The sequence below is a fragment of the Arsenicicoccus sp. UBA7492 genome (genome assembly GCF_002479615.1).
Lineage (GTDB): Bacteria > Actinomycetota > Actinomycetes > Actinomycetales > Dermatophilaceae > Arsenicicoccus > Arsenicicoccus bolidensis.
In genome coordinates, this window is record NZ_DLOE01000019.1 from 2,764 (window position 1) to 43,759 (window position 40,996).

The following is a 40,996-nucleotide window of genomic DNA, read 5'->3' on the forward strand; positions in this document are numbered from 1 at the left end:
CGATGTCGGCGTGGATGACCGCCGCGCCCGGCGCGAAGGTCGACAGCTGGCCGGTGACCCGGTCGTCGAAGCGCGCGCCGAGGGTGATCAGCAGGTCGGCCTTCTGCAGGCCGGTGACCGCGGCCACCGAGCCGTGCATGCCGGGCATGCCCAGGTGCAGGGGGTGCGAGTCGGGGAAGGCGCCGCGGGCCATCAGCGTCGTGACGACGGGGATGCCGGTGAGCTCCACCAGGCGGCGCAGGTCCTCGTGCGCCTCGGCGCGGATCACGCCGCCCCCGACGTAGAAGATCGGCCGGCGCGAGGTGCGCATGAGGCGCGCGGCCTCGCGGATCTGCTTGTGGTGCGGCCGGGTCACCGGGTGGTAGCCCGGCAGCTCGAAGGTCGGCGGCCAGGAGAACGTGGTGCTCGCCTGGAGCGCGTCCTTGGTGATGTCGACGAGGACCGGACCGGGGCGGCCGGTGCTGGCGATGTGGAACGCCTCGGCCAGCGCCTGCGGGATCTTGGCCGGGTCGGTCACGAGGTAGTTGTGCTTGGTGATCGGCATCGAGATGCCGCGGATGTCGGCCTCCTGGAAGGCGTCGGTGCCGATCGAGGCGCTGCCGACCTGGCCCGTGATCGCGACCATCGGGACGGAGTCCATGTGGGCGTCCAGCAGCGGCGTCACGAGGTTGGTGGCACCGGGACCGCTGGTGGCCATGCACACGCCGACCTTGCCGGTGGCGGAGGCGTAGCCCTGGGCCGCGTGCCCCGCGCCCTGCTCGTGGCGCACCAGCACGTGGCGCACCGAGCTGGAGTCCATGAGCGGGTCGTAGGCCGGGAGGATCGCTCCGCCGGGGATGCCGAAGACGGTGTCTACCTCGAGCGCCTCCAGCGCGAGGACGAGGCTCTGCGCGCCCGTGACCTGGACCGGCGTCCGGTGCCGCACGCTGGCGGCGACGCTGGAGGGGTTGGGGGCGGGCGAGCCCGGCCGGGCGGGCGTGGCAGCGGTCGACGTGGTGTCGGTCACTGTGTCTCACCACTTTCGGATGACATCGTCGTCGGGTCGGCGGGTGCCGACCCTGTGCGGGTCCGGTCCTGCGATCGTGCGTGCTGATCGGGCGTACTCATGAAAAAACCCCTGACCCGGGGTGCCGGGACGCAGGGGTGGCGCGCTGTCAGGAGATCGACGGCGCGCTAGGGAAGTACGAGGATTCGGGCCACGGGTCAACAGTCCCCCAGCCGAGGCCCCGCGTCAAAGGGGGCACGCGCCAATCTCGCGATGTGGGCAGCGTGTCCCACGTCACGGACGTCGGCGGGGTGGCCGGGTCCGGGGCGTCCCCGCAGACTGGTCGTATGCCGAAGCCCCGCCGCCTCGCCCTGCCGCTGACCGCCGGCCTGACCGCCGGCCTGCTCGCCGTCACGGCGTGCACCGGCTCGCCGCCGTCACCGTCGTCGACGCCCTCGTCAGCGTCCTCCCCGGCACCGTCGTCGCCAGCGACCTCCAGCACGTCGACGGCCCCAGCCTCGCCGGCGACGCCAGGCTCGGCGACGTCGGGCTCGGCGACCTCGGGCGCCACCACGCCCACCGCCACCAGCCCCGTCGAGGTGGCGACCGGGCTCGACGTGCCGTGGGGGCTGGCCTTCCTGCCCGACGGCTCCGCGTTGGTCACGCTCCGGGACGAGGGGCGGGTGCTGCGGGTCCGCGAGGGCGCCCAGCCGGTCGAGGTGGGCCGCATCGACGGGGTCGAGGCCAACGGCGAGGGCGGCCTGCTCGGGATCGCCGTCTCGCGCGAGTTCGCCACGGACCGGCGGGTCTTCGTCTATCACACCACCGGCGAGGACAACCGGGTGGCCAGGCTCCGGCTGGAGGGCGACCGTCTGGTGCCGGAACGCGTCATCCTGTCGGGCATCCCCTCGGGCGGGATCCACAACGGCGGCCGGATCAAGGTCGGCCCGGACGGGATGCTGTGGGTGCCGACCGGGGACGCCTCCGAGCGTGACCAGGCTCCGGACCCGTCCTCGCTCGGGGGCAAGATCCTGCGGGTCACCGCTGATGGCGCCCCCGCTCCCGGCAACCCGGACCCCTCGTCCCCGGTGTGGTCACGCGGACACCGCAACGTGCAGGGACTGGCCTGGGACGGTGAGCAGCGGCTGTGGGCCACGGAGTTCGGGCAGAACACCTGGGACGAGCTCAACCTGATCGAGAAGGGGCGGGACTACGGCTGGCCGACGGTGGAGGGCCGTCGACAAGACACCGCGGGGGGCGGCGACGCGCGGTACACCGACCCGCTGGTGGTCTGGAGCACCGACCAGGCCTCCCCCAGCGGGCTCGCCATCGGCGCCGACGGCGCGGCCTACGTCGCCGCTCTCCGGGGCGAGCGGCTGTGGCGAGTCCCCTTGCAGGGCAGCACGACCGGTGAGCCTCAGGCGCTCCTGCAGGGGACCTACGGCCGGCTGCGGACGGTCGAGCGTGGCCCCGACGGGCGGCTGTGGATCATCACCAGCAACACCTTCCGCGGGGACGAGCGGGACGGCGACGACCGCATCGTGATCCTCCCCGCGTCGACGGGGCGCTGACCCCCTCCTCCACGGGGCGCTGACCACCTGCGCGCGACGCGAGCCACGACGGCCCCGTCAGCCGGATCCCTCCGCGACGGGGCCTGTCAGCCGGAGCCCGCCGCGACGGGGCCTGTCAGCCGGATCCCTCCGCCGCGAGCGCCTCGTCGACCGTACGGATCCTGGTGCGCAGCAGGGATGTCGCCAGGGTCGAGTCCGGGCGCACGCAGGCCGGGCCGGGCGCTTCGCCACGGGGCTCGGCCGGCAGCGACGCCGGGTCCAGCCCCTCGTGGCGCGCGACCACGTCACCGGGCTCGTGGCGGCTCAGCGCCTGCGGCCCGGCGACGTGCAGCAGGCCCGGCGCCGCGTCGGCCCGGGCAGCCAGCTCCACCAGGGCGGTGGACAGGTCGAGGACGTGGACGGTACAACGGATCTCGTCCTCGCGGAGCGCCCCCTGCCCCGCCGCGACGGCGTGCACCAGCGCGTGGTGCTTGCTGCCGCTGCCGACGACCAGAGAGGTGCGGACGACCACCGCGTCGTCGAGCGCGGCGGACACGGCGGCCTCGCAGGCGGCCTTCGCCGCGGCATACGGCGTGGTGGGGGCGGGCGGGACGCTCTCGTCCGACCAGGCCTCGCGGCTCGGCAGGACGAGGTCGCTGGACAGGGCGACCAGGCGCGCCCCGACCCGGCTGCAGGCGCGGACGACGTGGACCGTGCCGAGGGTCGTCGTGGCCCAGTCCTGCTGGTCGTATGCCGTGTGCACGACCGCGTCGGGGCGGACGGTCTCGAGGCAGCGGCGGACCTCGGTGGCGTCCCTCACGTCGAGCCGGACGCCGCCGGGGCCGTCGCCGTCGCCGTCGCCGCCCGGACCGTCGCCGCCCGGGTTGCGGGAGGCGGCGACCACGTCGTGGCCCGCGGCCCGCGCCACCCGCACGACGTGGCGGCCGACCCACCCCGTGCCGCCGGTGACGAGCAGCCGCACGTCGATCAGTCCTGGCGGACGACCACGTCGACGAGGTCGGCGGTGGCCGCCCCCACGTCGAGCCAGTCCCCCTCGACCTCGAAGCGGCACAGCGTGGTGGTCGGGAACCCGCGGTCGAGGGCCTCGGCCATGTCCCGCGGGCCGTCCTCGGAGGCGATGGTGTTGGCGAGGGCGGGGATGCCCGGGGCGTGCCCGAGCACGAGCACGGTGCGGGCCTCGTCGGGCAGGTGCGTCAGCAGGGCGAGCAGCTCGTCGAGGCCGGCGTCGTAGACCTCGTCCGACAGGTCCACCGACGCCGCCTGCGCGCCTCCCTCGGTCGCCGCCTCCCAGGTCTGGCGCGTGCGCGTCGCGCTCGAGACGACCGCGAGGTCCAGGCCACCGACGTGCTCGGCGAGCCAGCGTCCCGCTGCGCGCGAGTCGTCGCGACCCCGGCTCGTGAGCGTGCGGGCGTGGTCGGCGCCCCCGCCGTAGGTGGCCTCGGAGTGACGCATCAGGAGCAGGGTGCGGGAGGTGTCCGTCATACGGCCATGATCACGCATTAGCGACGTCGCGGGGCGACCGGCCGACCGGCTGGCGCGGCGCGGACAGCAGCGGCTCGACCGAGCGGCGGGGCACGACGGCCGGCTCCGCGGGCGTGATCGTGACCTCCTCGCCGTAGAGGACGACGTCGAGGGAGTCGACGCCCGCCACGCTGACCGTGACCACGTCGCCCGCGTGCACCTCGATGCGGGCGTCGCGCCACAGGAACCTGAAGCGATAGCCCCGCAGCCCGTCGGGCAGCCGCGGGGACAGCTGGACGAGCGGGCCGTCCTCGCGCAGGCCGCCGAGGCCCGCGGTGAGCGCCAGCCAGGCCCCGGCCAGGGAGGCCAGGTGCAGGCCCTGCTCGGTGTTGCCCTGCAGGTCGTGCAGGTCCACCTGGGCGGCCTCGCGCAGGTAGTCCAGACCCAGCCCGAGGTGGCCGGCCTGGATGCACACCACCGACTGGATCCCCGCCGAGAGGGAGGAGTCGCGGACCGTGCGGGCCTCGTAGTAGTCGAGGTCGCGAGCGACCTGCTCGTCGGTGAAGTCGTCGCCGCACCACCACAGGGCGTGGACGAGGTCGGCCTGCTTGACCACCTGGTGGCGATAGATCTGGACGTAGGGCGCGTGCTCCTGCACGGGATAGCGGTCGCCCCAGGACTCGAAGTCCCACTCGTCGTACTCCGTGAAGCTCTCGCACTGGGGGTGGACCCCGAGGTGCTCGTCGTAGAGGACGTGGACGGCCTCGGCGGCCCGGGACCAGTCCGCGAGCTCGTCGCTGCTGACGCCCAGCTCGCGCGCCCGGTCGGGATGGCGCCCGCACGAGGCGACCGCAGCCCGCAGGTTGCGCGCCGCCATGAGGTTGGTGAAGACGTTGTCGTCGACGGCCGCGGTGTACTCGTCCGGGCCGGTGAGCCCGTAGAGGTGCCAGTGCCCCTGACGGTCGGTGTGCCCCAACGAGATCCAGAGCCGGGCCGTCTCGACCAGCACCTCGACGCCGTGGGCCCGCTCGAACTGCAGCTCGCCCCAGACGTGGCGGTAGAGGTCGAAGGCGCGGGCGATGTCGGCGTTGACGTGCATCGCCGCGGTCCCGGCCGGCCAGTAGCCCGAGGCCTCGTGCCCGTCGATGGTGCGCCACGGGAAGGACGCGCCCCGCAGCCCGAGCTGCTCCGCGCGGTCGCGGGCGGCGCCGATGGTCGAGGACCGCCAGCGCAGGATCTGGTGGGCCGCGCGCGGGGCGACCATCGTCAGCGTCGGCACGACGAATCCCTCGATGTCCCAGAAGGTGTGGCCGCTGTAGCCGCCACCGGTCAGCCCCTTGGCGCCGATCGGGGCGTCCTCGATCAGCGCGCTGGACTGGTAGACCTGGAAGAGGGCGTAGCGCAGGGCCTGCTGCAGCTCGTCGTCCCCGTTGATCTCCAGGTGCACGTCGTCCCAGAACGCGTCGAGGTGCTCCCGGTTGCCCGCGACCAGCTGCTCCCACCCGAGGTCGTGCCCGACCGCCAGGTGGGCGCGCACGTGGTCACCGAGCACGCCGTCGGGGCGGTCCCCGTCGCGCACGTAGGCCAGCAGCTTGAGCATCGTCAGACGCTCCCCCGCCTCGAGCTCGACGACCGTGGTGGTGCGGACGTGGTCCTCGTCGACGACGACCCGCGGGTGCACCCGCTCGACCCGGCCGTCCGCGCGCGCGACCGTCACCACGTGGTCGCAGCCGGACCCGACCTGCACGCCGCTGCGGATGGTCTCGTGGACGAGGACACCACCGTCCCCGCACTCGGTGCGGCGCAGGCCGCGATAGGGCTTGCGCAGCGCCGCGGCGACCTGCGGGTCGTCGTTGTCGATGATCGGCTCGGTGTCGTTGGCGGCGAGGTCGGACTGCACGACCAGGCGCACCGGCCCCTCGACCGCCTCGACCTCGTAGCGCACGGCCGCCAGCGAGCGCTCCACCAGCGACGTCAGCCGCCCTGTCGTGACCCGGACGCGCTCGCCCTCGGGTGCGCTCCAGTCCAGCTCGCGCGTGAGGGTGCCGCTGCGCATGTCCAGCACCCGGCGGTGCTCGCGGACCGTGCCGGCCGTGATGTCCAGGGGTGCGTCGCCGACGAGCAGCCGGACCCGCATGCCGTCGGGGACGTTGATCAGCGCCTGGCCCTGGTCGGGGTCGCCGTACCCCTTCTCGGGGTAGGACAGGGGGAAGGTCTCGTGGACGCCGCTGACGAGGACCCCGGTCTCGAACGCCGGGTCGCCCTCCTCCAGCGCACCGCGCAGGCCGATGACGCCGTTGGAGACGGTCAGCAGCGCCTCGGTCAGCCCCAGGCGCTGCGGGTCGACGTCCTCCTCGACGAGGCACCACGGATCGATGGCGAACGGGCTGGCCGGCATGGGGGGCTCCTGCTGGGGGCTGAGGGGCGTGGGCTGAGGGGGCGAGCAGTGGGGTGCGGGTCGACCGGAGGTGGGTGGGTCCGGTCCTGGCTACAGCGTGCCGGACCCACCCGGAGTTCCGGGGGCTTGCCCCCGTCTCGCACCCGACCGGGTCAGAGCACCAGGTCCGGCTTGATCCTCGCCGGGGTCCAGATGCGGGCCCGGTGGGCCGCCCAGCCGGCGGCCGCCAGCGCGACCCCGAGGTATGCCGCCAGCACGGCGACGTCGAGGGCGACGAAGGCCATGCGGCCGCCATACATCAGGTGGCGCAGCCCGTCGATGGCGTAGCTCATGGGCAGGAGGTGGTGCAGCACCCGGAGCGGCCCGGGGAGGGTCTGCCAGGGGAAGGTCCCGCCCGCGGAGACCAGCTGCACCACCAGGAGCACGAGGCCGAGGAACTTGCCGACGGCTCCGAACCGGGCGGTGAGGGCGTGCAGGACCGCGGCATACGTGATGGAGACGAAGGCCATGAACAGGACGGCCCACACCGGGTGCTCGACGTGGAAGCCGAGGCCCTGGAGCACGAGCCAGTAGACCAGGAAGGACTGGCCGCCGGCGACCAGGGCGGGGGTCATCCACCCGCTGAGGGCGACCCGCCAGGCCGGCTGCTGCGCGGCGAGGGCCCGGGTGGACAGGGCCTTGACCAGGAGGAAGAGCACGTAGGCACCGATCCACAGGGAGAGGCTGACGAAGAACGGGGCCAGCCCGGCGCCGTAGTTCGCGGCCTGGGCGGGGTTGCTCGCCCGCACCGCGACGGGGTTGCCGACCGTCTGCGCCGCGGCCTCACGCTGCTGCTGGGTGTAGGCCGGGACCTGCTTGACCCCGGCGGCCAGCTGGTCGTGCAGCTGCTGGGCACCCTGCTGGGCCTTGGTCGCGCCGTCGCGGAGCTGCCCGGCCCCGGCGGCGAGCTGCTGTGCCCCGGCGACGGCCTTGTCCTCGCCCGACGCCAGGGTGTGGGCTCCGGTAGCGAGGGTGTCCAGGCCCGCGCTCAGCCGCGTGGCCCCGTCGTCGAGCTTGGTGCTGCCGGCGTGCGCCGCGGCGATCCCGTCGTGCAGCTGGACGGACCCGGCGGCCAGCCGGTCCGCACCGTCGGCGACCTGGCCGGCACCGGTGGCCGCCTTGGTGGCGCCGGCCGACAGCGTGGTGGCGCCCGTGGCGAGCCGGCCCGTCCCGGCCTGCAGCTCGCCCAGCTTGTCGGCGAGCGTGGCGCTGCCCGACGTGAGCTGGTCAGCACCCGCCGCGACCTGCTGGGACCCCTCGGCCAGGGTCGTGAGCTTGCCCGACGCCCTCGTGACGGTGGCGGACGCCCGGTCCAGAGCCGCATCGAGGGACGCGAGGTCGTCGTCGGCGCTCCCGAGGCGCGTCTGCAGGGTGTCGTGGATGCGCTGCAGGCGCGCGCGGGCGGGGTCGTCGGCGGGCAGCGCGTCGATCGCCTCGCCCAGCGCCGCGACCTGCTGCCTGAGGGTGTCGACCTGCCCCTGGAGCTCACCCTTGTGCTGCTTGCGGGCCCGGTCGATCTGGGCGGCGCCGTCCTTGGCGAGCGACCCCGCCTCGGCGACCTTGGCGTTGCCGGCGGCGACCTGGTGGGCGCCAGCCGCGACCTTGGCCGCACCGGTGTGCAGGGTGTCCGCACCGGCCTTGAGCTGTCCGGCTCCCGTGGACGCCGCCGTGGCGCCGGACGCGAGCTGGGTCGCACCCTTGGCGAGGGCGGCGTTGCCGTCGGCGACCTGACGGGCGCCGGAGGCGAGCTGTGCGGTCTGTCCCGGCAGCGCCGCGGTCTTGGTGTCCAGCGTCGTCAGGCCGTCGTCGAGCTGCCCGGCCCCGTCGGCGAGCGCCGACGCACCGGAGCGGGCCGAGTCCGCCCCACTGGCCAGGCGGTTCGCCCCGTCCCGCAGCTGGACCGCACCGTCGCGCAGCGACGAGGCTCCGGTGGACAGCCGTCCCGCCCCGTCACCCAGCTGCCCCACGCCCGTCGCGAGCTGCCCCGCGCCGTCGACGGCCTGCTGCATCTTGCCGTGGATGGTGCTCATCCCGTCGAGCAGCTGGGCCGCGGCGGTCGAGCTGACCTGGGAGGCCACGGACTTCGTCACCTCCGCGACGACCGTGCTGGAGATGGTGCGGGCGAGATAGCCGTTGGTGTCGTTGGTGTACTGCTCGAGGTGGGCCTGCCGCGGCGAGGTGGATCCCGCCGATGCCAGGTCGGCGGAGAATCCCGCCGGGATGATCAGCGCGAAGTCGTAGTGCTCGTCGTCGACGCCCGCGACGGCGTCCGCGCGCGAGACGCGGTGCCAGTCGAAGGTGTGGCCGTCGAGGAGGGTCCGTGCGACCTGGTCCCCCACCGCCAGGCGCTCCCCGGAGGCCAGCGTGGTCCCGGCGTCCTCCACCACGACGGCGGCGGGGACGTTGCGCAGGTTGGCATAGGGGTCACGGTTCGCATAGAGGTACAGGCCGGCATACAGGCTCGGTATGACGAGCATGGCGGCGAGGGCGAGGCGGAGCAGCGGCCCGCTGGTCAGCCGTCGCAGCTCGGCCATGGCGAGACGATGGGCCCTCATGCGGACACCCCCAGCTCGTAGGTGCTCTCGAGGCCGAGGAGACGGACGCTCGAGTGGGTCGCCAGGACCACGACGACCAGACCCTGGTCCGCCAGCACCCGGGCGACGCCGTGCCAGGCGTGCGGGGAGCCGCCCCACCGGTCCGGGCTGGTCAGCACGACGGCGGTGACGTCCTCACGCTGCGCGGTGATCTCGGCCAGCCAGCGGACGTGCTCGGCCGGCTCGAGGGACTCCCACCGCTGCGCCGAGCGTTCCTCGGCGCCACGCTCACGAAGGAAGGCGCGGATGTCGGCTCGCCGGGACGGGAGGCCGGCGAGGGCCAGCTCCTCCCCCACGACGACCTCGATCGGCAGACCGGGCTCGGGCTCGGTCACGCCGGGGACGTCGACGAGGGCGACGCGACGGCGACGGACGTGCGGCTCGGGGTCGCCGTTGCAGGTGATGCTCCCGTCGTCGAGACGGACGCGACCGCCGAGGGCCAGCGCGAGGGTGGTGGCCGCAGGCCCCGGGTCACCGGCGACGACCGTCACCTCTCCCTTGCGGGCGGCCAGCGAGGTCGGCAGGAGCAACGGGCCGTGCGGCCCGTCGACGGCTGCTGCGTGGGCGATGAGCGCCATGACGCACTGCTCCTTGGTGCCCGGGATCGACCGGGCTCGGGTCGTCCTGCGGGGAGGACTGGGGACATCTTCTGATACACCAGCGTATCCGGGTTCATTCCCGTATTCAATTCATAGGTGTATCGTGAGGGCATGACCACTCGCAGTGATGCCCCGCCGCGGTCCGCACGTCGCGAGGCCACCCGTCAGCGGATCCTCGCCGCGGCGTCCCAGGCATTCGCGGAGCGGGGGTTCCACGGCACGAGCGTCGAGGACGTCTGCGACCGTGCGGGATTCACGCGCGGGGCGTTCTACTCCAACTTCGCGTCCCGAGACGAGCTGGTGGTCGAGCTCGTCGCGCAGCGCACCGCCCGGCTGCGTGACCGCGTCCGCGAGCTGTCGGAGGAGGACGACCTCACGCCACGCGAGCTGCTGCACGGGGTGCTGACCCTGTGGTCCGACCAGCCCGGCGAGCGCCAGCAGTGGTTGCTGCTGCAGACCGAGCTCATGCTGCACGCCATCCGCGACCCCGAGGCGGGGGCGGCCTGGCGCGAGGTCGTCGCCCGCGGCCATCAGGAGACGGCGGCCACGCTGGAGGGCTACCTGCGGCGGCACGGCATACGGCTGCCGGTCAGCAGCCTGGAGCTCGCCCGGTTGCTCTTCGCGGCCTTTCAGGGGGGCGCCCTGCAGCACCTGCTGGACCCGGCCCAGGTCGGCCCGGACGACCTCGAGAACCATCTGGTGGCGGTGCTGGAGGCGGCGCTGACCCGGGACGACGACACCGACGGCACGGCATCACCCGCCTGATCCACCCGGCTCGGCGGACCGGTCAGGCCCGCAGGTCGGCGTACTCCGGGTGCTTGTCGAGGTAGGCCGCCACGAAGGAGCAGAGCGGCCGCACGACCAGACCCCGAGCGCGCACGTCCTCGAGCAGCCCCTGGACGAGGGCCGAGCCGACCCCCTGCCCGCCGAAGGCGGGGTCCACCTCCGTGTGCGGCACGACGACCACCCCACTCCCACCGGCCTCGTCACCCTCGACGTAGGCGTCGGCGAAGCCCGCGAGCTCGCCGTCCAGCCGCACCTCGTAGCGGTGCCGGCTGTCCTCGCGGGTCACGGTGATGTGCTCAGCCATGCGGACAGTGTCTCACCGCGCGATCTCTACGACATTGTCGAAGGGCTCGCCCGACGCGATGTGGTGCAGCTGTCGGCGGACGAGATCGCTCGCGCGGCGCCAGAACCCGTGCGCCAGACCGCCGACGTGCGGCGCGATCAGGACCCCGGGGGTGGACCACAGCGGGTGACCGTCGGGCAGCGGCTCCGGGTCGACGACGTCCAGGGCGGCGCGCACGTGCCCCGACCGCGTCGCGGCGACGAGGGCGTCGGTGTCGACGACGCGCCCGCGGGCGACGTTGACCAGGAGCGCCCCCTCGCGCATCGAGGCCAGGAAGTCGGCGTCCACCAGCCGGTCGGTGGCGTCCGTGTGCGGGACGATGAGGATGATCACGTCCTGGCGCGGCACGAGGGCGTCGAGCTCGTCGATGCCGTGCACCCGCTCGACGAGGTCGTCGCCCTCGCGGGCCCGGCTCGCCACCACGGTGATCTCGGGCTCGAACGCCTGCAGGCGGCGCACGATGGCCTGGCCGATGTCGCCGTAGCCGACCACCAGGACGCGCTGGTCGGCCAGCCCGGGCTCGAAGTGCTTGTCCTGCCAGTGCTGCTCGCGGTGTCCCTCGAGCATCCAGGGGACGCCGCGCTGCGCGGCCAGCGTCAGCGTGAGGGCCAGCTCGGAGGTGCCGGCAGCGTGGACGCCGCGGGCGTTGAGCAGGCTCGCCCCCTCGGGGACGAAGGGGATGGCGTGCTCGTAGCCCGCGGACAGGAGCTGGAAGGCGCGCAGCCGCGGCAGCTCGGCGAGACGCTCGAAGCCGTCCGCGGACAGGGTGTAGGGGGCGACGACGAGCTCCACCTCGTCCGCCCGCGGGCAGGGACCCGTGAGGTCCCACGGGATCATCTCGATGCCGGGCACGGGGCCCACGCGGTCGATCCAGTCCTGGTCGGCAAGGGTCACGAGGGTCATGCCCTCACCGTATGTCGTGCCGCCCCAGGCTCGCTCACCCGCCCGAGACGGCGGACAGGACGATGACGGTGGCCCCGTCACGCAGCGTGGTGCGCGTGCCCGCGTCGCGCTTGACGTCGTGGCCGTCGACGAACGCGTTGACGTGCCGGCGCAGCTCACCCGTCTCGTCGCGGATCTTGCTCTCCACCAGCGGAAGTGGCGCGGGTGAGGAACGCAGCGCGTCCAGGGCGGCGGCGAGGTCGGCCCCGTCGGCGAGCTCGAGCGCCACCTCGGGCGGGGCGCCCACCATGGCCTGCAGCGGTGCCGGGAGGCGGATCAGGACGCGCACGGCTCAGTCCTCCACGGTGGCCGCACGCACGCAGAGCACGTCCGGCAGCTGGGTCGCCACCAGCGCGAATCCCTCACCCTCGTCGGCGGATCCGTAGACGTCGCCGTTGCGCGTCCCGACATACAGGCCCATCGGCGAGCCCTGGTCGGTGCCGGCCGCGTCCCGCAGGACGCAGGTGAAGGTCGGGTCGGGCAGGCCCGCGCTCTGCTCGCGCCAGGTGCGGCCGCCGTCGTCGGTGCGCTGCAGCTGGAGGCGTCGCTCGGGCGGGAAGCGCACCCCGTCGGACTCGACGGGGACGAGCCACGCCCGCCCCGCGTGCCCCGGCTGGGTCAGGACGGCGAAGCCGAAGTTGGTGGGCAGGCCCTCCTCGATCGAGGTCCAGGAGCGACCGTCGTCGTTGGAGCGGTAGACGCCCAGGTGGTTCTGGGCGTAGAGGACCTCGGGGTCGGCCCCGTCGCGGGCGACCTTGTGGACGCACTGGTTGAACTCCGGGTAGGGATCGGGGCCGTAGGAGTCCTTGATGCCGACGTTGGCGGCCGACCAGGTGTCGCCGCCGTCCTCGGTGCGATAGACGCCGCCCGTGCTCATCGCGACGACCATGCGGTCCGCGTCGGTGGGGTGCGGCAGGACGGTGTGGATCGCGCCGCCGCCGAAGCCCTCGCCCCAGTGCGGCCGGTGCGGGTGCTCCCACAGACCACGGACGAGCTCGAAGGTGCGACCCGCGTCGCTGCTGCGCCACAGCGCCTGCGGCTCGGTGCCCGCCCACACGACGTCCTCGTCGAGGGGGTCGGCCACGAGCTGCCACACCCGCTTGAGCGCGACGCCCGTGTCCTCGGGGAACCGGATGGCGTCCGGCGACTCCGGCTCGAAGGTCCGGCCGAGGTCGTGGGAGACCCCGACATACGGCCCCCAGTGCCAGGAGTGGCTGCCGACCAGCAGAGTGGTCCGGCCCGCCCGCTGGTCGAAGGCGACGGACGGGACCTCCTGCATCGGCAGGAGGGGGCCCTGGACGTCCCAGGTGCGTCGGTCGTCGCCCCCCGCGCTGGTGGCGACGAAGAGGCCCTTGCGGGTGCCGATGGCGACGACGGTTCGTGTCATGACGCCATGTTCACACCGTTCACATCGATGCGCAAGAGGCAGCCGGCCCGCCCCGCGCGCAGACCGTGCCTGTCGTGCCTGTCGTAGGTTGGCGGTGAACCGATCGAACCCCACCCTCGAGGAGTCACCATGCCCGCCGTCGACGAGATCCTGCGCACCCTGCCCGTGGCCGACCTCGCCCGTCAGCTCGACGCCCGGCCCGAGGAGGTGCAGCACGCCGCCGCGGCGGTGCTCCCCGCCCTGCTCGGCGGCCTGCAGGCCAACGCGACCGACCCCGCCGGCGCCCGGTCCATCTCCGAGGCCCTCGGCCAGCACGACCCCCAGCTCGTCGACGGCCGCGTCGACCTCGGCGCCGTCGACACCCGCGACGGCGAGGCGATCGCCGCCCACATCTTCGGCGGCAACCAGGAGCGGGTCGCCCAGCAGCTCGGGGGCCTGCAGGGCGTCGGCGGGCCGCTCGTCCAGCGGCTCATCCCGATCCTCGCCCCGATCGTCATGTCCTGGCTCGCCAAGCAGGTCCTCGGCCAGGCGGGGGCGGGCGGCAGCCTCGGCCAGGCGCAGGGCGGCCCCGTGGGCGGCACCGTCCTCGACGACATCCTCGGGTCGGTGCTGGGTTCCGCGGCGGGCCAGACCGGGACCAGCCCCCGCGACGACGTCGACCGCCGCGAGGCGCAGGGCTTCGACACGGGCACGATCATCCGCGACGTGCTGGGTGGCCTGCTCGGCGGCGGACGTCGCTGAGGAGGCGGGCACCATGACGGACGACGACACCACCGGGGCCATCGCTCCGGCCACGGCAGCAGCCCGTGAGGTCCTGTCCGACCTCCCCCGCACCATGCGGTGGCAGGAGGACCTCTACCAGGACCTGCACCGCCACCCCGAGCTGTCCCTGAAGGAGACCCGCACCAACCGGATCATCGCCGACCGGCTGGCCCACTGGGGCTACGACGTCCTCGAGGCCGGGGCGGCGTCGTGGGGGTGCTGCGCAACGGTGACGGTCCGTGCGTGCTGTTCCGCGCCGACACCGACGCCCTGCCCGTCCAGGAGGACACGGGGCTCCCCTACTCCTCCACCGTCGACGGCGTGATGCACGCCTGCGGCCACGACCTGCACATCACCTGGGCGCTCGGTGCCGCGCAGCTCCTCGCCACCCACCAGGGCGCCTGGTCCGGCACCTACGTGGCGCTCTTCCAGCCGGCGGAGGAGACCGCCGAGGGAGCCCGCGCCATGGTCGACGCCGGGCTCGTGGACCGCGTGCCCCGACCGGACGTCGCCCTCGGCCAGCACGTCATGCCGGCCCGCGCCGGCCTCGTCAGCTCGGCCTCGGGTCCGCGGTTGTCGGCCGCTGACTCGCTGCGGGTCACCGTCCACGGCACGGGGTCGCACGGGTCGATGCCGCACCTCGGGGTCGACCCGGTGGTCGTCGCGGCGGCCATCGTCCTGCGCCTGCAGACGGTGGTGTCGCGGGAGATCGCGCCGGCGGACTTCGGTGTGGTGACCGTGGGTTCGCTCCAGGCCGGCGCCAAGAGCAATGTCATCCCCGATCGCGCCGTGCTGCTCCTCAACGTCCGCAGCTACGACGAGGCGGTGCGGGAGCGCATCCTGGCCGCCGTGGAGCGGATCGTCCGCGGCGAGTGCGACGCGGGCGGCTGCCCCCGCCCCCCGACCATCGAGTACTACGACCAGTTCCCGCTCACGACCAACGACGTCGCCGTGACGGACGTGGTGAGCGCGGCCTTCGCGGGGCACTTCGGCCAGGATCGCGTCGCCGAGCTCGCCCCGCTGACCGGCAGCGAGGACTTCAGCATCGTGCCCGACGCGTTCGGGATCCCCTACACCTTCTGGACGATCGGCGGCTTCCCGGCGGACGCCCCTCCGGTCCCCAACCACAACCCCCGGTTCGCCCCGGTGCTGCACCCCACCCTGGAGACCGGCACGGAGGCCGCCGTCACGGCGGTCCTGGCCTATCTCGCGACCGGCGGCTGAGCCCATGAGCAGCCCCCAGGCTCCCCGCCGGCACGCCGACCGCACCACCCCGGCCGAGGCTCGCGGCAACGACCGGCTGCTCGCGGGCCTGGTCCTCGCCGTCCTGACCTTCTGGTTGTTCGCCGGGTCCGCCGGGTCGGTCGCGCCGGCCATCATGCGCGACATCAACGGCCCGTATGCCGACGCCGCCCGCCGCACCTGGACCGACCCCCTGCTCGGCAACGACGCCATGAACCTCGCCGTAGCCCTCACGGCGCTCTTCTCCGGCATGTTCATCGTCGTGCTCGGCGGGGTGGCCGACCGGGTGGGCCGGTTCCGGGTGCTGCTGATCGGTCTGGTCCTCAGCGTCGTCGGGTCGGCCTGCCTGATCCTCGCCGCCGGCGCGCTCGCCGCACCGCTCGTGCTCGTGGGGCGTGCGGTGTAGGGCCTGTCCGCCGCGTGCGTCCTGCCCACGACGCTGGGTCTGGTGCGCGCGTGCTGGGACGGGGCCGCCCGCCAGCGCGCGGTGTCGATGTGGTCGATCGCGTCGTTCGGCGGTTCCGGGCTCGCGTCCCTCGTGGGCGGGTTCACGGTCACCTACGTCGGGTGGCGCTGGATCTACGCCGTCTCCATCGTCGTGGCCGTGGCCGCAGCCCTGCTGCTGCGGGGCCAGGGCGAGTCCAAGGTCGTCTCCTCCACGCCCTTCCACCTGGACGTGCCGGGCATCGCGACCTTCGCGGCGTCGATGCTCTCGCTGATGGTCGTGACGACCTTCGGGGCCAAGATCGGCTGGACGTCGCCGATCACGCTGGCCCTGGCCGCCGTCGCGATCGTCGGCCTGGTCCTCACCGTGGTGATCGAGGGCCGGGTCCGGCAGCCCTTCGTGGACCTGCGGCTCTTTCGCAACCGCATGTTCTCCGGCGCCACGCTGGCCAACTTCCTGCTCAACACGTCCATCGGCATGCTCATCGTCACCCAGCAGCTCCTCCAGGTCGCCGGCGGCATGAAACCCCTGGACGCGGGCCTGCTGACCCTCGGCTACGCCATCACCGTCATCGCGTTCATGCGCGTCGGCGAGCGGCTGCTGCGTCGCTACGGCGCCAAGAAGCCGATGCTGTGGGGCACCGGGTTGCTCGTGCTGGCCGGCTGCGCCTTCCTGCCCACCAACCTGCTGCTCTCGCAGTACCGCCTGACGGCGATCCTCGGCTACACGCTGATGGGGCTGGGGCTGGCCTGCTTCGGCACGCCCGCGACCGACGCCGCGCTCTCCAACCTCCCGGTCGAGCAGAGCGGGGCCGGGGCCGGGATCTACAAGATGGCGTCGTCCCTGGGGTCGGCGATCGGCACCGCCACCTCGCTCGCACTGTTGACCGCCGGATCCAGCTCGCCCCCACGGGTGATCGGCTCGGTCCTCGTGCCGCTCGGTCGCCAGGACAACGTCGGTCTGCGCCAGGGCGCGGACGTCGCCCTGCTGTTCAACATCAGCCTGCTGCTGCTGTCGGCCGTGGTCATCTGGGTGGTCGTGCCCTCCCACGACCGCTCCACCCAGACGTCCTAGCCGTATGACGACGCCGTGGCCGCCCTCGCGTGAGGGCGGCCACGGCGGCATACGGCAGGAGCAGGCAGATCAGCCTGACGTGGTCACATCAGCCGGCCTTGGTCACACCGGCCTGGCGTGCGAAGCCCGGCCGATGTGACGACCTGGGGCAGGTCACTGGCACTTGGCCATGATCAGCTCGCGGACCTTGCCGGCGTCGGCCTGGCCCTTCATGGCCTTCATGACCTGACCGATCAGGGCCCCGGCGGCCTGGACCTTGCCGTCCTTGATCTTGGCGACGATGTCGGCGTTGCGGCCGAGCACCTCGTCGACGGCCGCCTCGAGCGCCGAGTCGTCCTGCACCAGCTCGAGACCGCGGGCGTCGGCGACCTCGCGGGGCGAGCCCTCTCCGGCCAGGACGCCGTCCATGACCTGACGGGCCATCGAGTCGTTGAGCCGGCCGTCGCGGACCAGGCCGTCCAGCTCGGCGACGTGCTCCGGCGTGACCCCCATGTCGGCGAGGTCGCGGACCTGGTCGTTGGCGCGGCGGGACACCTCGCCCATCCACCACTTGCGGGCGGCGGCGGGTGTGGCGCCGGCGGCGACGGAGGCCTCGATCAGCTCGACGGCGCCGGCGTTGACGACGTCGCGCATCTCCAGGTCGGAGTAGCCCCACTCCCCCTGCAGCCGCTTGCGGCGCTGCCCGGGAGGCTCGGGCAGGGTGGTCCGCAGCTCCTCGACCCACTCGCGGCTCGGGGCGACGGGCACCAGGTCGGGCTCGGGGAAGTAGCGGTAGTCCTCGGCGTCGGACTTCTCTCGCCCCGAGGTCGTGACCCCGGTGTCCTCGTGCCAGTGCCGCGTCTCCTGCAGGATCGTGCCGCCGGACGACAGGATCGCGCCGTGCCGGGTCATCTCGTAGCGCACGGCCCGCTCGACCGACCGCAGCGAGTTGACGTTCTTGGTCTCGGTGCGGGTGCCGAGCTGTGTCGACCCCTTGGGCATCAGCGAGACGTTGGCGTCACAGCGCATCGAGCCCTGCTCCATGCGCGCGTCGCTCACGTCGAGCGCCCGCATGAGGTCACGGATCGCCGAGACATAGGCCTTGGCGACCTCCGGCATACGCTCCCCGGCACCGACCACTGGCTTGGTGACGATCTCGATCAGGGGGATCCCCGCCCGGTTGTAGTCGAGCAGCGAGTAGTCGGCGCCGTGGATGCGACCGGTCGCGCCGCCCATGTGCAGCGACTTGCCGGTGTCCTCCTCCATGTGCGCCCGCTCGATCTCGACCCGCCAGGTCGTGCCGTCCTCGAGCTCCACGTCCAGGTAGCCGTCGAACGCGATGGGCTCGTCGTACTGCGAGGTCTGGAAGTTCTTGGGCATGTCCGGGTAGAAGTAGTTCTTGCGCGCGAACCGGCACCACTGCGCGATCTCGCAGTTGAGCGCCAGGCCGATCCGGATCGCCGACTCGACGCCCTTGGCGTTGACGACGGGCAGGGCTCCGGGCAGGCCGAGGCAGACCGGGCACACCTGGGTGTTGGGCTCGGCGCCGAACTCCGTGGCGCAGGAGCAGAACATCTTGGTCGCGGTGCTCAGCTCGACGTGGACCTCAAGGCCCATCACCGGGTCGAAGCGCTCGAGCACCTCGTCGTAGTCGAGGACGGGCTCGACGTGCGTGGTGGCCATGGGTCAGCCGTCCTTCCGCGTCTCGGAGGTCTGGTCGGGCGTGCCGGGGGCAGGCGTCGCGGCTCCCAGGTCGGGCGCGTTGGCGAGCAGCGGCTCGCCCCAGGCGTCCTCGAGGGTGCGCTCGACGTAGGCCGCCACGCGGTACAGCCGGTCGTCGGCCATGGCCGGCGCGAGCACCTGCAGCCCCACGGGCAGGTCGTCCTCGGGCGCGAGCCCCACGGGCACCGACATGCCGGGGATGCCGGCGAGGTTGGCGGGGATGGTCGCGACGTCGTTGAGGTACATCGCCATCGGGTCGTCGAGCTTGTCCCCCAGGCGGAAGGCCGTGGTGGGCATCGTCGGGGAGATGAGCACGTCGCACTGCTCGAAGGCCGCCTCGAAGTCGCGCGCGATGAGCGTGCGGACCTTCTGCGCCTGGCCGTAGTAGGCCTCGTAGTAGCCGCTGGACAGGGCGTAGGTGCCGAGGATGATGCGGCGCTTGACCTCGTCGCCGAAGCCCGCCTCGCGGGAGGCCGCCATGACCTGCTCGGCGCTCGGCGCCTCGACCCCGGTCGGCGCGACGCGCAGGCCGTAGCGCATGGCGTCGAACTTGGCCAGGTTGGAGGACGCCTCGCTCGGGAGGATGAGGTAGTAGGCGCCGAGGGCGTAGTCGAAGTGCGGGCAGGAGACCTCGACGATCTCGGCGCCACCGGCGCGGAGCAGCTCGACGGTCTCGTCGAAGCGCTGCTGGACCCCGGCCTGGTAGCCCTCGCCGGTGAGCTCGCGGACGATGCCGATGCGCAGGCCGGACACGTCGCCGCTGCGGGCGGCCTCGACCACCGGGGGCACCGGCTGGTCGATGGACGTCGAGTCGCGGGGGTCGTGCCCGCCCATGAGCTCGTGCAGCAGGGCGGTGTCAAGGACGGTGCGGGCGCAGGGCCCCGCCTGGTCGAGGGACGAGGCGAGGGCGACGAGGCCGTAGCGGGACACCCCGCCGTAGGTCGGCTTGGCGCCGACGGTGCCCGTCACGGACGCGGGCTGGCGGATCGAGCCGCCGGTGTCGGTGCCGGTCGCCAGCGGCGCCTGGAAGGACGCGACGACGGCGCTGGAGCCGCCGCCGGAGCCGCCGGGGGTCCGCTCGAGGTCCCACGGGTTGTGCGAGGGGCCGTAGGCCGAGTGCTCGGTGGACGACCCCATCGCGAACTCGTCCATGTTGGTCTTGCCGAGGATCGGCATGCGGGCAGCCTTGATCTTGGTGACCACCGTGGCGTCGTAGGGCGGGATCCAGCCCTCGAGCACCTTGGAGCCGCACGTGGTCGGCAGGCCCGTCGTGGTCATGACGTCCTTGACGGCGATCGGCACACCCGCGAGCGGGTGCAGCTGCTCGCCGGCGGCGCGGGCCTCGTCGACCTCGCGCGCGGTGGCGAGGGCGCCGTCGGCGTCGACGTGCAGGTAGGACCGGACGGCCCCGTCGACGGCGGCGATGCGGTCGAGGTGGGCCTGCGTCAGCTCGACGGAGGTGAAGTCACGCGCCGCGAGACCCTCGGCCATCTGGGCAGCGGTGAGTCGGGTGAGGTCGGTGGTCGGCATACGAATCAGTCCTCGCTCAGGATGCGCGGCACCTGGAACCGGTCGAGCTCCTGCGCCGGCGCACCGGACAGGGCCTGCTCGCGGGTCAGGCCGGGGCGGACCTCGTCGGGCCGGGTCACGTTGGTCAGGGGCATCGGGTGCGACATCGGCGGGATGTCGTCGGCGGCAACCTCGCCGACCTGGGCCACCGAGTCGAGGATGACGGCCAGCTCCCCGGCCATCGTGTCGAGCTCGGCGTCCGTCATCTCGATGCGCGCGAGATTGGCCAGGTGCGCGACCTGGTCGCGGGACAGGGAAGACATGCTCGCCAGTCTAGTGGCGCGCGCCCGGGCCCCTTGCCCACGCTCAGCCCTCCGCCGCCGCCTCCTCGCGGCGGACCTGACGCACCGTCTCGTCGAACTCGACGCGGATCTCCTCGTCGTGGTGGTGGGTCAGCAGGCTGACCACGACGGCGACGAGGAGGTTGCCGATGAAGCCCGGCAGGATCTCGTAGTAGTCGAAGATCCCCCCGCTCCTGGCGGCCCACAGCCACACGAGCAGGGCCCCGACCACCATGCCGGCGAGTGCACCCTTGGCCGTGAGCTTGCGCCAGAACAGCGCGAGCAGGACCGTCGGGCCGAACGCCGCGCCGAAGCCCGCCCACGCGAACGCCACGAGCTTGAGGATCGGCGACGTGGTCGACCACGCCAGGGCGGCGGCGATGAGCGAGATGGTGAGGACACCCAGGCGGCCGAGCAGCACGTATGACGCGTCCGACCCCTCGCGGCGCCCGATCACCTTGTAGAGGTCCTCCACCAGCGCCGACGACGTGACGAGCAGCTGGGAGGAGACGGTGCTCATGATCGCGGCGAGCACGGCGGCGAGCATGAACCCGGCGATGATGGGGTGGAACAGGATCTGGCCCATGGCGATGTAGACGGTCTCGGGGTTGGAGATCTTGAGGGCGGGGTTCTGCTGGAAGTAGGCCACGCCGACGAGGGCGGTGGCGATGGCGCCGAGGCAGGACAGCATCATCCAGCCCACGCCGATGCGCCGACCCTGCTTGGTCTCCTCGACCGAGCGGATGGCCATGAACCGCACGATGATGTGCGGCTGACCGAAGTAGCCGAGGCCCCAGGCCAGCGAGCTGACGACGCCGACCGTGGTCGCGCCGGTGACCATGGACAGCGCGTCGGGGTTGACCGCCCGGATCGAGCGCGCCGCCTCCGCCGGGCCGCCCACGGCGAACAGGCCGATGATCGGGACGGCGATGAGCGCGAAGAACATCATCAGGCCCTGCACGAAGTCGGTGTAGCTCACCGCGAGGAAGCCGCCGAACAGGGTGTAGGCCACCGTCACGGCCGTGATGAACAGCATGCCGACGTGGTACTCCATGCCGAAGGACTGCTTCATGAAGACGCCGCTCGCGACCATGCCGGACGAGACGTAGAAGGTGAAGAAGACCAGGATGATGACGCCGGAGACGATCCGGAGCATCCGGGACTTGTCGCGCAGGCGGTTCTCGAGGAAGCTCGGGATGGTGATCGAGTCGCTGGCCACCTTGGTGTAGGCCCGCAGCCGGGGGGCCACGAACTTCCAGTTGAGCCAGGCGCCCACGGTCAGGCCGACGGCGATCCAGGCCTCGACCAGCCCGGTGGCGTAGATCGCGCCGGGCAGACCCATGAGCAGCCAGCCCGACATGTCGGCGGCACCGGCGGACAGGGCGGTCACGGCGGGGCCGAGGCCACGGCCGCCGAGCATGTAGTCCCCCAGACCGACGGTGCGCCGGTAGGCCCAGTAGCCGATGTAGATCATGCCGATCAGGTAGATCACCATCGAGATGATCTGCCAGGTCTGGTCACTCATGGTCGTGACATCCGTTCACCCTCAGGGCGCCCGCTGGTGGCAGACGCCGTTGCGCATGAGTATGCCGCCGATCGGGTGACGACTCGGACGCCGCACAGGCGACGTGGCCGGATCGTGACGCTGACCTCAGTCGTGCTCCCGGCGCTCCCGGCACTCTCGGCGCGGGTGGCTGCCGACGGGTCCCCAGATGGAGGGGATCAGGGGTGGGGGCGTGGTGGTGTGCTGACTGCCGTCGGGGTAGCGGTAGGTGATCGCTGGTGGCGGGTCCCAGCCGGTGTCGTCTGGCCGGTGCTGGAGGCCGTGTGCGGTGTGGCCGGCCGCTTCGCGGGCGTAGTTGTGGGCCTCGCACACCCCGACGCCGTTGCTCGCGCTGGTGGGCCCGCCGTCCCGCCATGCCTGGACGTGGTCGACGTGACGGATGGGCGAGTCGCAGCCTGGGGCGCGGCAGGTCCCGTCGCGCCACACGATCAACCGACGCAACGCGCCGTCGAAGGTGCGACCTCGCGCGTCCAGGGCGACCAGCTGCCCGGTGTCGGGGTGGGTGTACAAGCGGCGCAGGAACACGTCCGCCGCCCGCGCCAGCACGGCCGGGTCGTCCCCGTCGACCCCCTCACCAGGCACGTACCCCGGCCCGGTGTCACCGTCGGGGTGGCTGCCGTGGTGGCGTTCGTCCTGACCGCGCAGCAGCCGGCGCGCGACGGGGGCGGGGACCGGGCCGTAGCCGGGAAGCCACGCCGCGGTGTCCCCGGTCCCGAACGCGGTCAGGTCACTCATCACGACCCCGACCTCGACCGGCATGCACCCGGGCGCTTCCCCGGTGATCCGCTGCACCAGCAGGTCCGCGCGCAGCTGCGACACGCTGCGGGCGTCCCCGGCCGCCTTCGCGGCCTGCGCACCCCGACCCAACGACGCCAGGCAGGCCACGCCCTCCACCAACGGCAGCAACGCCGACAAGCGCATCATCCCGCCCGGGACCGGGCGACCCGACACGTGCCGGTCCGCCACGGCACGGTCGTGGGCCGCGGTCGCCGCGGCCGGGTCCAGCTCGTAGGCGATCGCCCGGGCCCGGGCCTCCAGCTCCCGCACGGTCCACCCCGCCGCGCGCGGGGCGACCTCCTCGTCCACGGTGAGCCGGTCATCACGCCCGACTCCGATCGTGGCCGCCGCGACCGCCCGCACGTGATCGAGCGAGACCAGCCCCCGCCGGTGCAGACCCGCCAGGCGGGGCAGCTCCCGGTCGGCGACCCGCGCCAACCCCAGCCGGAACCCCGCCGCCGACGCCGAGCACCCCAACGCGGCCCCGACCTCCGCGGCGACCCCCGGCGCGCAGGAACCCCGGTCCGACGCGCGCCCAGATGCCTCGCGCTGGTCGTGGCGGTCCTCGTCCAGGGCCAGCATCACCCGCAGCTGCGCGGCCTGCGCCGCCCGCTCCAAACGCTGCAGGGACGCCAGCAACGCGGTCCGATCCGCGTCGGTGAGGGTCTCGTCCAGCACCACCAACCGGTCCACGACCGCGTCCACCCCACCCGCCGACAGCGTCCCGGTCGCGGCGTCGGACAGGGGGGTCAGGTGGCGGCGTGCCGGACCCGCGTCGGGCTGGTGAGCCTCGCGGAGCGGCGCTGTCGTCATACGAACATGATAGCGAAAAATATGACCGGAAACCACCCTTGACCAGCGGAAACACACATCCGCCGAGGCCCTCACCGACCGTCACCACCAGTCGCCAGGAGTACCCGCGCACAGTCTCTCGACCCGGCGCCAAGCCACCCGACGCACCCCTGGCAGCTCTGCCATTCGCCTCCGCCGCGCCTTCGCAATAGAAGCAGATCTTCGGGATAGAACCCGAAGATCTGTGACGGGCGCGAGTGGCCCGGCGGGAACGGCCGTGCAGGCGCGTCAGGAGACGGCGTCCGGGCCGCCCTCGAGCAGGCGCACGAAGCCGGCCTCGTCCAGGATCGGGCGACCGAGCTCCTCGGCCTTGGCGGCCTTGGTGCCGGCGTTGTCGCCGATGACGACGAAGTCGGTCTTCTTGGAGACCGAGCCGGCCGCCTTGCCGCCGCGGGCGATGATCGCCTCCTTGGCCGAGTCGCGCGTGAAGCTCTCGAGCGAGCCCGTGACGACCACGGTGAGACCCTCGAGCGTGCGCTCGATCGAGGCGTCCCGCTCGTCCGCCATACGCACCCCGGAGGCCGCCCAGCGCTCGACGATCTCGCGGTGCCAGTCGACGTCAAACCACTGCACGACCGACTCGGCGATGACGCCGCCGACCCCCTCGACGTCTGCCAGCTCCTCGACCGACGCGGCGCGGATGGCGTCCATCGAGGCGAAGTGCGTGGCGAGCGCCCGCGCCGCGGTCGGCCCGACGTGACGGATCGACAGCGCCACGAGGACGCGCCACAGGGGCTGCTCCTTGGCCTTGTCGAGGTTGTCGACGAGCTTGCGGCCGTTGGCGGACAGGACGTGCCCGTCCACGATCCCCGGCTCGGGCACGGAGTCCGGGTCGGCCAGCTCCTTCTTGGTGGCGGCCCGCGTGTAGAGCGGCACCCGGGCCACGTCCTCGGCGCTCAGGTCGAACAACGTGGACTCGTCGGCGATCACGCCGGAGTCCAGGAGCGCGATCGCGCCCTCCCAGCCGAGCGCCTCGATGTCGAACCCGCCGCGCGATGCCAGGCCGAAGACCCGCTCGCGCAGCTGGCTCGGGCAGGAGCGGGCGTTGGGGCAGCGGATGTCCTTGTCGCCCTCCTTCTCGTAGGCGAGCTCGGTGCCGCACGCCGGGCAGTGCGTCGGCATCACGAACTCCCGCTCGGTGCCGTCGCGCAGGTCGACGACCGGGCCGAGGATCTCGGGGATCACGTCACCGGCCTTGCGCAGCACCACGGTGTCGCCGATGAGCACGCCCTTGCGCACCACCTCGAAGGCGTTGTGCAGCGTGGCCATCTCGACGGTCGAGCCGGCGACCTTGACCGGCTCCATCACGCCGTAGGGCGTGACCCTCCCGGTGCGGCCGACGTTGACCCGGATGTCCAGCAGCGTGGTGTTGACCTCCTCGGGCGGGTACTTGTAGGCGATCGCCCAGCGGGGCGCCCGCGAGGTCGTCCCCAGCCGGCCCTGGAGGGAGATCTCGTCGACCTTGATGACGATGCCGTCGATCTCGTGCTCGACGTCGTGCCGGTGCTCGCCGTAGTAGGCGACGAAGTCCAGCACCTCCTGCGGGCTCGCGAGCACGCGGTAGTGCGAGGACGTCGGGAAGCCCCAGGCCGTCAGCAGCTCGTAGGCCTGGCTCTGGCGCGTGATGGCGAAGCCCGTCCGGGCGCCGACGCCGTGGACCAGCATGTGCAGGGGCCTGGTCGCGGTGATGCGAGAGTCCTTCTGCCGCAACGACCCTGCCGCCGCGTTGCGCGGGTTGGCGAAGGGCGCCTTGCCCTGCTCGACCAGGCTCGCGTTGAGGTCGCCGAAGGCCTCGATGGGGAAGAAGATCTCGCCGCGCACCTCGAGCAGGTCCGGCACGTCGTCGCCGGTGATCCGGTGCGGGATGCCCTCGATCGTGCGGACGTTGGGGGTCACGTCCTCCCCCACGCGCCCGTCGCCGCGCGTGGCGGCCGTGGTCAACCGGCCGCCCTCGTAGAGCAGGTTGATGGCGAGCCCGTCGATCTTGAGCTCGCACAGGTAGTGCGGCGCCCCCTCGAGATCGCGCTCGACCCGGGCCAGCCACTCGGCCAGCTCGTCGGCGGAGAACACGTTGTCCAGGCTGAGCATCCGCTCGCGGTGCTCCACCGGAGCGAAGTCGGTGGCCTGGTGGAAGGTCCCGACGCGCTGGGTCGGGCTGTCGGGCGTGCGCAGGTCGGGGAACTCCTCCTCGAGCTCCTGCAGGCGGCGCATCAGCTGGTCGTAGTCCGCGTCCGACAGCGTCGGCGCGTCCCGGCCGTAGTAGGCCTCCTGCGCCTCGACCACCCGCTGCGCCACGTCGGTCCACTCGTGGCGGGCCTCGACCGAGGCGTCGGCCACCTCGGTCTCGGTCGTCGGGATGTCGGCCTCGTCGTCGGTGACCCCGCGAGCCGGGGACGTGCTCCTCGCCATACGTGCATCGTGCCAGACGGGTCGGACAGACCCCCTGAGCGACCGCGTGCGCCATCATCGTGGGCATGGCGTATGACGAGAACCTGGCCGCCCGCATCCGGGCGTACGTGCAGGACGACCTGGACGTGACGGAGAAGAAGATGTTCGGCGGGCTGGCCTTCCTCGCGTCGGGCAACATGGCCGTGGCCGCCGTCAGCGCCGGCGGGCTCATGCTGCGCTGCGACCCGGAGGAGGCGGACCGGCTGGTGGCCGAGGACGGGGCGAGCCGGATGGTGATGAAGGGCCGCGAGATGCAGAACTGGCTGGTCGTCGACGAGCGCACGCTGGCGACGGACGAGGGGCTGCGCACCTGGCTCGAGGTGGGGCTGGACTTCGCGCGCTCCCTCCCTGCCAAGTGACCTCCGGCGAGTGATGACGCCTTGGGGACGACGCCACGTGGTTGCCGAACGGGGTCAGTGGATTCGCGCAGCGCGCCGGGCGGCGTGCGACGTCGCCCAGCGGTTGCCGAGGCCGATGAGCACGGCCCCCGACAGGACGAACGCGAAGCCCACCAGCGTCCAGGCCGTCACGTGCTCGTCCAGCACGAGCACGCCGAGGAGCACCGACACGACCGGGATGAGATAGGTGACCGAGGTCCCCACCGTCGCCCCGGCGGCCCGCACCACGTCGAACTGCGCGGTGAACGCCCACCCCGTGCCGACCGTCCCGAGCACGAGCACGGCCAGCAGCGGCCACAGGACCGAGCCGCCGGGGCGGGCCAGGTGTGTGGACCACGGCGCCGCGAGGCCGGACCCGCCGAGCGCCCACCACGCCGTGAGCAGCAGCACGAGCTGGCCCGAGGCGCTGACGAGCTGGCCGGCCGGCACGCTCAGCCCGCCCGGGTCGTAGCGCTTGAGGTGCAGCCGGTGCCAGGTCCAGCCGATGCCGTAGCACGTGCCCGCGGCCAGCGTCATCGCGAAGCCCAGCAGGTCCGGCCGCTCGTGCACCGCCCACGGCTGCATGATCACGACGACGCCGAGGAACCCCAGCACCACGCCCGCCAGGCGAGGCAGCGAGTAGTGCTCGTCCCGCACGAACAGCATGGTCAGCACGACGGTGGCGATGGGCGTGACGGCATTGCCGATGCCGGCGAGCGCCGAGCTGACCCGCGTCTCGCCGAGCGCGAACAACGTGAACGGCGCCGTGCACAAGAAGAATCCGACGACCTGCAGGTGGAGCCACGCGCGCCGCTCGCTCGGCAGCCGACCCCGGCCGAGATGCAGCAGGGTCACGACGACCACCGCGCCGGACACCACGCGCAGCGTCGAGATCTGCAGTGGTGCGAGGGCGTCGAGCCCGACCTTCATGAGCAGGAAGCTCGAGCCCCAGATCAGGACGAGCCCGATCCACTTGACCTGCCAGGGGACGCGCGTGGCGCTCACCCCAGGGCCGTCTCGGTGACCGCCTCGGCCACCTGCACCGCCAGGCGCTGCGCGGCGACGGCGTCGGCGGGCGACAGCCCGACCAGGCCGCACGCCGGCGAGATCGTCACCTCCGCGAGGTCGCTGGCCGCGAGCCCAAGCTCGTGCCAGCGGCGCACGAGTCCGTCGTGGACGGCGGCGACGGTGGGCAGCGGCGACGCCGAGGCATAGCTGCCGAGCCAGACGTCGGTGCCCGCCTCGAGGGTGGTGGCGAGCGACTCCCAGCCCTTGGGACCCAGGACGGTGGCGTCGACGGCGAGCGCCGAGGCGCCCGTGGTGCGCAGCAGGGCGAGCGGCGTGCCCTTGGCGCAGCAGTGGACGACCGTATGCCGGTCCCCCGCCGCCTGCAGCACCTCCCCCACGAGGTTGGCGGCGACATACGAGTCGACGGCGGGGATCCGACCGAAGCCGCTGGCGGTGGGCAGGCGACCGGCGAGCACGCCGGGGAGGGACGGCTCGTCGAGCTGCAGCACGACGCGCGCCCCGGGGACGAGGCGCTCCACCTCGGCGACGTGACCCTTGATGCCCTCGGCGAGCGAGCCCGCCAGGTCGCGGACGGCCCCCGGGTCGACGACGCTGCGCTCGCCCCGGTGCAGCCAGACCGACGACGCGAGGGTCCACGGCCCGGCGACCTGCACCTTGAGCTCGCCCTCGTAGCCGTCGAAGGTCTCGGCCAGCTCGTCGAGGTCCTGCCCCCACCACGAGCGTGCGCGGTCGGCGTCGCGTCCGGGCCGGTCGACGAACCGCCAGCCCATCGGCTGCAGGTCGACGTGCAGATCCACGAGCAGCGATGCGGCACGCCCGATCAGGTCGGCCCCGGGCCCGCGGTCGGGCAGCTCGGGCAGGTAGGGCAGCCCGTCCTCGGCGAGCAGCGACCGCACCCCGCGCTGCGTCTCGCGCACGTCGGTGCCCGGCCACGAACCCATGCCTGTCGCTCTCGTCACACCTCGACGGTAGCGCGCTCCGGCATCCGGCTCGCACACGTCGGAAGGCGACAGACGGGGGTCATCCGTCGCGGATCACCCCCGTCTGTCGCCTCTCGAAAAGCGGTTCAGCCCTCGGCCGGGTCCTCGGAGTGCGCTCGCTCGGCATCCTGCTGGCCCTCGGCGTCGCCCTCGACGGCCGTCTCGGTGTGCTGGCGCGAGTCCTCGTCGGCCAGCTCGTGGTTGCGCAGCTCGGTGCCCTGGGGGTCGATGTCCGTCATGGTCATCTCCTTGCCGGTCGTGCGGGCGGCCTTGGGTGCCGTCCGCTGGTGAGGTATGCCGCATACCCGGTCCCGGCGGCCCTCATGCCGTGCACCGCCATCGCGCCAGGTCTCGGCGATGGTGGCGGACCCGACCACGCGGGTCCCGTCGTAGAGCACGACCGACTGGCCGGGCGCGACGCCACGCGTGCGCTCGAGCAGCCGGACCTGCACGCAGTCCCCGTCGACCCAGGCCCGGGCCGGGAGCTCCTCGCCGTGCGCCCGCAGCTGGGCCCCCACCTCGACCTCGCCGGCGGGCGGCGCGCCGCACCAGCGGGCGTGGTCGCCGCGGATCGCGTCGATGCCGAGCAGGTCGGCGGGGCCGATCACGACCTGGTTGCGGGGCACGTCCACGTCGACGACGTAGCGCGGCGCCCCGTCCGCGGCGGGCCGGCCGAGGCGCAGGCCGCGGCGCTGCCCGACCGTGTAGGCGTAGGCGCCCTGGTGGCTGCCGACGACCGAGCCCGTCTCGTCGACGATCTCGCCGGGCTGCTCCCCCAGCCGCTGCGCCAGCCAGCCGCGCGTGTCGCCGTCGGCGATGAAGCAGATGTCGTGCGAGTCGGGCTTCTTGGCCACGGCGAAGCCACGGGCCGCCGCCTCCTCGCGGATCTGCGGCTTGGTGGAGTCGCCGAGGGGGAAGAACGACCGCGCGAGCTGGTCGGCGTCGAGCACCCCGAGGACATAGCTCTGGTCCTTGGCCTGGTCCACGGCGCGGTGCAGCTCGCGCCGCCTCGTCCCGTCGGCACCGGTGGTCTCCACGACCTGCGCGTAGTGCCCCGTCGCCACGCCGTCGAAGCCCAGCGCCAGCGCCTTGTCGAGCAAGGCAGCGGACTTGATGCGCTCGTTGCAGCGCAGGCAGGGGTTGGGGGTCCGGCCGGCGGCATACTCCTGGACGAAGTCGTCGACGACGTCGGCCTTGAACCGCGCGGCCATGTCCCAGACGTAGAACGGGATCCCGAGCCGGTCGGCCACCCGGCGGGCGTCGCCCGCGTCCTCGAGCGTGCAGCAGCCGCGGGCAGACTCGCGCAGCGTGGCGGCGGACGTGGACAGCGCGAGGTGGACGCCCACGACGTCGTGCCCGGCCTCGAGCATGCGCGACGCGGCGACGGCCGAGTCGACGCCCCCGCTCATGGCGGCGACGATGCGCATCAGCTCGCGACCTCCGCGTCGGTCAGGTCGACCCGCGGGGCCTGGGCGGCCTCGGTCGAGGGCTCGGCGGTCTCGGCGGTCTCGGCGGTCTCGGCAGGCTCGGCCCTCTCAGACGCAGAGGTCTCGCGCGGCGCCTCCCCCGACAGCGACCCGGCGCGCCGGGCCCGCTCCACCGCGCCGGGCAGGGCGGCGAGGGCGCGCTCGACGTCGGCCTCGGTCGAGGTGTGGCCGAGGGTGAGGCGCAGGGCTCCCCGCGCCTCGGTCTCGCTGAGCCCCATGGCGAGCAGCACGTGCGAGGGCTGCGGCACGCCGGCGTGGCAGGCCGAGCCCGTGGAGCAGAGCACGCCGGCCGCGTCCATGAGATAGAGCAACGAGTCGCCCTCGCAGCCGGGCACGAGCAGGTGGGCGTTGCCGGGCAGCCGGCGGGTCGCGTCGCCCGGCTCCCAGTCCCCGCCGACGCGGATGCCGAGCCCCAGGGCGAGCGCCCCGTGCAGGAGCCGGTCGCGCAGCGCCACGAGCCGCTCCGTCTCGGACTCCCTCGACCGGCAGGCGATCTCGAGCGCCGTGGCCAGGCCGACGATGCCGGCGGTGTCGAGGGTGCCCGACCGGATCTGGCGCTCCTGGCCCCCACCGTGGGTGAGCGGCGAGACGGCGGCGTCGCGGCGCACCAGCAGCGCCCCGGTGCCGACGGGCCCGCCGAGCTTGTGCGCGGTGAGCGAGAGCAGGGTGGCGCCCGACTCCGCGAAGCCCACCGGCACGTGCCCCACCGCCTGCACGGCGTCGGTGTGCACGGGGATGCCGTGCGCGGCGGCGACCGCGGCCACCTCGGCGACCGGCTGGATCGTGCCGACCTCGTTGTTGGCCCACATCAGCGAGACGAGGGCGACCGAGCCGGGGTCGTCCTCGATGGCGGCGCGGGCCTGGTCGAGACGCACCCGACCGGTCTCGTCGACCTCGAGCCAGGTCACCTCGGCGTCCTCGTGCGTGACGAGGTGCTCCACGGCGTCCAGGACGGCGGGGTGCTCGACGGTGCTGGTCAGGACGCGTCGGCGGGCGGGGTCGGCGGCCCGACGCGCGCGATAGCCCCCGATGACCGCCAGGTTGTCGGCCTCGGTCCCGCCGGAGGTGAAGACCACCTCCGAGGGGCGGGCCCCGACCGCCTCGGCGATCTGCTCGCGGCACTCCTCGACGACGCGGCGGGCCGCACGGCCGGCGGTGTGCAGGCTGGACGGGTTGCCGACCACGGCGCGACGGGCCGCGACGGCCTCGATCACCTCCGGGTGGACGGCGGTCGTGGCGGCGTGGTCGAGATAGGCGTAGTCCTGCAGCACGCCCTCGAGTCTACGGGCGCGGTCGGACCGGGTGGCGACGGTGCAGGTCGGCGATGAGGCCCACCACGCCCACGGCGTCGGCCGGGTCGACCGGCACCTCACCCCTCCCCTGCAGGGCGTCGGCCAGCTCGGCGTAGAAGCGCGGGTAGTCCCCCCGCTCCAGCGGCACGGCCTCGTCGCCGGCGTCGGTGGTGAGCACGCTCCCCCGCTCGGACCCGGCGATCCCGAAGTCGCCGTCGCTCGGCGAGGCACCCGCCCCGAGTGCCTTCTCCTGACCGTCGAGGCCGTAGCAGGTCCAGGCGCCCTCGGTGCCGAGCGCCCGCATCCGCGGTCCGGGCCGGCGCGCCTGGGTGCTCGCGGTGAGGTGGCTGACGACACCGGACTCGTGCCGCAGCACCACGACCGCGTCGTCGTCCGAGAGGGCACCCGCGCGAAGCGCCCGCAGGACGGCATACGAGCCCTCGACCGGACCGGCGAGCTGGACGGCCTGGTCGATCAGGTGCGGTCCGAGGTCGTAGAGCACGCCGCCGCCCTCGGCGGGGCTGGCGCCGGCCTTCCACGCCTTGGTGACCGTGGGCTTCCAGACCTCGAACGACGACTCGATCCGCACGAGCTCACCGAGCCGCCCCTCGCGCAGCAGCCGCCGGGCCGTGAGGAAGTCGCCGTCGAACCGGCGGTTGTGAAAGACGGTGAGCGGCACCCCGGTCCGCGCCTGGGTGGCCAGGAGCTCGGCGCCCTCCGCGGCCGTCGTGCAGGCCGGCTTGTCGAGGACGCAGGCCAGACCGTGCTCGAGAGCCTGTATGCCGAACCGCGCGTGGGTCTCGCCCGGTGTGGCCACGACCGCGAGGTCCAGGTCGCCGGCCCGCTCCCACACGGCGTCGGCGTCCGGGACGATCTCGACACCGGGATGGGCGCTGCGGGCCGCCTCCGCGCGCTCGGGCGACGAGGTCATGACGACGGTGACGGCATACCGGGGGTCGGCGGCCAGCAGGGGGCCGTGGAAGACGCTGCCGGCGAGGCCGTGGCCGAGCAGGGCGACCCGGACGGGACGGTCGGTGGGCAGGGGCTGCCAGGTGCGGGTGCGGTCGTCGGTCACGCCGTCAGGCTATCGACGCGCACACGATGGCGCTCACCGCGAGCATCGCGGACGCGGCGACGATGGCCCCCGGGTGCAGGCCCTGCTCGACCGCGATCGCGCGCAGCGACCCCGGCGTGATGGCGTCGAGCACCAGGAAGCTCACGGCCTGCAGGGCGATCCCGAGGATCCCGAAGGCCAGCGTCCAGGCCAGCGCCGCGCCGAAGCCGGCGCTGCCGTTGGTCCAGATCGTCGTGAAGGCGATCGCCCCGAGCCCGAGGAACTCCGCACCCACGATGAGGGCCGCGTTGATCGACCGCTCGGTGTAGATGCGCTCGCCGAGCCGCCCCGGCGTGAGGAGGTCCATCGTGACGAATCCCCCTGCCAGCAGGGCGATCCCGGCCAGGCAGTAGACAGCGGCATACAGCAGAGACTCGAGCATGTCGGTCATCGTCGGGATCCCCTCCGGTCGTCGTCGACCCATGCCGTGCGCTGGGCCTCGCTGGGTGGTGCGGTGTCGATCAGGTGCGGCACGAAGCGCGCGTCGTAGTCGGTGATCCAGCCGTCGCTCTCGCGGATGCCGACGCCCGCGGCGCGCCCGTCGACGACCCAGCTGCCGAGCACGACCTTGTTGCCGTCGAGCTCGGGCAGCGGGCACCACTGCTGGTAGCACCAGCCCTCGGCGCCGTAGCCGCCGGGCTGCTCGTGCTCGATCCCCTCGGCGTGGATGCGGATGTTGTCACCCTCGCGCCCGTGCAGCGGTTTGGCGACCCACTCGGTCAGCTCACGCGGCTCGTCGAGGTAGGCCGGCAGCAGCAGCTCGTGCCCCGGGTAGAGGTGCCACAGGGCGGCCAGCAGCGCCTTGTTGGACAGCAGCACCTTCCACGGCGGCTCGATCCACGTGGTGCCGTACATCGGGTTGGGGCGCGGCTCGACCCAGCGGCCGAACGGCTCGCGGAGCATGTCCTCCCACGGGTAGAGCTTGAAGCAGGTGCGGAGCATCCGCGCCTCGTGCCCGACGAAGTACTCGGCCGCCTCGTTGTAGCCGATCTGCCCCATCGTGATGCCCTGCGTCGCGAGCCCGGCCTGCTCGGCCGTGTCGCGCAGGTAGGTCACGGTCATCCACTCCTCGCCGGTGGTCTCGCCCTCGTGGTGGGCGAACCAGACCGGCTGGGTGATGCGCGGCGCCAGGTCCTGCCACGCGGCGATCAGCCTCTCGTGCACGGAGTTCCACTGGTCGCGGTCGGGGTGGGTGTCCTCGAGCCAGAACCACTGGATCACCGAGGACTCGAGCAGCCCGGTGGGGGTGTCGGCGTTGTACTCCAGCAGCTTGGGCGGTCCCTCGCCGTCGTGGCGCAGGTCGAACCGGCCGTAGAGGGACGGGGTGGCGGCGTCGAGCGAGGCCTGCGCGAGCCGCAGCGACCCCTCGGGGAGCCCGAGGTCGCCCATCGCTCCGGTGGCGAGGTGGCGGGCGGCCTCGAGGCACATGCCGTGCAGCTGCTCGGTGGCGGCCTCGAGCTGGTCGACCTCGGCGGCGGTGAGGGCGTAGTAGGCCTCTTCGTACCAGTAGGGGCGCTCGGTGCCGTCGGGCCGGACGGTGACGGGATAGACCAGCCCCTGAGACTCGACCGTCTCCCGCCAGCCGGTCCGCGGCTCCGAGGGGACGCGCCGCATCAGCTGCTGCCCTTGCTGCCGGACCCGCCGAAGCCGCCCCGCGAGATGGTCGTGGTCTTGCCGCCCTTGACCTTCGACGCGTCGAGGGTCGTGCCGTTGCGGTCGACACCGCCGCGGACGTAGGAGTGGTTGGACGGTGCGCTGAAGCTGCCGCCGCTGACGGCGCCCCCAACCCGCGGGACCCGCGCACCGTTGTTGTAGTAGTAGTAGCCCGGGCCGCGAAGGCCGCCGAGCAGCAGGACCCCGCCGCCACCCCGCCTGTGCTGGGCCTCGCACTCCGCCTCGGTGTAGGGCTGGCCGTTGGGCTTGCGCAGCGGCTTGCCCGTGCGTGGGTCGAGGCACTGGTCGCAGTAGCGGTCCTCGACGCGGGTGTTGGTGTCGGGGTCGACGCAGACCCCGGCCGACGTGGGGCGGGTGCCCGACGAGCAGCCGGTGATCGCACCCGCCAGGACGGCCGTCATCCCAAGCACCACGACCTGGGACCGTCGCGTGGTCATGTGAATCCCCCTCCGCACCGCTGCACTGCTGCTGACGTCCTCTGGTGGACGTCGTGGCCCCGCCGGGCGGTTCCCACCCTAGAGGCCGTATGACGAAGATCGGGGCCGCCTTCACGCGTGCGCGTGGCGGCGGCCCCGGATCGACCTGGGGGAGGTCAGCGCTTCTTGACGGCCTCGGTGGCCTGGGGCAGGACGCTGAACAGGTCGCCCACGACGCCGAAGTCGACGAGCTCGAAGATCGGCGCCTCCTCGTCCTTGTTGACGGCGACGATCGTCTTGGACGTCTGCATGCCCGCCCGGTGCTGGATCGCGCCGGAGATGCCGCACGCGACGTAGAGCTGCGGCGACACCTGCTTGCCGGTCTGGCCGACCTGCGAGGAGTGCGGGTACCACCCGGCGTCGACGGCCGCGCGCGAGGCGCCGACGGCGGCCTTCATCGAGTCGGCGAACTCCTCGACCTTGGCGAAGTCGCCGCCCGTGCCACGACCGCCGGAGACGACGATCTGCGCGGTGGACAGGTCCGGACGGCCCGTCGACTGCTTGGGCTGGCTGTCGACGATGCGGGCGCCCTTGGACGCGTCGGAGATCTCCGCCGCGACGGACTCCTGCGCGGCCGCACCCTGGGACGCCTCGGGGGCGACCGAGCCGGGCTTGACCGTCACGAAGGTCGGGCCCTTGGTGCCGGTGGCCCGGACGGTCCAGTTGCCGGCGAAGACGGACTGCGTCGTGAGGACGCCGTTGCCGCCGGACTCCACGTCGATCGCGTCGGTGAGGACGCCACCGTCGCAGCGGACCGCGAGGCGACCCGCGACCTCCTTGGCGTTGGTGCCGGTGGTCATCAGCACCGCCATCGGCGACGCCTGCGCGACGACCGCGGCCAAGGCGTCGACCGTCGGGCCGACGAGGTACTGCGCGATCTGCTCGTCGGCGTTGACGTAGACCTTCTCCGCGCCGTACTTGGCGAGGACGGGCAGGGCGGTCTCGACGCCCTTGCCGAGGAAGACGGCGCTCGGCTCGCCGATGCGGCGCGCGAGCGTCAGCAGCTCGGCGGACGTCTTCTTGAGCTTGCCGTCGGTGTGGTCGACCAGTACGAGAACTTCAGCCATGTCAGTGAACTCCTTTGTCGCCGTGGCCGGCTCAGATGAACTTCTTGGACGCGAGGAACTCGGCGAGCTGCGTGCCGCCCTCGCCCTCGTCCTTGACGATCGTGCCCTGCTCGCGCGGTGGGCGCGGCGTGGCCTGCTCGACCTTGGTCGACGCGGCCTCGAGGCCCACCTGGGCGGGCTCGATGCCGAGGTCGGCGAGCGACCAGGTCTCCACGGGCTTCTTCTTGGCGGCCATGATCCCCTTGAAGGAGGGGTAGCGCGGCTCGTTGCCGGTCTGGTCGGTGACCGAGACGACGGCGGGCAGGGATGCCTCGATGCGCTCGGTGGCGGTGTCGCCGTCGCGGCGGATCGTCACCGAGGAGCCCTCGACGGTGAGCTCGGACGCCAGCGTCACCTGGGGCAGCCCCAGACGCTCGGCGACCATGGCCGGGACGACGCTCATGGCGCCGTCGGTCGACGCCATCCCGAACATCACGAGGTCGGGCTGGCCGACCTTCTTGATGGCCTCGGCGAGGACGAGGGAGGTGGCGACCGAGTCGCTGCCGTGCAGCGCCTCGTCGTTGACGTGGACGCCCTTGTCCGCGCCCATCTGCAGGGCCTTCTTGACGGCGTCGGCGGCGGCGTCCGGGCCCATCGTGATGACGGTCAGGGTGCCCTCGCCCGCCTCGATGATCCGCAGCGCCTCCTCGACGGGGTACTCGTCGAGCTCGGACATGAGGCCGTCGACGGCCTGGCGGTCGGTGGTCCAGTCGGTGTCGTCGAAGCCGCGGTCGCCCTGGGCGTCCGGCACGTGCTTGACGCAGACAACGATGTCCATGCGTGCGGGTCCTCTTCTCTCGGTGCTCGCGGCGTGCGCCAGGACGGCGACGCCGCACGGTTGGCATTGTGCCCTGACGGGACGCGCCGGCGCAGTGGTGGTCACCACACCGGCGGACGTCACGCCCGGGCCTCCCCCTACTTTACCCGCTGGTAACTTCACTGGCGGACGTTCGGGGGAACGGGCGCGCCCCTCCCGAGGGAGGGCAGGGGCGCGACGGCATACGGCCGGAGGGGCTCAGGACTGCTGGAGCCCGCCCTGGCCGAGGTCGCCCTGGCCGTCGCCCTCCTCGTCGAGCTGGACCTGACCGGTGGCGATCTGGTGCCAGGTCTGGACGGCCGCGAGGACGACGGAGGTCGTCATGGGCAGTAGGACCTTGAGGTCGGTGCCCGGGAGCATGACGTGCTCGGCGGTCACGACGAGGGTGCCGCCGGCGAGGCCGGCCTTGACGACGCTCATGCGCAAGGACAGCTCGTTGCAGGCACGCAGCTGGGCCAGCTCGTCGGCGGGGACGTCCTCGCCGATCTGCCACTGCCCGAAGACGCGCATGATGGTGACGTCGCCCTCGATGCACCGGACGAACAGCTGCTGGCCCTGCACCTTGTAGGCGACGTCGCCGTCGGCGTCGAGGTCCGCCATGAGCCCGTCGTCGTGGAGGGCGGAGAGGACCTGGCCGCGCAGCGGGTGCTCGTCGGCAGGCGGCGGGAAGTTGGGGAGGGAGGTGGGATCCGTCATGGCTCCACCGTAACGTCACGGACTGGCCCGAGCCATCCTCGCCCCCCGAGCGTCCGCGCCGTCCGGCGCGCGGCCCGCCCTACACTCGGCGCCATGGCCCCGACCACGACCGACCACACCCCTGCCCTCGGCGTCACGCTCCGGGTGGATCCCGTCTCGGGGGTGGACGTGGCGGACGTCGCGGTCCACGCCGGGCACGCCGACGCCGTCGAGCTGTGCCTCTTCGACCCCGAGGACCGGACGGGCGCCTCGGAGCGGCGGATCCCGTTGCGGCACAGGGCCTTCGGCACGTGGTTCGACACCGTTCCCGGAGTGCGCGCGGGGCAGCGCTACGGCTACCGGGTGCACGGGCCGTGGCGCCCGTGGGAGGGCCACCGGCACAACCCCGCCAAGCTGCTCCTCGACCCCTACGCCCGCGCCGTGGAGGGCGCCGTGACCTGGCGGCCCGAGGTCTACGGCCACTCGGTCGACGCCTCGCTGCACGGCGACATCGACGTGATCGACCCCCGCGACAGCGCGCCCTTCGTCCCCCGCGGCGTCGTCGTCGACGGCCGGTTCGAGTGGGAGGGGGACGCCCACCCGCGCAACCCCATCTCCTCGACCGTCCTCTACGAGGCCCACGTCCGCAGCCTCACGGCCCGCCTGCCCGGCGTCCCCGAGCACCTGCGCGGGACGTATGCCGGGATCGCGCACCCCGCCACCATCGCCCACCTCACGCGGATCGGGATCACGGCCCTGGAGCTGCTGCCCGTCCACGCCTTCGAGTCCGAGCCGCAGCTCGTGCAGCGCGGCCTGGCCAACTACTGGGGCTACAACACGCTCGGCTTCTTCGCCCCGCACGCGCCGTATGCCGCCGCGACCAACCCCCAGGGCGTGCTCGCCGAGTTCAAGGGGATGGTCAAGGCCCTGCACCGCGCGGGCATCGAGGTCATCCTCGACGTGGTCTACAACCACACCTGCGAGCAGAGCGTCGACGGGGCCACGCTGTCGCTGCGCGGGCTGGACGCGGCGACCTACTACCGCCTCGACGGGCGCGGCCGGGACGTCGACGTCACCGGTTGCGGCAACACGCTCGACACGCGCCACATCGTCCCCATGCGCCTGGTCCTGGACTCGCTGCGCTACTGGGTGACCGAGTGCCACGTCGACGGCTTCCGGTTCGACCTCGCGGTGGCGCTCGGGCGGGGCAAGGACGACGGCTACGACCCCGACCACCCCTTCCTCATGGCGCTGCGCTCGGACCCGGTGCTCTCGCGCACCAAGCTCATCGCCGAGCCCTGGGACATCGGCTTCAACGGCTGGCGCACCGGCCAGTTCCCCCCGCCGTTCGCCGAGTGGAACGACCGCTTCCGCGACGACATGCGGACCTTCTGGCTCGTCGACCAGGCGCGCAGCGCGCACGGCCAGTCCGGCCACGGCGTCTCGCACCTCGCCACCCGGCTCGTGGGGTCGGAGGACCTCTTCCGCCACCACGACCGCAGCCCCGTCGCCTCGGTCAACTTCGTCGCGGCGCACGACGGCTTCACGCTGGCCGACCTCACGGCATACGACGTCAAGCACAACGGCGCCAACGGCGAGAACAACCGCGACGGCACCGACAACAACCGGTCCTGGAACCACGGCGCCGAGGGGCCCGCCGACCCCGGGACCCAGGCGCGGCGGCGCCGCTCGATGCGCAACCTGCTCGGCACGTTGTTCGTCGCGGCCGGCGTCCCGATGCTCTGCGCGGGCGACGAGCTCGGCCGCTCCCAGCGCGGCAACAACAACGCCTACTGCCAGGACAACGGCGCCTCGTGGGTCGACTGGTCGCTGCAGCCGTGGCAGGAGGACCTGGTCGAGACGACGAGCTGGCTGGCCCGGATGCGGCGCGAGCACCCCGCGCTACGGCAGCGGCACTTCTTCGGCGGGCGGGCGCCCCACCCGGACGGCACGGCGGACCTCATGTGGTACGCGCTCAACGGGGAGCCGATGACCGCCGCCCGCTGGGACGACCCGGGCAACGCGACGCTGCTCACCTACATCGACGGGGACTGCGTCGAGGACGAGTCCTTCCTGCTGTGCTTCCACGGGTCGGCGCACGACATCACGGTCACGCTCCCCCACGCCGACGCGGTCAAGGCCTACCGCCTGATGTGGGACAGCGCGTGGGAGCGGCCGGACGCCGCGGGCGAGCGGCTCGTCCCGGGCCAGGAACGCGTCACGTCGGGGCCGTCGATGCAGATCTTCCGCGCCATCCGCTGATCCCCTCCGGACGGAGGGGCGGAGGCGTTCACCGGCGGGCCATGCGCAGGACCGCGAGAGACCGTTGCCCCGTCATACGGCGGACGCCCCACGCCCCTAGCCTCCCTGCATGACTCGCACCCGCCGCCCCGCGGTCGTCCTCGCCGCCGTCGCCGTCCCGGCCGCGCTCGTCGCCGCCGCCACGGCCGTCCCCGCGTCCGCGACCTCCGTCCCCGCGACCTCCGTCCCCGCGACCTCCGTCCCCGAGCACCGCCACCCACGACCGGGCTCCCCGACCGCTCTGCACCTCGGCGCGCCGGGGTTACCGGAGTCCCGGGTCACGACCCCGGTCCAGCGAGGCGTCACCCGCACCGTCGTCACGCGCGGCACCGCCGACCCCGCCCTCCGCTGGGTGGTGGAGGTCAACATGCCCGCCCTCGGGAGCAGCAACGACCCCGACACCCCGACCCGGTCCATCCAGGACCGGGCCGCCGCCGACGCGCAGCGGGCCCGGCTGGCCGGCGCCGGTTTCCCCGCCGTCGTGGAGGAGGTCCGTCGTCCCGCGGCCGCCGACGTGCCGGCCGGGGTCCTCGGCTACCGCCTGCGGCTCGTCGAGCGCACGGCGGACAAGGCGGCGGCCGACGCGCTCGTGGCCCGTCTCAAGGCGGCCGGGTTCGCGTCCCGATCGTGGTACTCCGGCTGGGACGGCGACGTCGCGGCCAAGGGCCCGTGGACCGTCAACGTGATCACCATCGACCCCCGCACCTTCCGCGGTCGGCTCGGCGCGACCTACGGCCCCGACCTGGAGCGCCGCGAGAAGACCAGCGCGCTGGCCGGGTTCACGCGCGCCACGGCGGCCATCAACGCCGGCTTCTTCGTCATGGACCCGACCGCCGGCGCCGAGGGCGACCCCGCCGGAGCGGCCGTGTATGACGGACGGCTGCTGTCCGAGACCGTCGTCGGACGGCCCGCGCTCGCTCTGGACCCCAAGGCGCGGCACACCCGCGTGGTCAATCCGGTCTGGACGGGCGAGCTCGTCCACGCCCAGGGTCGCGTGCGGCTCGACGGGATCAACCGCGTGATCGGCCTCATCCGCAACTGCGGCGGAGACCTGACCGATCTGCCCACGGCCCTGCCGCTGCACGACGTCACCTGCCGCGACTCGGCCGAGGCCGTGGCGTACACCCGTGAGTTCGGGGCCCGCACCCCGTCGGGCCGGGGCGCCGAGGTCGTGCTCCACCGCGGCCGCGTCATCGCCGTGCACACGTCTCGGGGGACGGTCCTCGGGCGGGGGCAGACCTCGGTGCAGGCCACCGGACAGACGGCCGCTGCCCTGGCGCGGCTGCGCGTCGGTGACCGGGCAGGGGTCGAGCAGGCTCTGACCGACGACGGCCGCCGCCTCGACCGCAAGGGAACGACCGTGGTCAACGGCGGACCCGAGCTCGTCCGCGACGGAGCGCTGCACGTCACGCAGAAGCGCGACGGGATGCACCAGCCCGACAACCCCAGCTTCGACTACGGGTGGGTGCTGCAGCGCAACCCCCGCACCTTCGCCGGCGTGGACCGCGCCGGACGCACGATGCTGGTGACGGTCGACGGCCGCCAGCTCGGCGAGCTCGGGCTGTCGATCCCCGAGGCGGCCCAGGTGGCCAAGGACCTGGGGATGGTCGACGCGATCAACCTGGACGGCGGCGGGTCGACGGCGATGGTCGTGCGGGGCCGGCTGGTGACCCACCCGTCCGACGCGACGGGCGAGCGGCCGGTCGGGGACGCGATCGTCGTCCGCTGACCCCACCATCGCCTCTCCCCCGTCTGGGTAGCCGACCCCGTCTGGGTGGCCGTCCCCCGTCTAGGTAGCCGATCCCCGTCAAGGTGGCCGTCCCCCGTCTAGGGCGTGTCTCCCAATGG

36 protein-coding genes and 1 pseudogene are annotated in these 40,996 nt (G+C 73.1%); 10 read left to right on the plus strand and 27 right to left on the minus strand.

The window, feature by feature from the left end:
- A partial coding sequence (locus tag B4E97_RS04810; RefSeq protein ID WP_414632783.1) for a thiamine pyrophosphate-binding protein occupies positions 1-1,006 on the minus strand: 1,006 nt, incomplete at its 3' end.
- Positions 1,007-1,332: 326 nt separating this feature from the next.
- Between B4E97_RS04810 and B4E97_RS04815 the strand changes: the two genes are divergently transcribed.
- On the plus strand, positions 1,333-2,556 hold the full coding sequence (locus tag B4E97_RS04815; RefSeq protein WP_286958904.1) for a PQQ-dependent sugar dehydrogenase: 1,224 nt from the start codon (positions 1,333-1,335) through the stop codon (positions 2,554-2,556).
- A gap of 115 nt (positions 2,557-2,671) precedes the next feature.
- On the opposite strand, the gene B4E97_RS04820 is transcribed toward B4E97_RS04815, so the two are convergent.
- The 5 genes from B4E97_RS04820 to B4E97_RS04840 all read right to left on the minus strand — a co-directional run bounded on the left by B4E97_RS04820 (position 2,672) and on the right by B4E97_RS04840 (position 9,626).
- Positions 2,672-3,517 (minus strand): sugar nucleotide-binding protein, encoded by an 846-nt coding sequence (locus tag B4E97_RS04820; RefSeq protein ID WP_286958905.1) that lies wholly within the window; start codon positions 3,515-3,517, stop codon positions 2,672-2,674.
- A 5-nt stretch (positions 3,518-3,522) separates the two neighbouring features.
- A complete protein-coding gene (locus B4E97_RS04825) occupies positions 3,523-4,038 on the minus strand; it encodes a SixA phosphatase family protein (protein WP_286958906.1) in 516 nt (171 codons plus the stop codon).
- 10 nt (positions 4,039-4,048) lie between these two features.
- Complete coding sequence (locus B4E97_RS04830) at positions 4,049-6,415, minus strand: glycoside hydrolase family 65 protein (protein WP_286958908.1); 2,367 nt, start codon at positions 6,413-6,415, stop codon at positions 4,049-4,051.
- A 152-nt stretch (positions 6,416-6,567) separates the two neighbouring features.
- Positions 6,568-8,988, minus strand: coding sequence for a YhgE/Pip domain-containing protein (locus B4E97_RS04835; RefSeq protein WP_286958909.1), 2,421 nt, complete (start codon positions 8,986-8,988; stop codon positions 6,568-6,570).
- A 17-nt stretch (positions 8,989-9,005) separates the two neighbouring features.
- The gene (locus B4E97_RS04840; protein ID WP_286958911.1) at positions 9,006-9,626 is read right to left on the minus strand and encodes an ABC transporter ATP-binding protein; all 621 of its coding nucleotides are present in this window, start codon (positions 9,624-9,626) and stop codon (positions 9,006-9,008) included.
- 132 nt (positions 9,627-9,758) lie between these two features.
- Between B4E97_RS04840 and B4E97_RS04845 the strand changes: the two genes are divergently transcribed.
- Positions 9,759-10,412, plus strand: a complete 654-nt coding sequence (locus B4E97_RS04845; RefSeq protein ID WP_154593469.1) for a TetR/AcrR family transcriptional regulator — start codon at positions 9,759-9,761, stop codon at positions 10,410-10,412.
- Between the two features lie 22 nt (positions 10,413-10,434).
- On the opposite strand, the gene B4E97_RS04850 is transcribed toward B4E97_RS04845, so the two are convergent.
- Genes B4E97_RS04850 through B4E97_RS04865 form a run of 4 tightly spaced genes read right to left on the minus strand, consistent with a single transcriptional unit; the run spans position 10,435 to position 13,105 of the window.
- Complete coding sequence (locus B4E97_RS04850; protein ID WP_019287852.1) at positions 10,435-10,737, minus strand: GNAT family N-acetyltransferase; 303 nt, start codon at positions 10,735-10,737, stop codon at positions 10,435-10,437.
- Between the two features lie 12 nt (positions 10,738-10,749).
- A complete protein-coding gene (locus B4E97_RS04855; protein ID WP_286958912.1) occupies positions 10,750-11,679 on the minus strand; it encodes a 2-hydroxyacid dehydrogenase in 930 nt (309 codons plus the stop codon).
- 34 nt (positions 11,680-11,713) lie between these two features.
- The gene (locus B4E97_RS04860; protein WP_019287854.1) at positions 11,714-12,007 is read right to left on the minus strand and encodes a MoaD/ThiS family protein; all 294 of its coding nucleotides are present in this window, start codon (positions 12,005-12,007) and stop codon (positions 11,714-11,716) included.
- Positions 12,008-12,010: 3 nt separating this feature from the next.
- Positions 12,011-13,105, minus strand: a complete 1,095-nt coding sequence (locus tag B4E97_RS04865) for a WD40/YVTN/BNR-like repeat-containing protein (protein ID WP_019287855.1) — start codon at positions 13,103-13,105, stop codon at positions 12,011-12,013.
- Between the two features lie 129 nt (positions 13,106-13,234).
- Here B4E97_RS04865 and B4E97_RS04870 point away from each other — a divergent pair, with 129 nt between their 5' ends.
- The 5 genes from B4E97_RS04870 to B4E97_RS04885 are packed head-to-tail and all read left to right on the plus strand — an operon-like array spanning position 13,235 to position 16,628.
- On the plus strand, positions 13,235-13,846 hold the full coding sequence (locus B4E97_RS04870) for a DUF937 domain-containing protein (protein ID WP_019287856.1): 612 nt from the start codon (positions 13,235-13,237) through the stop codon (positions 13,844-13,846).
- A gap of 13 nt (positions 13,847-13,859) precedes the next feature.
- Positions 13,860-14,192, plus strand: a complete 333-nt coding sequence (locus tag B4E97_RS18965; protein WP_349681168.1) for a hypothetical protein — start codon at positions 13,860-13,862, stop codon at positions 14,190-14,192.
- Positions 14,111-15,091, plus strand: coding sequence for an amidohydrolase (locus B4E97_RS04875; RefSeq protein ID WP_313536258.1), 981 nt, complete (start codon positions 14,111-14,113; stop codon positions 15,089-15,091). The genes B4E97_RS18965 and B4E97_RS04875 overlap by 82 nt, the downstream gene beginning before the upstream one ends.
- A gap of 4 nt (positions 15,092-15,095) precedes the next feature.
- Positions 15,096-15,515 carry a hypothetical protein gene (locus tag B4E97_RS04880; protein ID WP_286955721.1) on the plus strand — a complete coding sequence of 140 codons (420 nt, stop codon included), beginning with the start codon at positions 15,096-15,098 and terminating at the stop codon, positions 15,513-15,515.
- 3 nt (positions 15,516-15,518) lie between these two features.
- The gene (locus B4E97_RS04885) at positions 15,519-16,628 is read left to right on the plus strand and encodes an MFS transporter (protein WP_286958929.1); all 1,110 of its coding nucleotides are present in this window, start codon (positions 15,519-15,521) and stop codon (positions 16,626-16,628) included.
- 153 nt (positions 16,629-16,781) lie between these two features.
- Here the strand turns inward: B4E97_RS04885 and gatB are convergent, their stop codons facing one another.
- From gatB to ligA, 6 genes are all read right to left on the minus strand, one after another.
- Positions 16,782-18,290, minus strand: coding sequence for an Asp-tRNA(Asn)/Glu-tRNA(Gln) amidotransferase subunit GatB (gatB, locus tag B4E97_RS04890; RefSeq protein WP_286958913.1), 1,509 nt, complete (start codon positions 18,288-18,290; stop codon positions 16,782-16,784).
- A 3-nt stretch (positions 18,291-18,293) separates the two neighbouring features.
- Complete coding sequence (gatA, locus tag B4E97_RS04895) at positions 18,294-19,859, minus strand: Asp-tRNA(Asn)/Glu-tRNA(Gln) amidotransferase subunit GatA (protein WP_286958914.1); 1,566 nt, start codon at positions 19,857-19,859, stop codon at positions 18,294-18,296.
- A gap of 5 nt (positions 19,860-19,864) precedes the next feature.
- The gene (gene gatC, locus B4E97_RS04900) at positions 19,865-20,161 is read right to left on the minus strand and encodes an Asp-tRNA(Asn)/Glu-tRNA(Gln) amidotransferase subunit GatC (RefSeq protein ID WP_029212234.1); all 297 of its coding nucleotides are present in this window, start codon (positions 20,159-20,161) and stop codon (positions 19,865-19,867) included.
- Between the two features lie 43 nt (positions 20,162-20,204).
- A complete protein-coding gene (putP, locus tag B4E97_RS04905) occupies positions 20,205-21,704 on the minus strand; it encodes a sodium/proline symporter PutP (RefSeq protein ID WP_286958915.1) in 1,500 nt (499 codons plus the stop codon).
- A gap of 126 nt (positions 21,705-21,830) precedes the next feature.
- The gene (locus tag B4E97_RS04910; protein WP_286958916.1) at positions 21,831-23,333 is read right to left on the minus strand and encodes an HNH endonuclease signature motif containing protein; all 1,503 of its coding nucleotides are present in this window, start codon (positions 23,331-23,333) and stop codon (positions 21,831-21,833) included.
- 267 nt (positions 23,334-23,600) lie between these two features.
- Complete coding sequence (ligA, locus tag B4E97_RS04915; RefSeq protein ID WP_286958917.1) at positions 23,601-25,781, minus strand: NAD-dependent DNA ligase LigA; 2,181 nt, start codon at positions 25,779-25,781, stop codon at positions 23,601-23,603.
- Between the two features lie 65 nt (positions 25,782-25,846).
- On the opposite strand from ligA, the gene B4E97_RS04920 reads away from it, so the two are divergent.
- Complete coding sequence (locus tag B4E97_RS04920; RefSeq protein ID WP_029212264.1) at positions 25,847-26,179, plus strand: TfoX/Sxy family protein; 333 nt, start codon at positions 25,847-25,849, stop codon at positions 26,177-26,179.
- A 54-nt stretch (positions 26,180-26,233) separates the two neighbouring features.
- Here B4E97_RS04920 and B4E97_RS04925 read toward each other — a convergent pair whose 3' ends face one another.
- The 11 genes and pseudogenes from B4E97_RS04925 to B4E97_RS04975 all read right to left on the minus strand — a co-directional run bounded on the left by B4E97_RS04925 (position 26,234) and on the right by B4E97_RS04975 (position 36,868).
- Positions 26,234-27,202, minus strand: a complete 969-nt coding sequence (locus B4E97_RS04925) for a DMT family transporter (protein WP_286958919.1) — start codon at positions 27,200-27,202, stop codon at positions 26,234-26,236.
- The gene (locus B4E97_RS04930; protein WP_286958920.1) at positions 27,199-28,185 is read right to left on the minus strand and encodes a methionine synthase; all 987 of its coding nucleotides are present in this window, start codon (positions 28,183-28,185) and stop codon (positions 27,199-27,201) included. The genes B4E97_RS04925 and B4E97_RS04930 overlap by 4 nt, the downstream gene beginning before the upstream one ends.
- 362 nt (positions 28,186-28,547) lie before the next feature.
- A pseudogene (gene mnmA / locus B4E97_RS04935) lies at positions 28,548-29,633 on the minus strand (tRNA 2-thiouridine(34) synthase MnmA); the annotation flags it as partial.
- Entirely contained in the window at positions 29,633-30,964 is a 1,332-nt protein-coding gene (locus tag B4E97_RS04940) for a cysteine desulfurase family protein (RefSeq protein WP_286958921.1), read from the minus strand. The gene B4E97_RS04940 and the pseudogene mnmA, both read right to left, overlap by 1 nt.
- A gap of 10 nt (positions 30,965-30,974) precedes the next feature.
- On the minus strand, positions 30,975-32,060 hold the full coding sequence (locus B4E97_RS04945) for a Gfo/Idh/MocA family protein (RefSeq protein WP_286958922.1): 1,086 nt from the start codon (positions 32,058-32,060) through the stop codon (positions 30,975-30,977).
- Positions 32,061-32,064: 4 nt separating this feature from the next.
- Positions 32,065-32,490, minus strand: a complete 426-nt coding sequence (locus B4E97_RS04950; protein WP_019285600.1) for a DUF350 domain-containing protein — start codon at positions 32,488-32,490, stop codon at positions 32,065-32,067.
- Positions 32,487-33,713: a glutathionylspermidine synthase family protein gene (locus tag B4E97_RS04955; protein ID WP_286958923.1), complete on the minus strand. Its 1,227-nt coding sequence runs from the start codon at positions 33,711-33,713 to the stop codon at positions 32,487-32,489. The genes B4E97_RS04950 and B4E97_RS04955 overlap by 4 nt, the downstream gene beginning before the upstream one ends.
- Positions 33,713-34,210, minus strand: a complete 498-nt coding sequence (locus B4E97_RS04960; protein ID WP_019285602.1) for a hypothetical protein — start codon at positions 34,208-34,210, stop codon at positions 33,713-33,715. The genes B4E97_RS04955 and B4E97_RS04960 overlap by 1 nt, the downstream gene beginning before the upstream one ends.
- 155 nt (positions 34,211-34,365) lie before the next feature.
- Complete coding sequence (locus B4E97_RS04965; protein ID WP_286958924.1) at positions 34,366-35,316, minus strand: electron transfer flavoprotein subunit alpha/FixB family protein; 951 nt, start codon at positions 35,314-35,316, stop codon at positions 34,366-34,368.
- 31 nt (positions 35,317-35,347) lie between these two features.
- Complete coding sequence (locus B4E97_RS04970) at positions 35,348-36,133, minus strand: electron transfer flavoprotein subunit beta/FixA family protein (RefSeq protein WP_019285604.1); 786 nt, start codon at positions 36,131-36,133, stop codon at positions 35,348-35,350.
- Positions 36,134-36,370: 237 nt separating this feature from the next.
- Entirely contained in the window at positions 36,371-36,868 is a 498-nt protein-coding gene (locus B4E97_RS04975) for a T3SS (YopN, CesT) and YbjN peptide-binding chaperone 1 (protein WP_286958925.1), read from the minus strand.
- A 93-nt stretch (positions 36,869-36,961) separates the two neighbouring features.
- Here B4E97_RS04975 and glgX point away from each other — a divergent pair, with 93 nt between their 5' ends.
- The gene (gene glgX / locus B4E97_RS04980; protein WP_286958926.1) at positions 36,962-39,109 is read left to right on the plus strand and encodes a glycogen debranching protein GlgX; all 2,148 of its coding nucleotides are present in this window, start codon (positions 36,962-36,964) and stop codon (positions 39,107-39,109) included.
- Positions 39,110-39,218: 109 nt separating this feature from the next.
- Complete coding sequence (locus B4E97_RS04985; protein ID WP_286958927.1) at positions 39,219-40,877, plus strand: phosphodiester glycosidase family protein; 1,659 nt, start codon at positions 39,219-39,221, stop codon at positions 40,875-40,877.
- Positions 40,878-40,996 lie beyond the last annotated feature (119 nt).

Excerpts from the sequence above, each read along its gene's own strand:
- B4E97_RS04815 (WP_286958904.1), top strand. The coding sequence starts at position 1,333 with ATGCCGAAGCCCCGCCGCCTCGCCCTGCCGCTGACCGCCGGCCTGACC.
- B4E97_RS04825 (WP_286958906.1), bottom strand. The coding sequence starts at position 4,038 with ATGACGGACACCTCCCGCACCCTGCTCCTGATGCGTCACTCCGAGGCC.
- B4E97_RS04830 (WP_286958908.1), bottom strand. The coding sequence starts at position 6,415 with ATGCCGGCCAGCCCGTTCGCCATCGATCCGTGGTGCCTCGTCGAGGAG.
- B4E97_RS04835 (WP_286958909.1), bottom strand. The coding sequence starts at position 8,988 with ATGGCCGAGCTGCGACGGCTGACCAGCGGGCCGCTGCTCCGCCTCGCC.
- B4E97_RS04840 (WP_286958911.1), bottom strand. The coding sequence starts at position 9,626 with ATGGCGCTCATCGCCCACGCAGCAGCCGTCGACGGGCCGCACGGCCCG.
- B4E97_RS04845 (WP_154593469.1), top strand. The coding sequence starts at position 9,759 with ATGACCACTCGCAGTGATGCCCCGCCGCGGTCCGCACGTCGCGAGGCC.
- B4E97_RS04850 (WP_019287852.1), bottom strand. The coding sequence starts at position 10,737 with ATGGCTGAGCACATCACCGTGACCCGCGAGGACAGCCGGCACCGCTAC.
- B4E97_RS04855 (WP_286958912.1), bottom strand. The coding sequence starts at position 11,679 with ATGACCCTCGTGACCCTTGCCGACCAGGACTGGATCGACCGCGTGGGC.
- B4E97_RS04865 (WP_019287855.1), bottom strand. The coding sequence starts at position 13,105 with ATGACACGAACCGTCGTCGCCATCGGCACCCGCAAGGGCCTCTTCGTC.
- B4E97_RS04870 (WP_019287856.1), top strand. The coding sequence starts at position 13,235 with ATGCCCGCCGTCGACGAGATCCTGCGCACCCTGCCCGTGGCCGACCTC.
- B4E97_RS18965 (WP_349681168.1), top strand. The coding sequence starts at position 13,860 with ATGACGGACGACGACACCACCGGGGCCATCGCTCCGGCCACGGCAGCA.
- B4E97_RS04880 (WP_286955721.1), top strand. The coding sequence starts at position 15,096 with ATGAGCAGCCCCCAGGCTCCCCGCCGGCACGCCGACCGCACCACCCCG.
- gatB (WP_286958913.1), bottom strand. The coding sequence starts at position 18,290 with ATGGCCACCACGCACGTCGAGCCCGTCCTCGACTACGACGAGGTGCTC.
- gatA (WP_286958914.1), bottom strand. The coding sequence starts at position 19,859 with ATGCCGACCACCGACCTCACCCGACTCACCGCTGCCCAGATGGCCGAG.
- gatC (WP_029212234.1), bottom strand. The coding sequence starts at position 20,161 with ATGTCTTCCCTGTCCCGCGACCAGGTCGCGCACCTGGCCAATCTCGCG.
- putP (WP_286958915.1), bottom strand. The coding sequence starts at position 21,704 with ATGAGTGACCAGACCTGGCAGATCATCTCGATGGTGATCTACCTGATC.
- B4E97_RS04910 (WP_286958916.1), bottom strand. The coding sequence starts at position 23,333 with ATGACGACAGCGCCGCTCCGCGAGGCTCACCAGCCCGACGCGGGTCCG.
- ligA (WP_286958917.1), bottom strand. The coding sequence starts at position 25,781 with ATGGCGAGGAGCACGTCCCCGGCTCGCGGGGTCACCGACGACGAGGCC.
- B4E97_RS04920 (WP_029212264.1), top strand. The coding sequence starts at position 25,847 with ATGGCGTATGACGAGAACCTGGCCGCCCGCATCCGGGCGTACGTGCAG.
- B4E97_RS04950 (WP_019285600.1), bottom strand. The coding sequence starts at position 32,490 with ATGACCGACATGCTCGAGTCTCTGCTGTATGCCGCTGTCTACTGCCTG.
- B4E97_RS04955 (WP_286958923.1), bottom strand. The coding sequence starts at position 33,713 with ATGCGGCGCGTCCCCTCGGAGCCGCGGACCGGCTGGCGGGAGACGGTC.
- B4E97_RS04960 (WP_019285602.1), bottom strand. The coding sequence starts at position 34,210 with ATGACCACGCGACGGTCCCAGGTCGTGGTGCTTGGGATGACGGCCGTC.
- B4E97_RS04965 (WP_286958924.1), bottom strand. The coding sequence starts at position 35,316 with ATGGCTGAAGTTCTCGTACTGGTCGACCACACCGACGGCAAGCTCAAG.
- B4E97_RS04970 (WP_019285604.1), bottom strand. The coding sequence starts at position 36,133 with ATGGACATCGTTGTCTGCGTCAAGCACGTGCCGGACGCCCAGGGCGAC.
- B4E97_RS04975 (WP_286958925.1), bottom strand. The coding sequence starts at position 36,868 with ATGACGGATCCCACCTCCCTCCCCAACTTCCCGCCGCCTGCCGACGAG.
- glgX (WP_286958926.1), top strand. The coding sequence starts at position 36,962 with ATGGCCCCGACCACGACCGACCACACCCCTGCCCTCGGCGTCACGCTC.
- B4E97_RS04985 (WP_286958927.1), top strand. The coding sequence starts at position 39,219 with ATGACTCGCACCCGCCGCCCCGCGGTCGTCCTCGCCGCCGTCGCCGTC.